A 45,012-nucleotide genomic window follows, 5' to 3' on the forward strand; every position below is an offset into this window, starting at 1 on the left:
GACGAAGCTACCAGACGCTTTGCTGCTTTCACTGGCAAATCTTACGAACTAGGTATAACAATTTCTGCCAAACCTGTAGAAATTTATGCCCTCTTAGGCGGACAATGGCCCCACAGCAGTTATATGGTTCCTGGTGGTGTGATGTGCGCCCCCACTCTCACAGACATTACCCGCGCTTGGGCAATTCTGGAATATTTCCGCACCAATTGGTTAGAACCAGTGTGGTTGGGTTGTTCTTTAGAACGCTACGAACAAATCCAAACTTATGATGACTTTAGAGATTGGTTGGATGAAGACCGAAATCATCGAGATTCCGATTTAGGTTTTTATTGGCGCATGGGTTTAGATATCGGTCTAGATAGATATGGTGCTGGTGTTGGTAAATATGTCACTTGGGGATATTTAGCCCATGAAGATAAATACCAAAAGCCGACTATCGAAGGACGAAATGCGGCGATGATCATGAAAAGTGGAGTGTATGACAGCTTCGCAGACACTCACGTTTTAATGGATCAGTCATTTACCCGCGAGAATACAACTCACTCTTGGTACGATGAAGGGACAGCAGATATTCACCCTAGCGATCGCACCACAAAACCCACTGCAATCAATACCAAAGACTTCGATAACGCCTACTCTTGGTCAAGTGCAGTCCTGCACAAAGACTTCGGACGTTTGGAAGCTGGCCCCTTAGCGCGTCAATTAGTTGCAGGTGGTCAACATGGCGAATCTTGGCAACACTACGACGGCTTTATCCTCGATGTATTCAAACGAATGGGTGGTGCTAGTATTCATGTACGTCAGCTAGCACGAGTTCACGAACTTGTCAAGTTATATCGTCAAGCTGAACACTGTTTGCGCGAATTTAAGTTAAACGACCCTTGGTATATTAAACCTACAGAAAAAGATGGGCGCGGTTGGGGTGCAACGGAAGCGGCGCGGGGTTCTTTGTGTCACTGGGTGGAAGTAGAGGGCGGTAAGATTAAGAATTACCAAGTGATTGCCCCTGGTACTTGGAATATCGGCCCTCGTGACGGTGAAGGAATCCGCGGCCCCATCGAAGAAGCTTTAATTGGCACACCCATTTATGATTCTAGCGACCCAGTGGAAGTTGGTCATGTGGCGCGATCGTTTGATTCATGTTTGGTGTGTACAGTCCACGCTCATGATGCGAAGACGGGTGAAGAGTTAGCGCGTTTTCGGACTGCTTAAAAAATGCTAATGGCTAATGATTTTTTAGTTAATCATTAGCTCATTGAATGCTGTAATATGTAAAAAAACTTCTTGACTACTATCATCGGGTTGTATGAAACCAAACCCGCGATCATCCTTCCATCTGATTAATTGCCCTTTGTGTAAAGCAGGTTTCATGAACAAATAATATATATAGGACTACTATTTGATTTCTGAACAGATACGTAGGGTGCGTTAGCGTTTCGCGTAACGCACCGAATCCTTAAGAATGGTGCGTTACGCTGTCGCTAACGCACCCTACAAATACTTAATGTTGTTCAAAAATCAAACCGGATTCCTATATATACCTACTTTATAGTCTGCCCTTGTTTACACAAATAGACAACACCAAAAATGCGATCGCTCTTGCAGCACTATGACAACCAGACTAAACTTAGTTTACAGACTTGGTTTAATTTCATGGAAACCGTAAATATTCATCAAGCTAAAACAAATCTCTCAAAACTGTTATCACGCGTAGAACTTGGGGAAGAAATCATTATTTCCAACCGAGGCATTCCGATCGCTAAGTTAATTCCGTTTCGCTCCTCATCAAATCGACTCAATAGTTTAGGGCAAGATAAAGGGCGTTTTGTAGTGCCAGATGATTTCAATGCCCAATGCCCTATTCCCAATGCCTGATATTAAAAACTCGTAGCGTACCACACTAAAACATATAGAAACATTGCGTTAGGCTTGCCTTAATGCATTTGCATAAAACAGAAAATTATACGGTAAGCTTGTGTCTGATTTAGCGCTACATCAATATCTTCCTCGCGTTCCCGATGCAGCATTGCAAGAATTCATCGAATGGTGTGTTTTAGAGCAGGCGAAAGCCGCAGAATGTAACTTTACTCCAGATAGAAGTAAGTTAGATAATTTGCCACCAGCAGACTACATCCCGAAACTTGTTGATCAGTTTATGAAAGTTAAACCAGATCCAATTAAGGCTGGTTTGGTAGCTGCGATCGCTGGTAAAGAAGCTGACAAACATAGCTTATCCGGTTTAGCGATCGTAGCTGATTTTGTATCCCTATATGTTAAGTATTTAATTCCTAAAGAAGGAAGTACAAAAGAACAGGCTGAAGAGATATTAACTCAAGCATCACAACATCAGTGTGAGAAACTGACTGAAATTGCCAAGAAACATGGTGTAGAGTTCTAATTTACTGCTGAGAGGATGCTTGAAAAGTCCTCTTGTCGGTATTAAAAGTTCTAGATCCCTCTAAATCCCCCTTTCTAAGGGGGAATTTGATCCACGTTCCCCTCCAGAAATTAAATATACGTTACCCAGAACCCTTGTAGAGACGTAGCAGTGCTACGTCTCTACATTAGACATCTCCGGAAATTAGGTTTTCACCTAGACAGAATAAGCGTTTGAGATTCTTTTTCACTCCTATGTCTAATTGCTAACTGCGATCGCAATTTTCCCCACTGCACGCCCAGTTTCGCTATAACTGTGGGCCGCCGTTAGTTCTTGTAAAGGATATGTGCGATCAATTACCACGCGAATTTTACCCGCTTCAATTAATTCTTTCAGATAAACCAAATCTTGAGTGTTGGGTTTTTCTAGGATAAATTTCGCTTTTTGACCAGGAAGAAACGCTGTTAAGACGCTCTCAAAGAAGACTTCGGGGCTGGGTAGCGTGGTGATATAAATTCCGTTGGGTTTGAGGACTTTTTTGGTTTGTGAGAGCGATCGCTTACCCACTGCATCAAAGATAATGTCATACTGCGCTGTATCTTCGGTAAAATCTTGCTGCGTATAATCAATCACGCGATCTGTTAAGAGAGATTTCACCAAATCCAAATTTTTAGTACTGCTAACTCCCGTCACCACTGCCCCTAAAGCCTTAGCAATTTGCACTGCAAAAATCCCTACACCACCAGCAGCGCCATTAATCAACACAGTTTGTCCTGTTTGAATATTTCCCTGATCTCGTAGCGCTTGCAGAGCCGTGAGCGCTGCTAAAGGCACAGCCGCAGCTTCTTCATAAGATAGATTCGTTGGTTTGAGAGCCACCAAGTTTTCTGGAACGGCTGCAAATTCGGCATAACCTCCTCCAGGGAAGCTAGTACTACCATAGATAGCGTCTCCTGCTTTAAAACGGGTGACATCAGAGCCAACGGCTACCACATCTCCCGCCACATCAAACCCCAAAATCTTCGGGAATTTGCTACCAGTTATAAAACTCAACATCCCCTGACGAATTTTCCAATCAATGGGATTAACACTACTAGCACGAACTTTCACAAGTAACTGCGTTGGCTCAATTTTCGGTTGCTCCACATCTTCATACTGCAACACCTCAGTCGCGCCATACCGACGAATAATCACTGCTTTCATCCCATTCCTCCTGCTACCCTGTTTGACTCACATAACTCAGACAGCTTATTGTTGGTTATGACTACAGTCTAGCGATGTCTACGATGGGCTACACGCATAAGACTTAACGTTTTTGATGATTTGTTTGAAGAACCCATCGGCAAACTTTTACTGAGAAATCATCGTTTAAAGCTGATTACCTTTGATCCAAAACAGGAGGTCATCAAACAATGGATTATACCCAATTAGACCACTATCGCCAGGTGATTGAAACTATCCTGGATGAATATGCTTCACTGAGTTATTCCTATGCGGATATTCAATCAGAAGTGGTGTTTGATCGAAGCCATGATCGCTATTTGTGGATGGATATAGGTTGGGATGGCGAACGCCGTATTCATGGCTGTCTGGTTCATATTGACCTAATTGATGGCAAAATCTGGATTCAACGGGATGGCACGGAAGAAGGCATTGCCGCCGATTTAGAACGCGCTGGAATTCCTAAAGAACACATCGTCCTTGGCTTTCGTCCACCAGAGTTAAGACCGTACACAGGTTATGCAGTTGCTTAAGGTGCGACACCGATAGCGTAGCGTTAGCGGTAGCGGTAGCGAGTCCGCGAGCGTCCGCAGGAGCGTCACAGCCCGTCGTAGACATCGCTCTTTAAAAGTTAACCTGGAACATTCTCTTTACTCTTCAGTGGTAAATACAACACCTTCATACAGCAATTCAATTGGACACTCAAATTCAATACTTGATAAAGTGACGATATCTCCAGCCGTGTAGGGATAGTAAAGCCACATCCTACCCTCACCCCGACAGTAACGCTCAACGGAGATTTGTTCTGAGTCAATCAAGATATATTCTTGCAAACTGGGGATTGTCAAATAATAAGTGAATTTTTCATCTCGATCTTTAGCGCTTGTACCTGGCGAAAGAACTTCGGCAATCAGCTTGGGATGTTGAATAAATTTGCGGGCATTGAGGTCTTGAGGGTCGCAACTGACAATAACATCAGGATAATAGTAGCGACTCTGAGGAGTGAGTTGTACTTTCACGTCTGACACATTCACTCGACAACCCCTAGAACGCAAATGGGGGCGTAAAGCAGTGTACAAGTTAAGTGCAATGTCGTTATGGGGAATTGTACCGCCTGTCATAGCAAATACTTCCCCATTGGCATATTCATAGCGAAGGTCTTGGTGAGGTTCCCATTCGAGATATTCCTCAACGGTCATTTTTGACGATTCTTGGGGGATGGCTATCATAACTAAGATTTTTTCACGCTTGGTTTGATTGTACCTAAATGACACTCTGATTTTTCACGGTATCGGTAAAACCTCACTTCTATTTCTCTCTCCTAGAAGGAGAGAGACTTTGAATTTTCCCCCTTCCCGCATCGGGAAAAGGTAGGGGTTAGGTTTTTTGCTAAGGTTTGTAGTGAGCAATTCCGAAAATTCATTGCGTAGTTTACCGCCATAGGCATCGCTCAATGATGTTAGATTATAGTTTGTTGTTTCTCTCAAACACAAAATCTGAGAGTTTCCCACCCATTTCCTGGTTGTGGGAATGAAAGAAAAGGAGTTAGAAGTTAAATTTTTCAAAAATTATGTGCAGCAATATATCTATTTTCAGTAGCTCATATAGCTTGCTAGGCAAGACTTATAACCCCAATTGAATATCATTGTCAAAGCAAAAATTAAAAAAATATAAATTGCATTTTTACCCGGAAAAAAATGATATGTTAGATACAGAATTGAATTTCACACGTTTCGGGAGTAGAACGATGTAGACTACTTCAGTTTTTCACCCTCAAACCCTTGGCATTTATTGCTTTGAATGGAATTTGAGGGCAATCTGAGTACACATTTAAATAACACAAACCCAGTTTCAAGTTAGTTAAAATCCTTGCTGTAATTGGGCTTTAGCTGAGTACAAATAAATCCTGAACCCCCATCTATAAACACTAGAACCCCAAGCAAAAAATACTAGAACCCCTACCCGAAAAAAACTTTTTTAATTCTTGTAATGCTTGAAGAATTAGGGTTTTTAGTATTTGAGTACAAACCTAATAAATCCAATAAATTCTATCCTAGAGAGACGCAATATCTGGCTGGGAGACGGCTGCTATAAATCTTATATCGCCAATTACTTAACGCTCTGAAACAAAACGAAGCGAAAAGTAAGTGGAGGGATGACATAGCACCATGCCTGAAGTGAAGAGAAGTCGCGCCTCAAGGCACTAATTCTACCCAAGAACCGAACGTTGACACACACCAGCCGAACATCAGATATCTACGCCTGCCTGACTTGAAAACAGGTCGCCCGAACCCAAAGGTTTGCAGGCAGTGTGGAGGACGCGACTTCAATTCCTGGGCATAGAGAGCAGCAACAGCATCTCCCACAGTGGCAGCCGAGTCCACCGACCTTTTGCGAAACTCAATGACATCACCGTCTACACGACTCCTCAACTCCCCTGCTACGGAATCGACAACCCAAGCAAAATCCGGTGGTTGCGGCTGCGACAGCAACAGCAGCGCCACCGTGGAAAGGGACGAAAAGCTCCAAGAACGCATTGCTAAACATCCCTGCTACAGCGAAGACGCTCATCACCACTACGCTCGGATGCACGTTGCAGTTGCACCAGCTTGCAACATCCAATGCAACTATTGCAACCGCAAATATGACTGCGCTAACGAAAGCCGTCCGGGAGTAGTTAGCGAATTGCTAACACCAGAAGAAGCAGCACACAAAGCTTTGGTCATTGGCGGCAAGATTCCGCAAATGACAGTTGTGGGAATTGCCGGCCCTGGTGACCCTCTGGCGAATCCAGAAAAGACTTTCCGCACATTTGAGTTGATTGCAGCCCAAGCACCAGATATCAAGCTGTGTTTATCAACCAATGGTTTAATGCTGCCAGACTACATCGATCGCATTAAACAATTAAATATAGATCACGTGACGATCACCATTAACATGGTAGATCCAGAGATCGGTGCTAAGATTTATCCGTGGGTTCACTACAGACGCAAGCGTTATAGAGGTCTTGAAGGCGCGAGAATCCTCCACGAAAGACAGATGGAAGGATTGCAAGCCCTGAAAGATGCTGACATTTTGTGCAAAGTTAACTCCGTGATGATTCCCGGAATTAATGACCATCACTTGGTTGAAGTGAATCGAGTCATTCGTGAAAAAGGTGCATTCTTGCACAACATCATGCCATTGATTTCTGCACCAGAACATGGCACACACTTCGGTTTAACCGGTCAACGCGGCCCCACACCCAAAGAACTCAAAGAAGTTCAAGACAACTGCTCTGGTAACATGAAAATGATGCGCCACTGTCGCCAGTGTCGTGCCGATGCAGTCGGATTATTGGGAGAAGACCGCAGCCAGGAATTTTCCAAAGAGAAATTCTTGGAAATGGCTCCCGAATATGACATGGAACAACGCGCCACCGTTCACGAAGGAATTGAGAAGTTTAAAGAAGAACTTAAAGTAGCCAAAGATAAAGCGCTAGCTGGTAAGAAAATTGCCAACAGTCCGAAAGTTTTAGTTGCAGTAGCAACCAAAGGCGGCGGATTAGTTAACCAACACTTCGGTCATGCGAAAGAATTCCAAATTTACGAAGTGGGTGGAAACGAAGTTCGCTTTATCGGTCATCGCAAAATTGACCAATACTGCCAAGGTGGATACGGCGAAGAAGCTTCCTTTGAGCATATTATGAAAGCGATCGCAGATTGCAAAGCAGTTTTAGTCTCCAAGATTGGTAACTGTCCTCAAGAAAAATTGCAAGAAGCTGGAATCAAGACTGTTGAAGCTTACGACGTGATTGAAAAGGTTGCTTTGGAGTTTTACGAGCAATACGTTAAGGAATTAGGGAATAACGAATAGGGCATAGGGCATTAGGAGTTAGGAGTTTGGAGTTAGGAGTTTGGAGTTAGGAGTAGAGACGCGATTAATCGTGTCTGTACAAAAGTTAGAAGTTTTGTTTGTCTCCCTCATCTCCCTCATCCCCCTCATCTCCCTCATCCCGCCTACGGCACTGCCTCCCCAATGCCCAATCCCCAGTACCCATTCCCCAAAAGGAGAATAATCATGGCTTACAAAATTACTAGCCAGTGTATTTCCTGCAATCTCTGTCTATCTGTATGTCCCACAAATGCAGTTAAAGTGGTTGATGGACAGCACTGGATTGACCCTGAACTTTGTACAAACTGCGTTGGTAGCATTTATACCATGCCTCCGTGTAAAGCTGGTTGTCCCACTTGCGATGGTTGCGTTAAGCAGCCTAGCGATTACTGGGAAGGCTGGTTTAGCAATTACAACCGCGTAGTTGCTAAATTAACAAATAAACAAGATTACTGGGAACGTTGGTTTAACTGTTATTCCCAGAAATACTCCGAACAGTTGCAAAAGCGTCAACCCCAAATGATGGGTGCTGAAGCTTAAGGGACTTGCAAATAAAAAACACCCAACTTTTCTTGTGGGGTGGGCGACACGAGAGCCCGTGACTAAAGGCGGACAAGATGTCCACCCCACAAGATTGGATAATTTATTTCTTGGTAATCCCTAAATAATTCTTAATACTTCGGCTACGCAGTTCGACTGCGCTCACCGTAAACTCAGTACAAGTTTGTAATTGAAGACAACAATGCAAAATAACTGCATCTATCTCGATAATAATGCCACCACTAAGGTAGACCCAGAAGTTATAGAGGTAATGCTACCTTACCTGACGGATTATTACGGCAATCCCTCCAGTATGCATACCTTTGGTGGGCAAGTCGGTAAAGCAGTGAGAACCGCAAGAGAACAACTTGCAGCCCTTCTGGGAGCCGATGAGTCTGAAATTGTCTACACAAGTTGCGGTACTGAGGGAGATAACGCGGCGATTCGAGCCGCACTGTTAGCGCAACCAGAAAAGCGACACATCGTTACCACCCAAGTTGAACATCCAGCAGTACTCAATGTCTGCAAACAATTAGAAACCCAAGGTTACACTGTTACCTATCTATCAGTAAATCATCAAGGGCAGCTGGATCTAGATGAACTAGAAGCTTCTTTGACGGGTAACACCGCCTTGGTGACAATTATGTATGCTAATAATGAAACCGGCACGGTTTTCCCGATTGAGCAAATTGGGTTGCGGGTAAAAGAATATGGCGCTATCTTCCATGTAGATGCGGTGCAAGCAGTGGGAAAAATCCCGTTGAATATGAAGACTAGCACCGTGGATATGTTAACCCTGTCTGGTCACAAGTTGCACGGGCCGAAAGGAATTGGTGCTTTGTATATTCGGCGCGGGGTTCGGTTCCGTCCCTTCATGATTGGGGGACACCAAGAACGCGGACGTAGGGCGGGAACAGAGAATGTTCCAGCAATTATCGCCTTGGGCAAAGCTGCCCAACTGGAACTGTTACACTTAGAAGAAGCCACCAAAAGAGAAAGAAGGCTGCGCGATCGCCTCGAACAAACTTTACTTGCTAAAATTCCCGATTGTGTAGTCAACGGTGACATAACGCAGAGATTGCCCAATACTACAAATATCGGCTTCAAGTATATTGAAGGTGAAGCTATCTTACTATCCTTGAATAAATACGGTATCTGTGCATCATCCGGTTCTGCTTGCACCTCCGGTTCTCTAGAACCTTCTCACGTCCTCCGGGCTATGGGCTTACCCTACACAACTTTGCACGGTTCCATTCGCTTCAGTCTTTGTCGCTACACTACAGTTGCCGAAATCGATCAAGTAATAGAGGTAATGCCCAGTATTGTAGAACGTTTACGCGCCCTCTCACCCTTCAAAAATGATGATGCAGGTTGGCTGCAAGAACAGTCATTAGTCACTAGTCATTAGTCATTGGTCATTAGTTTTGGACAAAGGACAAATGACAAATGACAAAGGACAAAGGACAAATGACTAATGACTAATGACAAAGGAAAAAAATCATGTGGGACTACACTGATAAAGTATTAGAACTGTTTTACGATCCCAAAAATCAGGGAGCAATCGAAGAAACTAGCGAACCTGGAGTTAAGGTTGCAACGGGCGAAATCGGTAGCATTGCTTGTGGTGATGCTCTAAGATTGCACCTGAAAGTGGAAGTCGAATCTGATAAGATTCTAGATGCTCGCTTTCAAACCTTTGGCTGTACTAGTGCGATCGCTTCTTCTAGTGCATTAACCGAGATGATCAAAGGTTTAACTTTAGATGAAGCTCTGAAAGTGTCCAATAAAGACATTGCAGATTACCTGGGTGGTTTACCAGAAGCAAAGATGCACTGCTCTGTCATGGGACAAGAAGCGCTAGAAGCCGCTATCTATAATTATCGTGGCATTCCTTTAGCTACCCACGATGATGATGATGATGGCGCGTTAGTTTGCAGTTGCTTTGGCATCAGCGAATCTAAGATTCGCCGCGTCATTCTAGAAAATCATCTCACGGATGCTGAACAAGTAACAAATTATGTAAAAGCTGGTGGCGGATGCGGTTCCTGTCTGGCTAATATCGATGATATTATTAGATCAGTTCAACAGGAATACGCCTCACCTGCTCTCAACAATTACGGCGTAAAAGTTGCCACAGAAATTGTTACGTCTAAAGAGCGATCGCTAACCAATGTGCAAAAGATTGCTCTAATTCAAAAGGTTCTTGATGAAGAAGTCAGACCCGTACTCATCGCAGACGGGGGAGATGTAGAACTCTATGATGTAGAAGGCGATCGCGTTAAAGTTGTACTGCAAGGTGCTTGCGGTTCCTGTTCTAGTAGTACAGCAACCCTAAAAATTGCGATCGAAGCCAGATTACAAGATCGTGTCAGCAAGAGCCTTGTAGTCGAAGCAGTTTAGGAATTGCTTTCTTGACTTAACGTACTCGACAAATACGCCCTAATATGCATTCAGCCACAAACAGAAAGTAGGACTTGAACCGAATCATTGTCTTCAGTCAATGCTTCATACCAATTCTTTCTTAATTACGAATTAGGTTAGCGCAGCGTTAGCGACGCAGGAGCGTCATTACGAATTACGAATTGGTATCGCGCCTACTTGCTTTCTTTCATCATCCAACTCGCTTCAAAGGAACAGGATATGAGCACATTGTACGACAATATTGGTGGACAACCAGCTATTGAACAAGTAGTAGATGAACTCCACAAACGCATTGCCACAGATAGCCTCCTCAGCCCCATTTTTGCTGGTACAGACATGGCAAAGCAACGCAATCATCTAGTTGCTTTCTTAGCTCAAATATTTGAGGGGCCAAAGCAATACGGCGGTCGTCCAATGGACAAAACCCACGCAGGATTGAATTTACAGCAACCACACTTCGATGCGATCGCCAAGCATCTCGGTGAAGCAATGGCTGTGCGTGGAGTGTCAGCAGAAAACACCAAAGCTGCACTAGATCGCGTCACAAATATGAAGGGCGCTATTTTGAACAAGTAATAGGACTTATGCATTGATTGTTGACAAATAACAACATCAAGTCCTATTTAGTTTTTCAAGCTGAAACACATTATGACGTATTTGTAAATTGCGTAATTTTCTTTGTTCTTTGTCAGAACAAATGACAAAGAACAAAGGACAAACAACAAAAAGAAAAAAATTTTAACGAGGAAGATCGATGTACTTACTTTCAATAATTTTAGCTGTGGAGCGATCGCCCCCAGCAGGCATTTATGCCAACGCTACCAACGATGCTCTACACGCGCTCACTACTGTCGCTCAACTGGCGTGAACGCAACTGACAAACGCGCATACCCACCAACCAACCAATTGCAGGGAAACAGGAACAATGACAGACGAAAACATCAGACAGATAGCTTTCTACGGTAAAGGCGGTATTGGTAAATCTACCACCTCCCAAAACACCTTAGCAGCTATGGCAGAAATGGGTCAACGCATCCTCATCGTCGGTTGCGACCCGAAAGCTGACTCCACCCGTTTGATGCTACACAGCAAAGCTCAAACAACCGTTCTTCACCTCGCCGCAGAACGTGGTGCAGTAGAAGATATCGAAATCGAAGAAGTAATGCTCACCGGTTTCCGGGGTGTACGTTGCGTAGAATCTGGTGGGCCAGAACCCGGTGTAGGTTGCGCCGGTCGTGGTATCATCACTGCCATCAACTTCTTAGAAGAAAATGGTGCTTACCAAAACCTAGACTTCGTATCTTACGACGTATTAGGTGACGTTGTGTGTGGTGGTTTCGCAATGCCTATCCGCGAAGGTAAGGCACAAGAAATCTACATCGTTACATCTGGTGAAATGATGGCGATGTACGCTGCTAACAACATCGCTCGTGGTGTTCTTAAGTATGCTCACACCGGTGGCGTGCGTTTGGGTGGTTTGATTTGTAACAGCCGTAACACAGACCGAGAAATCGAACTAATCGAAACCTTGGCAAAACGGTTGAACACCCAAATGATTCACTACGTACCTCGTGACAACATTGTTCAACACGCAGAATTGCGCCGGATGACTGTTAACGAGTACGCACCTGAAAGCAACCAAGCTAACGAATATCGGATTTTGGCTCAAAAAATTATCGACAACAAGAATCTGGCTATTCCTACACCCATCGAAATGGAAGAACTAGAAGAATTGTTGATTGAATTCGGTATCCTCGAAAGCGACGAAAATGCTGCCAAGTTGGTTGGTAAGACTGCTGCTGAAGCTCCTGTATCATAAGTCGCTGCCAAGAAAGAATGCTCAGTTTAAATTGATGGGTAAGCAAGTTCGTAGTCAGGACTTTAGTCCTTATTTTCTAAGCACTAAAGTGCTTACTACAAACCCTCAAAACTAGCTTGACAAAAAGGAAAAAGGAAGAGTTTCATATCTTTCCTTTTACCTCTCTCTTGCATCTCCCCCCTAACCTTAGAGGGGACTCCTAGTCCCCCTATGCCCCGATCCTTACGAGTCACAGAGGCTAAATATGACACCTCCAGAAAATCAAAACATCATCGAAGAAAGAAAAGAGCTAATTAAAGAAGTTCTAGACGCTTACCCCGATAAAGCTAAGAAAAAACGGGAAAAGCACTTAAGTGTATACGAAGAAGGTAAGTCCGATTGCGGCGTTAAGTCTAACATCAAATCCCTGCCTGGGGTAATGACCGCTCGTGGTTGTGCTTACGCCGGTTCTAAAGGTGTGGTTTGGGGCCCTATTAAGGACATGATCCACATCAGCCACGGGCCTGTAGGTTGCGGTTACTGGTCTTGGTCTGGTCGTCGTAACTACTATATCGGCACCACAGGTATTGATACCTTTGGTACTATGCACTTCACCTCTGACTTCCAAGAAAGAGATATCGTTTTTGGTGGTGACAAGAAACTTGTCAAGCTCATCCAAGAACTAGATGTACTTTTCCCCCTCAACCGTGGTGTTTCCATTCAATCTGAATGTCCCATCGGTTTAATCGGGGATGACATTGAAGCAGTTGCTCGGAAAACATCGAAAGAAATTGGCAAGCCAGTTGTACCTGTGCGTTGCGAAGGCTTCCGGGGTGTTTCCCAATCTTTGGGACACCACATTGCTAACGACATGGTTCGTGACTGGGTATTCACCAGAGCAGATCAAGCGAAAAAAGACGGTACACTCAAGTTTGAAGGTACTCCTTATGATGTAGCCATCATTGGTGACTACAACATCGGTGGTGATGCTTGGGCTAGCCGCATCCTGTTAGAAGAAATCGGCTTGCGCGTAGTCGCTCAGTGGTCAGGTGATGGCACCATCAACGAAATGTTGATGACCCCCAATGTGAAGATGAACCTCATCCACTGTTACCGGTCGATGAACTACATCAGCCGTCACATGGAAGAAGCTTATGGTATACCCTGTACGAAGTATGATTTAATGTGTTGTGATACCAGGATTTAGTCCACGTCTAACTTTGCTTAGTTTAAACATTGTTCTAAATGGACTAAATTTTAAGACACATTTAAGACATAATGAAAAGCAAGGCGCAGGACGACGTTTTTGAGGATTTCATTCCGCCAGCATCTACCGATGGCAGCTATCTAGGAACGCAGAAACACATGAAGGCTACTCGGCAGCATCTGGAACGTAAGTTTGAGAAAGGTTTGACAGACACTAGGGCCCGTCTAAAAGCCGCTAAGGTCAAAGTGGGTTTGGTCGTGGCACGGGACACTATTCAATTGCAAGCATCCCTACCAATCAAGCCGGGCGATCGCGACACTAAAGGAACTGGTTTTAAGCAGTACAAGATTTCGCTAAACATCCCTGCAAGCTTGGACGGGTTGAGAACAGCTGAGGAAGAGGCAAACGAGCTAGGCAAGCTACTCGCCCGTAAACAGTTTGAATGGACTGATAAATATCTGGGTAAAATCGCTAAGGTCAGCAACAGATCCCAAACCCTTGGTGATGTTTTAGAAGAATTTGAAACTGAGTATTTCAAAACACGAAAATTAACAGAAAAAAGTAAACACACCTTTTTCTATTACAAGGAGTATTTACGGCGATTGATTGGGCTAGATACTTTATTGACTCAACCGGAGATTGATAAAAAATTTGCAGAGTTGACGGGAGATTCTGCCAAATACAGCGCCGTTAAATCGTTGAAGGTTTTAAAAGCAACTCTTAATTTAACTGGCTTCACCCTCGAACACTTTAAAGCTACACAACCCAAAAGTCAGACTAGGGACATTCCCAGTGATGAGGATATCATCAAATATCAGGAATCTTTTCATCATTATTCTTTGACTAGAAGTCTAACAATTAAAAAGAATTGCTTAGACAGTTGGAAGATGTGGGAATGGGTGTATGGAATGCTTGCTACTTATGGACTACGCCCAAGAGAACTGTTTGTAAATCCTGAAATTGATTGGTGGTTGAGTCCTGAAAATAAAGATAATACATGGAAAGTTCACCCAGATACTAAGACTGGTTACAGAGAAGCTTTACCGCTACATCCTGAATGGGTTTACTTGTTTGATTTAAAAAACGTAGAGTATTTGGAACTGTTAAAAGCTCAAACTGATGGCAGAACTAGTTTTACAGATATCAACACTATTCGGGTTAATTGTTCATCATGGTTTAGGCGCGTAAATATTCCGTTTACGCCCTATGATTTACGCCACGCTTGGGCGATTCGAGCGCACATGATGGGCATTCCAATTAAAGCTGCTGCTGATAACTTGGGGCATTCTGTAGAGATTCACACTGAGATTTATCAGAAGTGGTTCAGCTTGGAGAACCGGAGGAAGGTAATTAAGCAGGCAGTGGATAAAAAAGATGACATGGATACGTTGATACAGGAGAATGCACGGCTAAGGGCTGAGGTGGAATATCTCAGGCAAGCTCTGGCACGGCATCAAATCAGTGAGGTGCTGTCTACTTGATCTACAGTTCGCCACATCTACTTCATGATTTTGATTCTTGTGGGCGAAATTTTTTATTTTTTTTTATTTTTTTTTCACTGTCTTTTTTTTTTGAGAAAAAGGTGGCAATGTGGCAACTTTTCGGCTGTATTGCTTGCTGTATCTGGATTAGAAGCGGTTCCTACCTATTTATTACCTTTGAAGATAATTGATTGATATCTATTGCCGTATTGCTTGCTGTGACTGGATTTTAAGCTCGGTTACTACCTCATTTTAAGCTCGGTTACTACCTCACCCTAACTCTGGTTGCCGCTCTCACACCTGCAAGACCTTATATGCTAGATAAAATGCCTATTTTTTGGGAATTTCTGTTAAAAATGGCACCGGAAAAATTTGTCTGCATGGCTAAAAACGTTATCCAGAGCGGGTTTTAGCCGTCTACAACTCCGTCTACACCTGTAGACAGTGTAGACGCACTACAACCGCACACAAAACGCACTTGTCACCGTCAATTGAGGCATTGCAACCGCACTTGTCACCGTCTATCGTGGCATTGCAACCGCACTTGTCACCTCCTGTTGTTGGGGTGTAGACGGGTTGAAACCGTGCATAAGTTGACTACAAACCGTGCTTTAGTTCCTTGATAAAAGCCTCAATCGCCTTTCCTGCCGTTGATTGCTTGCCCACTTTCAGCTTGTTGAGCGTGCGATCGCGGGTTAGGATTAACTCTTCATTGCTTGGCTGCCCGGTAGTAGCGCTATTCTCCTCTACTGCCGGGCTTTCAATTTTCCCCGCAGTTCCTCCAGCCGTGTCTCTAGTTGCGTTTCTAGTTCCGATCGCACTTCAGTTAGGCTTGCTTCTACTTCTTGCTTAACCAATGACTTGATGTCTACAGGTGTAGACGATAGTGTAGACGGTTCTACAATCCCTGCTAACATTCCTCTCAGCAATCTTGCAGCTGTCTGACTTGGGGATTTATCCTCTGAAACTTGGAAAGCTTGCAGTGCTTCTAGTTCAGCATCAGTCAAGCGGTATGAAATTACATTACTACGCATTTGTAGACTATCTGTAAACATCTATGTCTACATAGTAGGTCAACCAGCATTCATTGTCTACAGATTTGTCTACAATGTTGACAATCAAGGAAATAGTAGCTTAGACTGTTTGTAGACAGAAAGTAAACGATAGTAGACAAGGAAACAGCGAGTAAATCGTAGCGTCGTGTCGCTCCCAAGTTCACTACCCACATGGGATGGATAAATAATCATCCCGGCTAAAGAAGTGCGATCGCAATTTGTTGCGAAATCTGCTTCAATGATTTCAGATACCTGATGTGACAAATGAAGTCAGCGCTTAAAACGCGCCCTGGCAGGAGAAACTACTACATCTCCCCCACCAGCACGACTTCCCCCCAATCGTTCAGTTTACAGACCCACGATTAAGAGGCAATAAGAATGATAGCGTCTGACGCGCCCACTTTGGGCATTTTTAGTCAAGCGTCAAGGTTTTGGCGTTTGCGAGTGAGTAAAGAATTCGACAAGCCAGAATATTACATTGGTCAAACCGTGCTGCACAAGATAAAGGTGAGGCAGGGTGAAATTTTGTACCCAGTAACAGTGTTTGGTCTTTCCTGGACTGGTATGGACTGGCAGTACAACGTCTCCCTCCCAGAAGATCATCCTTGGTTTGAGCCAGATGACAATGAGCGCGAATGGGTTGATGACCGAGAATTAGAGCCGATGTAATTAATTAAAATGCCTTGGTCGGTGGTTGCACACCTTCCAAGGCTAAATTCCACTCAGTTGAACCACTGTACACATCGGTAGTTGCTCCAAGGGGAAGTATACTTAGTTCTATTGTGCTGCACTTGGTGCAATTTCTACAGTATTTTTTGCTCAGTGGCAGTCATGTCGGCAAGTTTGGCGAACTATTGACTAAACCACCACATATCCCAAGATCAGGCGAAAGTGAATAGCGTTGAGAGAAGGACACCGACTGTGAAAGTGAATCAAACATCTACAAACTTAAACCATTCGAGATTGTCGAACCATGACAAAGAAAGTTTACCACGTCTACCGTTTAAGTGCCTCTAAACAAGAAAGAGATTGGGCAGAAGCTACCAAAGCAAACCCTTGTCCGTTATGCGGTAAACCTGACTGGTGTAGCGTAGCTGCTAGCGGTGATGCAGTGTTATGCCGTCGCACAGACACAACACCAAACGGCTGGAAGCATATCAAAGACAGCAAAGACGGCTACCCCATCTACGTGAAAACGGGAGCGGTCAGCGATTACGTACAAAATCACCGTCAGCATTTCCAACTGACACCACCCAAACCAAAACCTGTAACTACAGGCACTATCCGCCTAGCGACTCTGCCCCTGCCAGTCACCACACCAGAGAGACGGACAGATATAAAAACCTATGAAACAGATGTCTTGTATCCCTACTCTAAAACTCAACTTGTGAGAAGAGTTGAGAAACCAGACTATGCCAAACCCAAGGGGTATAGCAAAAAGGTTTATCCGGCGCGAATGGATGAAGACGGTTGGCCTGTCCCTGGCAAGGGATTAGACCCATGGCCGCCGTACCGAATAGATGAAGTTAAAGAATACGGCAAAGGGCGATGGATTATAGGGGTAGAGGGTGAAACTTGTGTAGAGGCAGCGCGGAGTTTGGGACTGGTGGCGTTCACTTTCCAAGGGAGTTGTTGGGGTGAAGCTGACCTATCAAATGGGATGCGGATGTTTCAGGCAGCAGGTGTTGCCGGAGTGATTTACATTCCTGACAACGACAATCCAGGGCGAAAAAAATCAGCAGCGCTAGCAGATGCGGCGGTCAGGGTCGAAATGCCGTTTGTGGAAGTGTCTCCTACGGCGCTGTGGTCAGATTGTCCAGACAAGGGCGATATAGCAGATTGGGTGGAATGGGGAATGGCAAAAGGTTTTAACCGAGAAGATTTTATCGAGCGCCTGGAGCGAGAAATTCAAAGCACAGTCGAATCAAGTCAAGAAGGGGTATCACCAGCCCGGAGTAAAAGTAAGCAAATGCTTAACTTGATTGCCGCTGAATGGGGACATCGCCTACGGTTTAACACCATGACCATCAGACCGGAATTAGACGGCGAACCTCTGGACATGGATACCTTGGCAATTAACTTGATTGATGAGTTTGACATCGACATCAGCAGCGAGAAGGCATCGCAGATAGTGCTTAGTCTTGCTAAAAAACGTTCTTACTCTCCGGTGCAAGAGTATTTGGAGCGCGTAGCCCAGCATTATTCATCCGTTGACCTGGGGATATTAGATGATCTTGCGACTCGCTACTTTGGCAGCAATGAACCGCTGCACAACGTTTTCATGAGAAAACATTTAATTGGACAAGTGAAGCGGGTATTTGAACCTGGGTGTCAGCATGACACAGCTGTAGTATTGCAGGGAAGCCAGGGCATTAGAAAATCGACCTTTTGGCGAACGCTAGCTGTTAACCCTGACTGGTTCGATGACACGATTGCCAGCGGCAACAATGACAAAGACGAACGGCTCAAGCTGAGACGATTTTGGATTTTAGAGCTAGCAGAACTCGAATCAGTTTTTAGACGCAAAGAGATAGCGAGTTTACGGGGTTTTCTCACAACCAAAGATGATAACTTGCGGGTTCCCTATGGGCGGTCGATTGAATCCTTCCCCAGAACTAGCTGCTTTGTGGGCAGTGTAAACCCGGCGGAATTCCTGGTTGACCCGGAGGGACACAGAAGGTACTGGATTATCCCTGTCACTGTTGACGAAATCCCTGTAGAGAAACTGGCTGAAGAGCGGGACAGGTTGTGGGCAGCAGCCGTTATGTCCTATCGCAATGGAGAGGAAAACCGCTTAACTAAAAGTGACGAAAAGCGCAACGCCCTGCTAAATAAACGCCATGAGGTAAGCGACACCTGGGACGAAGCAATTGACGCATTCTTGGAGTTTCAATCAGAAACCACCGTCAGCGACATTTTGAGTAACTGTCTCAAAATCGAACTTGGCAAGCAGGAGCGCAGTTTACAGATGCGGGCGACTGAGTGCTTAAAGCGTATTGGGTGGGTGAAGTGCGAGAAGAAGAAGATTCGCGGCAAAGTTTTACAGATGTGGAGATGGCAACCGGAAGAGGGTAAGGTAGCAACAGAGAGTGAAAATCGTTCAAATTCAGATACAGCATCCAGTACGGCGACAGATACTAATGAATTGTCTTCAAAGGTAGCAACTAATATAACAACTACCTCTAATCCAGATACAGCAAGTAATACAGCCGAAAGATTGCCACCTTTGCCACCTTTTTCTGAGATTTCTGACAGCAAAGAAAAAAAAATAAATAAATTTGTACACAAGAATCAAAATCATGAAGTAGACGATTCCAAAAATGTCGTCCCGATTGATACCTTTGAGGTTGGCGATCAAGTGGAGTACATCGGTGCAGTGCGTCCTAGCTTGCACGGCAAAAAACTGGTGGTATCTGAAATTCAAGGGGATATTTTTTGGTTAACGCAACCGGGATACAAAAGCCCGGTTGTTTCTGCCACCGCTGCCGAACTGAGGAGACGTTAGCCATCCTCACCGCGATGCTTGGTCGTACCTTAACTTCCAACTCCTGACTTACAACTTCCACCAGCTAGTTGGTGAAGTCGTAAGTTGAAGTTGGAAGTTACTGCAATGATCGCCCCTAACGCAATACGCTTTACATTCGTGTAACTAAAACCGGAACCCTTAAGGCTTCCTTAGCGCAAGTAAAGCGAATTACATTGAACGATAAACCGATTAAGGGTTAAGTCCCAATCGGGAGAGTTAGCGATCGCGCAGTAGTCGTGCAATTTTAGTTGAGCGAAACTCTGTCAAGGGTTAAGGTTCGATAGGGAGTGTCAGCGATCGCCGCCGTAAAACATACGTCGCTACGGAGCCTTAACCCCTTGCGTCAGCAAACATTTACAAATGAAAACAATGCTTCGGCATACTATACCGAAGTCGAGTATGGGTATGTCCTTGCTAAAACAACCTAATCCTTTTTCGGGAAGTATACTTGTCACTGGTTTAATTCTTCCTAGAATTGCAGTGTCAGCAACGAAGTTACTCTCTTCGACATTAACCCCAAAGAAAGCAAGTTCACTGATCACCACCCAGTTTGTGACGGACAGTATACTCATCGACGGATGATTTACAACCATGAAAAACCATCAAAAAAAACTCTGGCGAAGAATAACGATAAAAACCTAATAGGTTTAGGCACAAAATTCTAAGGATTTTAAAGGCAGTCTAACCAGTCCCCACTTGCCGCGCACTCATGCTGCATAAAGCCTTGAGTGCAGCAACGAGTTACCGCGTTGCATTTTAACGCAGACTGTACAGCAGTTCTCACCAGCATTAAACTTTTGCAAGGGTAGAGCGTGAGTAGCCCGAATCTTACGACCGCACAAAGTTAACCAAGTTTCCGAGAACGGATTTTCGCTTTCCATTAGATGCAGCACTCCGTTTTGACTCATCCGTCTTCCCTGTACTTTCATGCCAAATACACTCGCGTTTTAGCCTAGTGTATAAAGTTTGACAAGTAATCTGCAAGTTGTTGCAAAAATTTGCCGGACAACATAATGTTATTCGCCAGCGAATTTTGACTTATACACCACTGTTGCATCTCCAGTCGAGGGTTAAGGTTCGATTCCTATTCTGTTGAGTATACAGCTAAAACTTCACACCCCTTAAGCCACAATTTGCAAATCAAATTACCATTTCACTAGAGTTTTGGATGTTTAAATCGCAAGCTTTAAGACAAAAAAAAGCCACACAAAACGCAGACTTGCAAAACGGTTGATATACAAAGCTTTTAGGCTTCAGCCTAGCGTATACCCTGGTTAGAATACAACTTCTTCGGCCCCACCAAGATTGCTGAATCTTTACGGGAAATCGCTTCTAAGTTTGACGAAACAATCCAAGCAAACGCTGAGAAGGTTATCGCCAAGTATCAGCCCACAATGGATGCGGTAGTTGCTAAGTATCGCCCCCGTTTGGAAGGTAAGACTGTTGCTATCATGGTTGGTGGTCTACGTCCTCGCCACGTTGTCCCAGCTTTCCAAGACTTGGGCATGAAGATGATTGGTACTGGTTATGAGTTCGCTCATAATGACGATTACAAACGTACCACTCACTACATCGAAAACGGCACCGTCGTTTATGACGACGTTACCGCTTATGAATTCGAGGAATTTATCAAAGCGCTGAAGCCTGACCTAGTAGCTTCTGGTGTGAAAGAGAAGTACGTCTTCCAAAAGATGGGTCTTCCTTTCCGTCAAATGCACTCTTGGGATTACTCCGAACCTAGCGATGCCTCCGGCGGGCTACGCGCCAACGCTCCTCAACATCATATAATGCAAGGTTTTTTAGCGGCGGAAGAAAAAAGAGCCTGTTTCTAGCCTAAATGCGAGTTGCAGGGTTATGTAATAACAATCTGTTTTGATGCTTTAGATAGTATAACTCTTATGCACTCAGGTTTTTAGATTTGAAAAGCATTTTGCTCAAATAAAAACTGTAAAATAAAAGACTATTTCAAATGACGATTTTTTAGATTAAATGGTGCGTAGTAGCTAAATTGAGCAGCAGAAGATAAAATTTTTATTCACACTATAGTACAATATTTTGTCCATTTGCTCCATAAAGTGTTAACCTGCTAGACTGAAATGATTGGACGCAGAAAAGACAGATAAATAAGCTCTGGAGGTTCCCTTGAGTATTATACAAACTGCCACTGAAAAAATGCGATCGCTCCCGCGAGAGAAGCAACAAGAGGTCTTAGATTTTATTGAGTTTCTGCAAAGTCAGTTAGCACAACAAAATATAAATATTGAACAAATTGAGCCTATTTCATTTTTGGCAGCAGCTCAACAATTTGCTGGTTGTGTTGATGGTGGCCCCGGTGATTTGGCAACGAACAAACAATATCTGGAAGGTTTAGGAACTGAATGAAGCAGCGAGTCATCATCGATACTGGTCCATTAGTAGCCTTTATTAATCGCAGAGAGCATCTTCATACCTGGGTAATGAACACGTTAGCTACAATTGAGCAGCCTTTACTGACTTGTGAGCCTGTGATTGTAGAGACTTGTTTCTTGTTGCGAAATATCTACGGTGGTCAAGATACGGTGATGTCTTTACTCGACGAGGGAAAGATATTAATTTCGATGTGTTTGAGTGAAGAAGTGGCAGTGATTAAAGAATTGTTGCGGCAATATCAGTCAGTTCCAATGTCATTAGCAGATGCGTGTTTGGTGAGAATGACAGAACTGTATCCTGATAATGAGTTGCTAACATTTGATAGCGATTTTAGAATTTATCGAAAGAATTGTAATCAATTAATTTCTGTGATTATGCCAGAGGATTTGTAAAAATAGGGTTAAGAGCGATCGCTCCTCAACATCATATAATACAAAGTTTTTTTGCGGCGGGAGAATAAAGAGCCTATTTCTAGCCTAAATGTAAGATTTACGCTCTCCTATAAAAATATCTCTTTGTAATTTATAAACATATAAATCTTATTATGTCCCGTTTTTCCGATTAAATTAAATCTGCTTTGGCGATAAACTGTAAATAAAAAACCTTTTTTTAATGATGTCTTTTTAGATTAAATTTAGTGCTATTAATTAAATAAACTTACACAATTCTTTATGTTGGTGACCAATCCGAATATTAGTAAGTTCAAATTTACCGTAACCAGGAGAACTGACAATACGCTTTTCGTATCCATTTGCTTCAATAAGAGCAATGACTTGTACAACTTTAGTTGGTTCATCCTTCGTCATGAGCCACAATTGCTCTAAAACATCTTCCTCAGCAGATAAAAACTTATCACACTTGACACGTGTAAAATTTTTATCCAATTCTAATAGATTATTTTGGACGTAAATTAATCCTGCTTCGTATAGAATACCCTGAATGTAGTTTTTAATATCTAATTTAATCTTATTTTCTTCCTGATAGTATTTATAATCATCTAATTGATGTTTCAATGTGAATAAGTATTTTTGCAAACCAGGATGTAAAATTGTTTCGTGAGCCTTTGACAATGAACCAACATAGGCTGTAATGGAAACAGGATCAGAAAGCTGATCGGCAGTAGATGCTTTATTGAGAACATACATAGACTTAATTACCCCAGCAACATTACAATTTTCACCATACCATACTCATTTTTTTTGTCTAACCCAGAAAACACTGATGAATTAGAAAATTGTAGGGTGCGTTGCAAAGAGCGACAAGGCACCCTACTGTAGAATGGCGATCGCCTTAACGCAACAATAAACTATGCCAACATGGGATGGGGAATGCGATCGCATTACACCGTCCAATCCTCAATTAACAATCCGGTTATCTTGCCCAAATCCCGATGATTGTGTGTTAACAAAACTAATTTACAAGATAGTGTGATCGCCGAATAGTCCATCGTAGACATCGCAGTAAAATAAGTAGGCTGTTGTTGCGATCGCTCTTCCTCGACAATAAACTAGGCGATCGCATTAAGCCGTCCAAGCCTCAATTAACAATCCGGGTACTCTGCTGAAATCCCGATGATTGCGTGTTAATAAAACTAATTTCCGAGAAAGTGCGTAGGCGAATAGCCCGTCGTAGACATCGCAGTAAAAGAAGTAGACTGTTGTTGCGATCGCCTCGCCCTCACTTTACAATAAACTAGGCGATCGCATTAAATCGTCCAATCCTCTATTAACAATCCAGGTACTTTACTGAAATCCCGATGATTGCGCGTTAATAAAACTACTTTACGAGAAAGTGCGATCGCCGAATAGCCCGTAGACATCGCAGTAACATTCCCTATTATCTCCCGCAGATAACTTTGCGGACTTAATCGATCACTTCTATACTTCGGTTTCAATACCTTGTTGTGTTGGGGATTCTAAAACTTTTGTCTGCTGCTCTTTGTACTGAATAAGGTGGGGATATTGTTTCTGAAGTTGAATATAGTAATTCACCAACTTCTGGGGGTTGTGTCCATTCTCTAGAGATATAATATGGCGAATTTTACGTATTTGGCTAATTGCCTCATCATTCTTCCTCATTTTGCGCTCCTATTAACTCTAATGGCGTAACTAGCGTTGGAACGAATAACCCCAGCATAACGTTCAGCCGTCGTAGACATCTCAGAGATTGTGTGTAAAATGCAAAAGAAGTAGACCGTTTTAGCGATCGCCCTCACTCGACAACACGCCACTGCATATTCATACTGGGTGAAGTTAAGCGTAGACGCTCTTAGCGGCTTGCCGAAGGCATCGCCTCTAACTCAGGAATGTGTTCAGTTTCGTAGTTTTCAATTAAAACACCAATAACTTCCATTAGAGATGCGAGTGGATGCGTCTCGTCTTCACCAACTTGATCAATGAGACAATCAAGGATCTCAACTAAGCGTTCATATTCCTCTTCTGTGTGAGGAACAAAGACGTTTTCGGCAATGGATGACCAAGCACTGATGGTTTGATTTAGGTTGAAACTTTGCATTATTCCTTCCACTTTCCTTCATCATATTCTGAATGCGTTAACACAGCCCGAATGTAGACCTTTTGGCGGTTGTAATGAATTGCGGCAATGAGTCGAACTTTGTTACCACCAATATTAAACACTGTCAATTTACCGACTTGATCTGCTGATGGAAACATTTCACGGAGTTCTACAAATGAGGCAAACTCATTTCCCTTGACCAATCCATACCACTGAGCCAAGGCGTTATTTGTATCTGGATAAAGTTTAGCAAATTCATTCAGCCGTTTACGAGTAATAACGTGCATCTAAAAACCCATGATGTCTTAATAAATCAGCAGCATGACGAGTTTCGCGCAAGGTCTTGTGGTCAAAGTCCGGGGCAAACTGAATTTGTCCAGCAAGGTCGAGAAGGTTTTTCTTGCGGCGCGATTGTCCCCAGCTTTCTATTCTTACAAATTAGCCTGTTGTTGCGATCGCCTTCACTCGACAATAAACTAGGCGATGTCTACGACGGGCTGTGACGCTCCTGCGTCGCTAACGCTACGCTATCGGTGTCGCATTAAACTGTTACTACCTCATTAACAATCCGAGTACTTTGCCCAAATCCCGATGATTGCGCGTTAATAAAACTAATTTACGAGAAAGTGCGACGCCGATAGCGTAGCGTTAGCGGTAGCGAGTCCGCGAGCGTCCGCAGGAGCGTCATAGCCCGTCGTAGACATCGCAGAGATTGTGTGTGAAATGCACTTATAAGTAGACCGTTTTAGCGATCGCTATTGTAAACTTTTGGCTTCATTGGCCTAAGGAACGACATAAATGCATCGCTGCCACCAAGACTCCTTCATTTTTGGAAATAGGATAGCCGCTTTGCTTAGTAATTCGTTTACAATTTCAACTGTCGGTTGAAGTCCATCTACACAGATCACTTTCTCTTCTTCAACAATTTGCTCAAATGTAGCTATTTGGCTATCAAGCATTTCGACCTTCATATAGTGGTTTGATCGCTGAGTGAGTCGTCGCCTCAGTTCTAATTCAGGTACATCTAGGCAAACCAGTTGGACTTGATTGGAAAATGTGAGTTGTTTTCGGTACAGTACTTTTAGGGCGGAACAAGTAAGCACAGTCTCTCGGTTGCGCTCTATTGCCCGTTTAATATCATCTTCTATTTCCAGAAGCCACTGTTGGCGATCTTCATCCTGTAAAGGAGTTCCTGAAAGCATCTTCACAATGTTGAGAGGTGGGTGTCTGCGATCGCCCTCTAAATAATCACACTCTAGTCGTTCAGCCAGAAGCCTACCAACAGATGTTTTCCCGGCTCCAGATATACCAATAATTATCCATATCAGCGGATGGTCTTTCATTCATAACTCCTCATCTGAATGAGTTGTTGCATTTTTTCTCAAAAATCTTTATGCTCAGACACCATATCAGATTTTGCGTATATTTACTTTCCAAACTCAACAACACGCTACTGCATATTTAGAGATTGTGTGTGAGATACATAAGAATTAGACATTCTAAAACGCACAGTAAGACAAAGTTCAAAACTACCTTCACTGTATATTTAGGAGTGGTGTGCGAGATGCACAAGAAGTAACCCCTTGTAGGGATGTCTGCGAGGAGCTTCTCTACGAGACGCTCTTCGCGTTCGCCTACGCCCTCACTCGACAATAAACTAGGCGATGTCTACGACGGGCTGTGACGCTCCTGCGGACGCTCGCGGACTCGCTACCGCTAACGCTACGCTATCGGTGTCGCATTAAACTGTTACTACCTCTATTAACAATCCCGGTACTTTGCTAAAATCCCGATGATTGCGTGTTAATAAACCAGCCGGAACTGAAGTTCGGGGATCATAGCTAAAGTCCGTTAAAACCGACTATAACCTTTTCTCAGTAGTCTTTTCGCTATTAGACTGGTGAATTCATTCTGAGGCGGGCTAGATGAGAATTTTTTAGGAATTTGTAGCTTTGCATTACTCCTTCCAAGTCTTACACCAATTAACTACTGAATTGCTGAACCATTGTCTGTACAATTGCCAAAATGGCTCCCACGTTATCCAAGTAATATCTTTGCTTATCAAGCAAAGCCACTTTTGGCGAAAGTTGAAGAAATTGCCAAACTTCTCCTGTTGTCACGCATCCATACACGGGTATTGCTGTTTGTCCAGATGAACGATTAAATAAATCCGCCGCCACCATTTGCGCGATGCACTGTCCTAACCCAGCTTCAACGTCATTTTTCTTCGCTTCCACAACAGTGAGAATTGGGCTACGCAACGGTGGTAAAGGTGGAGCCATTGCTAAAATAAAATCACATTCCCCAATCAAACCCTGTGCAGGATCAACGTCAAGTCTTTGTCCAGAGAAAATAGCCAAGCTATCTTGGCTGAGATCGCGACAGGCTAGTAAAATCGGTACAATAATAAATTCGCTCCGAGCCTTTTCACTAATTAGAGCTAATTGGGTTCGCTTTCCTAAAGTTTCATTTAACCACGAAGGAATAGTAAGAGGTACAAGCTTGGGAAACAGATCGGCTTCTTGGGTGGTGATTCCCAAAACAGCCGCAGCTTTTTCTAGAGTAAAGTCGCTGTACGCCATAGTTTTGACTCGAGAATGTTGCTTAATACACTTGAGGCACAAAAAACTGCTCATTGCGAGGGGCGCGAACATAATCCTGTGCCACAGGTCTAGATGGAAGTTCTAAGGGAGGGGGCGTCATATCTTCGTAAGGAACTTTGCTCAACAAATGATGAATGCAGTTGAGCCGCGCACGTTTTTTATCATCTGCTTCAATCGTAAACCAGGGGGCTTCTGGAATATTTGTGTAAGCAAACATGGTATCTTTGGCTTTAGAGTATTCCACCCAGCGATTACGTGACTCTAAATCCATTGGGCTGAGTTTCCAACGCCTTGCTGGATCGTGACTGCGAGAGAGAAAGCGTTCCTCTTGTTCTTCATCGCTGACGGAGAACCAGTACTTGATTAAAACAATGCCCGATCGCACCAGCATTCGTTCAAATTCTGGGCAAGATTGCATGAATTCTTGATATTCTGCTTCAGTACAAAAACCCATCACCCGTTCAACTCCAGCTCGGTTGTACCAACTGCGATCGAAGAGAACAATTTCACCTGCTGTGGGAAGATGTTGTACGTAACGCTGAAAATACCACTGAGTTTTCTCACGATCAGAGGGAGTTCCCAGAGCAACTACACGACAGCCACGAGGATTGAGTGGTTCAGCAATGCGTTTAATTACTCCTCCTTTACCAGCTGCATCGCGCCCTTCAAATATGACAACAACCCGATAGCCGACGTGCTTTATCCAGTATTGCATTTTAACTAGCTCAATTTGGAGTTGCTCTAGTTCAGTTTCAAAAGTCTTTTTGGGAATTTTCTTGGCAAAAGCTTCTGTGCTACCATCAAAAATCCGTTGGGATTTTTGAGATTTTTTCTTGTCTTTTGCCTTTACTAAGTTTTCTATTAAGTCTGTAGCGGGTTGAGCTAGACCATTCTTTTGTTGGTTTTCAACTTCATCAATTGACATCGCAGTGACTCCAAATTAGAGTTGATCTATAAAGTAGCCATCTGGTGAAATTAAATATGCGTTACCCAGAACCCTTGTAGAGATGTAGCAGTGCTACGTCTCTACATTGTTTTTCACCAGATGTCTAGTATATATTTATTTTCATGCGGACTGAGTGTGAATATATACTTCCAAAGTATTATTACACCAAAGACGTAAAATTTTTATCTATATCCCGTTATTGATATACAATATTATTTTATAAATAACATAATATTATATTTTTTTCTCTATATACTTAGGGTTTGAGCTAACCGGAAATAAGTAAATTTTACAGGTTGGATTAGGCGCAATACGCTTGGGTTAAGGATTTTCTGGAGAACCATAGGCCTGTAGAGACGTTGCATTGCAACGTCTCTACACTGTCCACTGGACAAGGGTTTTAGTCTTATCCCAAGGGTATTGGGATTAGGCGCGATCGCAAACAGTTTGTCACCATTAAATTTATGAATACGCGACCTAACCAAACTCTTAATCTTTAATGACCAAATCGCTACGAATTCATCCGAATCAAGTCTGTTAAAATACTATCCAAACTGCCATTAACTTGAATTCGATCAATTTTCTCTGCAATCCGCTCTAATACTTCCAGTTCCTTTAGACGCAATGCAACTGGATTATCCTCCATCACTTTGGCAGTGTTTAGCATACTGCGGGTAGCAGCAGTTTCTTCTCTACGTCTGACTACATTTGCTTGAGCGGTTTTTTCTGCCTCCACTACCTTACTTAAGATAGTCTTAATTTCACCAGGTAAAATAATATCTTTCACACCTACAGAATCTACTTCAATTCCATATTCTGCGGCTTTGGGGCGAATGTATTCAGATATACTTCTATCAATTGCACCTTTATCTTCTAATAAGGTATCTAAGTTGCGTTCGCCAACCGCACCACGCAAAGCAAACTGTAATTCTTTGTACAAGAACCCAGAAATATCTGATAACCCGTTTTTTGCCGTCAATGGGTCGAGTATGCGGAAGCCAGCCGTCAAGTTCAACCGCAGAGGTACTTTATCTTTAGAGAGAATATCTTGGCCGGATACTTCCATATTTTGCAGTCTCAGGTCGATAGTTTCAGTTTTAAAAGAGCGTCCAAATAACCACCAAGCGTGTACTCCTGGCGATCGCTCCCCTTGAAACTCTTGATTAATGTATACTAGTCCAACGTGTTGAGCGGGAACTTGGCAAATATGCAAACAGTTGCGACTAAGCAATTTCACTTCTGTTGAACCCTCAACTAATTCAGCTACTAAGGTAGGCTGTAACTGAGCATCAGCGCTGATGTCGAGAGTTTCAACTGCAACACCCTGCCAAAACAACTTGCGGCTAGTGGGTGGCAAAATAGAAATCACTTTACCTCGATATCGCACAATTCCAACCTGCGAAGTCAGCAATTGCACGGTTTCACAGTAAGCAGCAATAAAGTCGGGATGTTTTTCAATGAGTACATCTTCCAGGGGAAAATCTGGGTTAGGGATAATCCGGCTGAGAATCCTGACTGTAACATCTCTATTTACCGACCAAAAAGCATATTCTCCTGGTTCTAGAGGTCGCACAAAATTATTTTGCAGATATAGTAAGCCAATCTCATACTCTGAGATTTGGAACTTCTTCAATCCATTCAACGCAAATGAGCGCAATTGCTGCACAAAGGAACTAGGCAATTCCCAGCTTTCTTCTAAGTTGAAGAGATGAGACTCTACCTCAATAAAACCACGCCAAAAAACTCGCAATTGATTTGGTGCAACGCTTACCCAATTCTGACCGTAGCGGACTAAAGCAGCTTGGTTGAATGCGGTTCTGATAATTAATAAATGTTCTTGCAGTTCGGCTTCGTGATTTCGCAACAACAGTTCTAGGTTTTCAATCTCAGCTTCCGGCTCATTGAGATCAGCAATTTTCACTTGCCAATGCCGACCAAAATATGTATGTGTACCGGGCTGCAAAATTTTCTTAAAGTCACTGCGATGATATAAGATGCCAATTTCGTTAGGTTTGATATAAAAAGTTTCCCACATACTGATTTGCATAAATAATTAGCGTGAAATTTTAGGTAAGCGATGGGTGCGGCGGGCGTAGTCATCGCAACCAGCTAAGAAGATTTGATCAGATTTTTTACTCTGCCAGTGCAGGTGTTAACAGCTCAGGTGCGGGTAAAAGCTTCTCCAAAACTGGATTAAGATTGCTGTTACTATTTTCAGACTACTCTATGGCAATCTAGAAAAATCAAACCGCGCTCAAATATGCCGTTGGCTTTGCCAATCTAGAACCTCAAAGAAAAACTAGATGTAGAAAAGGAAGGGACATACTCAAGTTAGGGAGAAATACAGTTACGCTAGTTCCTTGACTGTGGCTACCGAACATCACCCTTACGAGTAATGACCGACAGCAAAACACTTGCACCGCAGAGTTTGGAAAATTACGGACTTGAACCGTTTTGGGATTTCTCCCGTACCATATTTGCTACTTCCACAGAGTAGTGTCTTTTGACCCGGACAGGGTTGGGGAAAGTACAGGAATCGAACCTGTTACCAATTGGTTATTAGCCAACCGCTCTACCAAGTGAGCTAACTTTCTTTTGGGGTTTGATACAGGATTTGAACCTATGACGGATCGATTATGAGTCGATAGCTCTACCAACTGAGCTAATCAAACGATATAGTTTAAAGTACTCGGCGGTATACGCTCATACCAGAGGTTGGCGAACCAGTCAGGCATATATAACCTGAACTATAGCTTTGTAACTTTATTACTATCCCGCTCCAAATCTAGCATATAGAAAGTAAGTAGGTCGGCGCAATTAAAGCTAACTGGCTAAGGCTGTCATTTGTCCTTTGTCATTGGTCACTAGTAAAGATTTTAAGGCTATTTACGTTTCGTAACATACTTTGATTTTTTCGCGTAAATTTACTTAGTAGCGATGTCTAAGTCAGCTACACCTACGCGCAAATACTGCGTAGATTTTGCCTAAAAAAGCACTCCGACTCTGGGGTAGTGCGATCGCTATTAGGGCAGAAAAATTGGAGGTTAAATGACACTGAAGTCGAACCAGATATTAAAAGGAGATAAAACATCAGGGCATTTACGCAATCTGTAAACAGATTTTAAAACAGTATTTAATTAAGACTTAACTAAAATTTGATATAATAACTGGTTTTTAACTTCTGTAGGACTGAAGCAGCCTCTAAGAGGATGTTTGAAAAGTCCTATTATTGGTATCAAAAGTTATAGATTATTTTAACTAATCGGATAAATTGGGGGAATTTTATTTTCCGGTTCCCGCTTAAAAAGCCAACCCAGCACGGGAATAGGGGGTTTCATCCCTGAGCAACTGGTCTGGTTTAACGAGGATCTAAAAGTGCTTAAAGTCACAGAAGAACACTTTTTAAACAATCTCTAATTGTGTAGATTTTTTAAATAAATGTATATTTAGCAGGATTTAACGGTATTTTCTCTAAAGAAAGTTTAAAGGCTTTAACACAATGCATAGTATCTATTTTTACAAAAAGTTCCTAAAAAAGCATAATTTTAATTAGTGAAGCAATCTATTTTTAAAGACTTCAAGTAAAAGTTTCAATTCAACATATATAAATAAGCTAAAAAACATCTAATTTGCATAATCGAAGTAAACATAACTTTTGCGGTATGGGCCGAAAAGCCCGCCCAACTTATGCAATTTAAATGTAGAACAGCTTAATAATCAGCTTTTTACGAATTTACTAGTACATTTAGTTAATGCATAACTGATGAAAAAGAAAAGTGTCAAATTAACCGTTGTTTTTCTGTTGTCAATGTTTGCTGCTGTTTTTCTGTCTTTAACCTTTGAAACAACGGTACAAGCGCAATTGGCAAAATCTCCTCAGGCAGCCAATGTCAATGCAACAGCAGTGCAAGGGCAATTGGCAACAACGGTGCAAGAGCAATTGGCAAAATTTCCCCAGGTAGCCAATGTCAATGCAACAACGGTACAAGGGCAATTAGCAACAACGGTGCAAGAGCAATTGGCAAAATTTCCTCAGGCAGCCAATGTCAATGCAACAACAGTACAAGCGCAATTGGCAACAACGGTGCAAGGGCAATTGGCAAACTTTTCTTCGCAGCGATCGAATGTAAAAATGACTGCTGTGTCGAGGACTCCCAAAAGTCTGGAAGTATGGTGGATAGCGGCAAATGGCTCTATCCAGGATGCTTACTGGTCGGAAGGTTCACAATGGCAACGATTTGAATTGGCTCCGCCAGGCAGTGCTTCAGTTAATGGTGCAATCACTGCTGTGTCGAGGATTCCCAACAGTCTGGAAGTATGGTGGATTGGGGTAAATGGCTCTATCCAGGATGCTTACTGGTCTGAGGGGTCACAATGGCAACGATTTGAATTGGCTCCACCAGGCAGTGCTTCAGTTAATGGTGAAATCACTGCTGTGTCGAGGATTTCTAACAGTCTGGAAGTATGGTGGATTGGGGCAAATGGCTCTATCCAGGATGCTTACTGGTCTGAAGGGTCACAATGGCAACGATTTGAATTAGCTCCAGGAGGTAGTGCTTCAATTAATGGTGGGATCACTGCTGTATCGAGAATCCCCAACAGTCTGGAAATATGGTGGATAGCGGCAAATGGCTCTATCCAGGATGCTTACTGGTCTGAAGGGTCACAATGGCAACGATTTGAATTAGCTCCAGGAGGTAGTGCTGCAATTAATGGTGAAATCACTGCTGTGTCAAGGATTCCTAACAGTCTGGAAGTATGGTGGATTGGAATAAATGGCTCTATCCAGGATGCTTACTGGTCTGAAGGTTCACAATGGCAACGATTTGAATTGGCTCCACCAGACAGTGCTTCAGTTAATGGTGACATCACTGCTGTGTCGAGGATTCCCAACAGTCTGGAAGTATGGTGGATTGGGACAAATGGCTCTATCCAGAATGCCTACTGGTCTGAAGGTTCACAATGGCAACGATTTGAATTGGCTCCGGCTGGCAGCGCTTAAAAAATACCAAAGTAACGCGATGTGCGACTTTCTCTCAAACCTAACTCCCAACCCCTTCCCTACGAGGGAAGGGGAGCAAAAATCAAAGCCTCTCGGACTGTGGGGGAGAGGAATGAAAGCGGGGTTCCAAGAATAAGTCGCACATTGCGTAAAGTAAGAAAATTCCACACCTCGTAATTTCTTACCCATAATTAGCACAATTAAACAGGACTTACGCAAAATAATGAAAAAACGAACCGCAAACGCGAGTGCATCTCCCCTTCTCCCACTCGTGAGAGGCTAGTAGTCCACCAAGTCAACAATGCTTGGTTTGTAGTGAGCGCTTTAGCGCTCAAATCAAGGACTAAAGTCCTTACTACGAACTTATTCACCCATCAAAGTTGCTCTGGTGGACTACTAGCGCCAAGGGAGAAGGACGCAAAAGACACAAAGGAATAAGAGTTTCAGAGAGTTATTGCGTAAGTCCTATTAAAGAATATCAAGTAGAAAATGTAGAGACGTAGCACTGCTACGTCTCTACAAGAGTTTTGGATAAAAGGATGTTTGAAAAGTCTAATTTGTTACTAGCTATGTGACAGGTGCGGCGCATTGGTGACAAGTTAAGGCTGTAAGTCCTTTGTCAAGAGGCTTTGATATCGCTGCCCGTAAACTGTAACTACCAGACTCTCCGGCTTCAAAAGTGTTAGCCAAGAGATAATAGATACCATTTTCTGGTAAAGTAACAGTCAATCTAGCATTAAAATCCTTGGGAGAAATGTCATCATTTTCCGCCAATAACCGTTGTTTAGCAGGAAGTAGCAAGTACAAATGAGGGTCTATTTGCTGACTATTCATCTCAATAGTCACCTGTTGACCTGCTTTGCCTTCAAAGACATAAGTATGAAAATAACTGTTGTTTGGTAAAGTGCGATCGCCATTTTTCAGACTCGCTTGTACAACTTTACCATCCAAGGGTAAATCGGTATCTTCATTATTACTAGGTGGTTGACGTCCACTTGCTAACTGAGCATTACCTTGTTCCACAGCTACCAAAAAAGGCTGGATTAATTCTGTAGGAATTGCAAAACTAATGCCAATAAATCTTTTAATTTCGGTATCATTGAAAATTGCACTGTTGACACCAATTACCTGCCCATTAGAGTTGAGCAATGGCCCTCCGGAATTGCCGGGATTTACAGCTGCATCATGTTGAATTAAGCCCAATTTTGGATCAATGCGACTGATAACACCATAAGTCAAAGTATTTTGTAATTCCAGACTCAGGGGAGTACCAATAGCATAGACAGATTGACCTACTCGTGCTGAACCAGGAGTAGCTAAACGCAGGTAGGGTAGATTTTTTTGATTGCGAATCTTGAGTGCGGCTAAATCTAAACCTCCAGATGCAAAACCAACCACATCAGCTAAAACTTGTGTGCCATCAGCTAGCACGATTGCAACAGTTTTAGCACTATCTTGGACAACGTGAGCATTAGTTAAAACTAGACCATCTGGACTGACAATAAAACCACTACCATGTCCGAAACCAGTGGCGATCGCAACTACAGATGAACTCGCTTTTGCATATAGCTGAACCCGGTTTTGTTCTTCAGAATTTTCGGCGACAATAATAGTTGATTTGATTTTTTCAGCCTGTTTGCCTAATAAAATAAGTTCACATTCTTGAGGGCTTTTGGCAATAGCAGGTCGTTGACAACAAAATAAACTACTAATACAAACTCCCCCAATAAAAGTTGTCAGAATTGCTGAAGTTCCTATTGTTAAAAATTTTCTGTTCATTTTTCAACCATCCTTAATAAGTGAAATAATCTTAGCAACAAAAAATCTACGTGCTTTATGCTCACAAGACAGTTTTAAAAATCGTTCTTTTCCTACTCTTCTCTGCGCTTCTGCGTGAGAGATAAAATATTTTACTTCTTCTACTAGCAAGTATCTTATTCTGATTCACCAAACCAACTCGCAATTTGAGAATAAATTCACCAATGGAAGATATTAGACTATTTGAGTGAAGTTTTTTTCAACATTATCAGCTTCAGTTTCGCTAACAGACTTCAGTCTGAGGCTACTCCTAGACCCCCAGAGAGACAATACTGCGTAGGTTTTGGAAAATCGTAGGTTGGGTTGAGGCTCTGCGAAACCCAACAAAGCCCCCCTGTAGGTTGGGTTTCGTTCCTCAACCCAACCTACACGGGTTAAGGTTTTTGGGCTTAACCGAGCAGTATTGCCCAGAGAGAGGTTTAAGAGTAGGTTGCAATGGATGTTGATACAATTGAAGAATAAACTTACATTCATGATGTGTTTATGGCAACCCAACTGGGCGAAGCCAAATCGTCAAATAAATTGGTAATAACTTGGTCAGCCTTACCCAAAGATTTTAAATTAGAGGATGAACCAGTGGAGAATACCGGTCAGCCAATTTTGGCTGGTGCTTTGCGTGAAAGCTTAGAAATCAGCGGATTCATCCAACCCCAGATGTTGATCGCCTCAAATTTTGGTCTTTGTGCGACTGTCAATGAGCAATTAATACTTAAAGCACCTGACTGGGTTTATATTCCATCGGTTAATCAAGTTGTGGGCGATCGCAAAAGTTATACACCAAATTTAGAAGGAGATATCCCGGCGATCACGATGGAATTTCTATCCGATACTGAGGGTGGAGAATATTCGGTGAAGCGAACTTATCCACCAGGGAAATGGTTTTTCTACGAGCAAATTTTGCAGATTCCCATCTACATAATTTTTGAACCAGATGGCGGTTTATTGGAATTTTATCAACTGGAGAATCAACGCTATGAGTTAAAACTACCCGACGAAAATGGTCGTCATTGGATTGATACAATGGGCTTATTTTTGGGAACATGGCAAGGAACAAAAGAAACTCGTACTGGTTATTGGTTGCGCTGGTGGGATGAAACTGGTAATTTGTTACCTTGGGCTGTGGAACAGATTGAACAAGAACGCCAAAGAACTGAACAAGAACGCCAACGTGCCGAACAAGAACGTCAACGCGCCCAACAAGAACGCCAGCAAAAAGAACGACTGATTGCTTATTTACAATCTCAGGGTATTGACCCCAATAATTTGCCCCCGTTTGAGTAGAAAACATAACAATTATTTTGTGTAGTACACTCAGATCCCCGACTTCTTAGAGGTTGTTTGAAAAGTATTTGACTGTGATTTTAGGTACTTGTTGATCCCCCCTAGCCCCCCTTAAGAAGGGGGGAAAAAGAAACTCTAAAAGCCCCCCTTCTTAAGGGGGGTTGGGGGGATCTCCAAAGACTGAGGTGCTTAAAGAAAGGTTTGAAAACACGCCCTAGCCCCCCTTAAAAAGGGGGAAGAATCAAAGTCCCCCAATTTATCGGGGGATTTAGGGGGATCTAAAACGTTTTGTTACCGACAAGAGGACTTTTCAAACATCCTCTTAGAGAAGTCGGGGATCTTGTTCTCAATGCCTGTGTTTAAGGCTGCTTTGTTCGCAATGCTTGGATAGTAGGATGAGAAAATAGTTTTTGTGCTTCTGCAACCAAGCGCGTCCCCCAAAGATTTTGTTTGAGAACTTCAACATTAGCCCAGCTTTTATCCAAGCGCAGTGCTGCTTGTGCCATGTTTAAAGCTTTTTGTTCCTCACCTTTGGCATATAAAGCAACGGCTAATGCCATTTGTGGTTCTGCTACACTACCATTAATTTGAACTGCTTTTTCCCACTGCTGTATTGCTCCTTCTATATCTCCTTCTTCGTATTTGATGTTGCCAATATTGATGATAGGTGCTACTAATTTTCCATCTTTAGCGATCGCCTGATTATAATCTGTTAATGCGGCATTATCATTACCTTGTTTCTGGTACATAACGCCCCGCCAAAAGTAGGCGTTAGCATTATCAGGTTGGAGTTTAACTGCTTGATTAAAATCTGCTAATGCTCTCTGATAATCTTTTAAATCAACATGAACATAACCCCGCAAAAAGTAGGCGTTGGCATTATCAGGTTGGAGTTTAATTCCTTGATTAAAATCTGCTAATGCTCCCTGATAATCTTTTAACTTAACATGAACATTGCCCCGGAAAAAGTAGGCGTTGACATTATCAGGTTGGAGTTTAATCGCTTGATTATAATCTGCTAATGCTACTTGATAATTGTTTAACTTAACATGAACATCACCCCGTGAACGATAGTTACTAGGATCATCAGGTTGGAACTTAATCACTTGATTAAAATCTGCAAGTGCTGCTTGATAATTTTTTAAGTCCGAATAAACATCACCCCGTGAACTATAGTTACTAGGATCATCAGGTTTGAGTTTAATCGCTTGATTAAAATCTGCTAATGCTGCTTGATGATTTTTTAACTGCGAATAAACCTTACCCCGTGAACGATAATTACTAGCATTATCAGGTTGGAGTTTAATCTCTTGACTATAGAGTTTAATTACTTGATTAAAATCTGTAAGTGCTGCTTGATTATTTTTCAAATTTAAATAAACATCGCCCCGTGAACTATAGCCATCAGCATTATCAGGTTCAAGTTTAATCGCTTGATTATAATCTGCTAATGCTGCTTGATAATTTTCTAACAGCGAATAAACACTACCCCGTGAACGATAGTTACTAGCATCATCAGGTTCGAGTTTAATTGCTTGATTATAATCTGCTAATTCTGCTTGATAATTTTTTAACAGCGAATAAACAATACCCCGCAATCTATAGCTATCAGCATTATCAGGTTCGAGTTTAATTGCTTGATTATAATCTGCTAATGCTGCTTGATTATTTCTTAACCGCGAATAAACATTACCCCGCAATCTATAGCTATCAGCATTATCAGGTTCGAGTTTAATCGCTTGATTGTAATCTGCTAATGCTGCTTGATTATTTTTTAAGGTTGAATAAACACCACCCCGCAATCTATAGTTACTAGCATCATCAGGTTGGAGTTTAATTGCTTGATTGTAATCTGCTAATGCTGCTTGATTATTTTTTAAGGTTGAATAAACATTACCCCGCAATCTATAGCTATTAGCAGGTTGCAGTTGAATCGCTTGACTATAGAGTTTAATTGCTTGATTAAAATCTGTAAGTGCTGCTTGATGATTTTTCAATTCTAAATAAACATCGCCCCGTGATCTATAGCTATTAGCATCATTAGGTTGAAGTTTAATCGCTTGATTAAAATCTGCTAATGCTGCTTGATTATTTTTTAACTTCAAATAAAGATCGCCGCGCCATGTATAGCCCTCAGCATCATCAGGTTGAAGTTTAATCGCTTGATTAAAATCTGTTAATGCTGCTTGATAATTCTCTAACCGCGAATAAACAACACCCCGGAACCTATAGGAAATAGCACGATCGGATTCAAGTTTAATCGCTTGATTAAAATCTGCTAATGCTGCTTGATAATTGTTTAACTGGAAATAAAACATAGCCCGTCCCAAATACACGATAGACACGTTATACTCATCATGAAGTTTAATCGCTTGATTAAAATCTGCTAATGCTGCTTGATAATTGTTTAACTCAAAATAAACATAACCCCGTGAACTATAGTTACTAGCATCATCAGGTTCGAGTTTAATCGCTTGATTAAAATCTGCTAATGCCGCTTGATAATTCTCTAACCGCGAATAAACATCACCCCGTGAACTATAGTTACTAGCATTATCAGGTTGGAGTTTAATCTCTTGACTATAGAGTTTAATTGCTTGATTAGAATCTGCTAACGCTGCTTGATAATTTTTTAACTGGAAATAAACATTACCCCGTGCTTGATAGCCATAAGCATCATCAGGTTGAAGTTTAATAACTTGATTAAAATCTGCCAGTGCTGCTTGAGAATTTAACAAATACCAAGAATAAAAAGCAGCCCGTGAATAATAGTTCATAGCATCATCAGGTTGGAGTTTAATCGCTTGGTTATAATCTGCTAATGCTGCTTGATAATCTTTCGATTTACTGCGGATAATAGCCCGTAATCGGTAGAATGAATATAGCGGTTTCATCTCAATTGCTTTAGTCACCGCCGCGAGAGCTTCCGGGTAGCGTTTTGATTCGCTAAGTACCAGACCGCGTTGTACATAATAGCCAACATTGCTACTATTGTATTCAATTGCCTTGTCAATTGCTGCTAGTGCCTCTGGGTATTTTTCAAAATAGTATAGTGTTTGAGATTTGTAAAACCAAACTTTATCATAATCGGGGTTAATTTTGATTGCTTGCTCGAAAGCTACTAAGGCTTGTGGATATTTTTCCTGGGCATATTCCCTTACACCAAGAGCAAAATAAGCTTCATAAAAATCTGGTTTGAGCTTAATTGCTTGCTCGAAAGCTGCCACAGATTCCGAGTATTTCTCTAAACGCCACAATTGATTACCATAATTTAGCCAATCGTACTCAGTAGCATTTTGTGAAGGCTTTTGAGTAACAAATAAAGGATGATTTTTTAGTGTATTAATTTCTGTTTCTGTTAGTTTAGGGGGTACTTGAGTTACTACCTTTAACAGTTCTGGTTTCAATCCAGATTTTGTCAGCAAACCGAAAATGCTATTAATTGGGACTCCTAAACCTAACCCTAATTCTTGTTTTTCCCCCATTCCTTTGGGTTCAATACTTGTATTAATGCCAATTACTTGTCCTAGTGCATCTAATACTGCTCCCCCACTCATTCCAGGTTGTGTCAGATTTGTGTAACCCAAGTCGTAACCTGCATCAATAAGATTATTTAAATAATCTAAGCTTTCTGCACGAATAAATATTGATGCTCTGTTATAACTACGAAACCCTGCTGTCAGTTTTCTTTTTCCTGCTGCTTGTTGAGGAAATCCAGAGAGAAATATCCAGGTTTTTTTTCCCCAGGAATAATACAGGTTATATTTAGCAATTGTGGCAACTGCATAAGTTTGATTGCTAGTAAACTTAACAAGTGCTAAGTCTAATCCCTCTGGCTTAACAATATTCTCCGGCTGTACTGCATACTGCTTGCCATCTGGGGCAATAATTTCATAATTATCTAGATTTTTTACTACATGAAGTGCAGTGACTACATAGTAAGTATCACCTTGTTTAGCAATAATTACTCCTGAACCATTGCCATTATTTTTGGAATCAATTCTTACAGTAATCTGTTGAGCAATACGATCAACTTTATCAACGAATGTGTTACCTGTTGGTCTTGTAGCTTGTTGCTGATTGCGCCATTGTGGAGGAATAATTGCTAAATTGGGTGCAACTTTGGCTAAAGTTTGAATGGGAACGGCAAAACTCAGTTGTCGCAATTGCTGAACAAGTTCAGCACTCGGTCGAGTTCCATCTTGATAAGAATAAGCCTCATTTAAAATGGCATTGTTTGTTAATCCATTTATCCCGATTAATTCACCTGCTTGATTTAATAAAGCCCCTCCACTCATACCTTGTCTAATCTCGTTGGTATAACCAATCTGATAACCCCCAACTAATGGTTGAGTAGATAACAGGGAGATTTTACCATTATTGATAACTAATTCTGGACTATCTTCAGGAAAGCCAGCAGCAAATACTGACTGATTTTCTGATATATTTGAGTTGCTAGCTAAAGCGACGATTTGATAGTTTTCTTGAGATTTAAACTGTAAGACGGCTAAATCATTACCTTTTAAAGAATCACCTTGACTAATAACTGTAGCTATATATATTTTCCCATCAGGTGTTTGAATTCTATGGCTTTTCTTATTACTAATAACATGGGCATTGCTGAGGACGGTGTAAGTTGTCCCTTGTTTGTTGATTAATACTCCACTTCCACCTTTATGATTACTTAAAACTTTGACAGTCACAGCTTGAGCTAACTGACGAATTTTTTCGGCGGATAAGCTACTATTTGCCAATACAGAAGTAGGTTGATTAGCTAATTGCTGGGCTGTCGCCGCGTCGGTGATAGGTAGTAGGAAGCAAGTGCTTAAGATGGCGATAATCAACGAATTGAGTTTGTTCATTTTTGTATTTAGATAAAATTCAGGTTTTGCTTAATAAGAGTAGAAATTCTTCAGGAGCATCTCAGTTTTGCAAATGTATCCTAAATCTACCCCCCTTAATCCCCCCTTATAAAGGGGGGAAACCGGAAATCTAGTTCCCTCCCCTTTATAAGGGGAGGGTTAGGGTGGGGTAAAACTTACGCCGAAACCCAGATGAGTAGACTATTTCAGACTTGTGTATACACTCTCTGCGCTTCTGCGTGAGTTTTTCATACCTTCAATCAGCAACGCCAAAATTTAGTATTTTGTATAAAATCGTGGCGAATTGATGGTTGATTTTGAAATGCAGAGGAACGCAGAGTTTTACAAGGCTGTATTTAGCCAAAATTGATCTTATTCCTTCTCAACCGGGGCTGTTTGCAGAAATTTATTGATGTCAATTTTGTAGTAAACTGGTTGTTGTTTAGAACTATGCTCTACTGGTTTAGTGGCACGTCCTCTAAGAATGTCTTTGAGATCATCGAGAATCTGTAGAGGATCGTCTTCAGGTCGTAGAGTTAACAGTGTGGTATCGCAAGCAGCATCTTCTTGTTTGGCTGTGCAAATTACTGGTTGATTATTCTCAGTACCGTTGGCGATATAAGCCAGACTTTGATTGTTGTAAGCAGTCTGGAATCGAGACGATACTTGTTTACACCTCTCTTCTGGGGTAACAGTCTGACTATTAAACCACGCATATTTCCAACGTATAATGGCAATTTTCCCCCGTTCCGTCCAAGCATAAGTAGTAGGAAAGCGTAGATTAGTTGCTTGGTCATAACCCGAAGCACAGATAAAACGAACTTCATCATCAGCTTTGGCTTGACTAACTATAGAAGTAATGCAAACAGCAGTCAAAGCACAGCCAGTGAATAGAGAAATGATTGGTTTGAGTTGCATAATTTTCTTGGTAAATCTGGAAAAACAAGGCTTTTGAAATAATTGCGTATCAGATATTTTCTCAAAACCAGCACAATCAGTACAAATAAAAATCAAACTTGATTCTTGAGATTTATCTTAAAATCAAATTTACAGACAACTCTATATTTGATAAAAAGTTCATTTATTTTAGTCTCACAGATATTGAGGTGAAGTTTTCTTCACCATTGTCAGTTTATAACTGAGACTTGCTAAAGTAAATATGAAATTTCTTCATGCTCACTACTTGTCTTGTTTTCATCCACATTATTTTGTTGCTAGAGAAATATAACTGCTACTAAAACAATCTAATCTCGATGAGTGACACCAAGTCAAGTAGCCCAAAAATTCCTGATTGATTTGACACTTATGATTGAAAACTACATTGCTCGAATTTATCTATTCGTTGATTTGGCATCAAGGCAAAATAATGGTATCATTTTTAGCAAAATCTCGGCTGTGTTACGGGCATTGCCATTATTGTTTGTAAATAGAAAAAATAAAACTGTGTTTCAAAGCCTCTCTCCGCTTGTCTAACGACAGGCTGACGCCAACGGGGAGAGGTTTGGAGAGGGGTCAAAATATAGATGGGATATAACTAGAAAAATGGTTATCAATCAAAAGAAATTTGAAAAAATATATCAAGAGGAATTAACTCCAAAGCAGAAAAAGGTTTTACCTTCATTTTTAGCTGGACAAACAGATGAACAGATAGCTAGAGAACTTGGTGCTACTCATCGTTCTACAGCCAGCCATCAACTAAGAAATATCTCTACAAAATTTGGCTTTCCCCCGGAAACTGAACCAGATTATCGGTGTAATTTGATTGAAATATTCGCTAAATACAAGCCAGAGTTAGTTAGTGTGAAAGCTTTAGAAAAATGTGGACACATCATCCAGAATATCCGCTTTCCAGAAGGCCCGGAACCACTAAATTCTGCTTTTTATCAAGAACGTTCTCCCATTGAATCTCGTTGTTATATTGCGGTGAAAGAACCAGGCGCACTAATTCGGATTAAAGCACCTAAGCAAATGGGTAAAACTTCGTTGCTGAAGAGAATTATCGCGGAAGCTAAGAAAAGTAATTATAGTACAGTTTATTTGAATTTTAGCTTAATAGAAGCAAATAAATTTCTGAACGCTAATGACTTTCTCCGCAGTTTTTATGCTTATGTCATTAATCAATTACCTTCAGCACCTCCATTATCTCTATGGGATAAAGATACTCCCAGTATGGTGAATTGTACTTTAATATTTCAAAGTTTACTCAAACAATTAGATGGTGTTTTAGTTTTAGCTTTAGATGAGGTAGATAAATTATTTGAATATCCAGAAATTTATGGAAACTTTTTTCCGATGTTGCGTAATTGGAATGAAAATGCTAATGAGTCAGAAACATGGGAGAAATTAAGAATAATCGTAGCACATTCTACGGAAGATTATGGACGTTTAGATATTAATCAATCTCCTTTTAATGTCGGGTTACCAATTAAATTGGAAGAATTTACTGAAGAACAGGTGAAGAGTTTAGCTATTCGACATGGATTGGATAGTAAAAATATTCTTCCGCTTATGTCTTTAGTGGGGGGACATCCTTATTTGGTGCGGTTAGCGCTTTATTATTTGGTATCTCAGGATGCAAGTATTAGAGAATTGCTACAACAGGCTACTACAGATACGGGGATTTATAGCGAACACTTACGCCGACATTTAGAGACATTTCAAGAAAATCAAGAGTTGGGAAGGGTATTTCAAGAGATAGTATCTAATACTCAAGGGATTAAAGTAGAGCGTAAAAATCGGCAAATTTATCAATTGGATAGTATGGGGGTGATTAAGTTTAGCAATAATTATGTCATGCCACGTTGTCGATTGTATCATCAATATTTTGGCGTTCGCTTGTAATAAGTTTCGGTTGATGAGCCGGAAAACATAATTTTTTAAACGAACCGCCAAGACGCCAAGAGCGCGGAGGGAAAATGGAATTTAACAACTATTATAAAGTCGGTGGTAGTTTAAATGCTAATCATCGTACCTATGTTGTCCGCAAAGCAGATGCACAAATTTTTCAACTGCTGAAAGCTGGGGAATATTGTTTTGTATTTAACTCGCGTCAAATGGGTAAATCTAGTTTGCGAGTTCAAACAATCAAAAAACTTAGAGCAGTCGGAATTAAATGTGCTTCTATTGATTTAACTCTCCTTGGTAGTCATACCAGTGCATCCAAATGGTATAAAGGATTTGCCAATCAGTTATTATCTAGTTTTGAAATAGATGACATAGACTTGAATAGCTGGTGGTTACAGCATGATTGTTGGACTGAGAGCCAGAGATTAAACTTACTTTTAGAGTCATTACTTCTAAATAAATTTACATCCCATATTGTGATTTTTATTGATGAAATTGACACCCTAATTTCAAGTAAATTCAAAGATGATTTTTTTGCTTTAATTCGTGCTTGTTATAATCTCCGGGCTGAATTTCCTAAATATGAGCGTTTAACTTTTTGTTTGTTAGGGGTAGCCACACCGGGAGATTTGATTCAAGAAAGAGAACGCACACCCTTTAATATTGGTAGTTCAATAGAACTAACTGGGTTTAGCTTTACAGAGGCAAAAGATGCCTTAATTCCAGGGTTGGCGGATCAGGTAGCTGATCCAGAAGCGGTATTAAAAGATGTCTTAACTTGGACTGCTGGACAACCATTTCTTACTCAGAAGTTATGCAGTTTAATTGTGCAATATCCTGAAGATAGCTATAGTAGTGTTGCTCAGTTAGTTGATCATTATATTATTCAAAACTGGTCAGCCCAAGACGAACCAGAGCATTTACGAACAATCCGCGATCGCCTGCTACGAAATGAACAAAAAGCTGGCAGATTACTCGGATTATATCAGCAAGTTTTACACTCAAGTCAAGGAGTTATTATAGATGGCACTCCTGAACAAACCGAATTAAGGCTATCAGGTTTGGTAGTCAAAAAAGACAACTATTTGAGATTATATAACCCCATTTATCAAGCAGAAGAATGGCAAGAGGGAAACGAAGAATTAGCCCCAGATCAAACCAACCAGTCGCCGAATCTGTGGCGGCGAATACAGCAAAATCCTAATTTGACCCTGTTTGGGGTAGGGCTAACGAG

General features: G+C 41.8%; 38 protein-coding genes, 2 tRNA genes and 2 pseudogenes. 23 read left to right on the forward strand and 19 right to left on the reverse strand.

Going from position 1 to position 45,012, the window contains the following annotated elements; all coding sequences use genetic code 11:
* Window positions 1–1,212 (forward strand): nickel-dependent hydrogenase large subunit (locus LC605_RS11425; protein WP_229547660.1); only part of this gene is annotated, 1,212 nt, incomplete at its 5' end.
* Window positions 1,213–1,236: 24 nt separating this feature from the next.
* On the opposite strand, the gene LC605_RS32905 is transcribed toward LC605_RS11425, so the two are convergent.
* Window positions 1,237–1,371 (reverse strand): cold-shock protein, encoded by a 135-nt coding sequence (locus tag LC605_RS32905; RefSeq protein WP_267868501.1) that lies wholly within the window; start codon window positions 1,369–1,371, stop codon window positions 1,237–1,239.
* Between the two features lie 282 nt (window positions 1,372–1,653).
* Here LC605_RS32905 and LC605_RS11430 point away from each other — a divergent pair, with 282 nt between their 5' ends.
* Together LC605_RS11430 and LC605_RS11435 are read left to right on the forward strand one after the other, a co-directional pair.
* Entirely contained in the window at window positions 1,654–1,875 is a 222-nt protein-coding gene (locus tag LC605_RS11430; RefSeq protein WP_229547694.1) for a type II toxin-antitoxin system Phd/YefM family antitoxin, read from the forward strand.
* A gap of 100 nt (window positions 1,876–1,975) precedes the next feature.
* Window positions 1,976–2,398, forward strand: coding sequence for a hypothetical protein (locus tag LC605_RS11435; RefSeq protein ID WP_229547661.1), 423 nt, complete (start codon window positions 1,976–1,978; stop codon window positions 2,396–2,398).
* Window positions 2,399–2,635: 237 nt separating this feature from the next.
* Here the strand turns inward: LC605_RS11435 and LC605_RS11440 are convergent, their stop codons facing one another.
* The gene (locus tag LC605_RS11440; protein WP_229547662.1) at window positions 2,636–3,580 is read right to left on the reverse strand and encodes an NAD(P)-dependent alcohol dehydrogenase; all 945 of its coding nucleotides are present in this window, start codon (window positions 3,578–3,580) and stop codon (window positions 2,636–2,638) included.
* Window positions 3,581–3,789: 209 nt separating this feature from the next.
* Between LC605_RS11440 and LC605_RS11445 the strand changes: the two genes are divergently transcribed.
* On the forward strand, window positions 3,790–4,131 hold the full coding sequence (locus tag LC605_RS11445; RefSeq protein ID WP_229547663.1) for a XisI protein: 342 nt from the start codon (window positions 3,790–3,792) through the stop codon (window positions 4,129–4,131).
* Window positions 4,132–4,248: 117 nt separating this feature from the next.
* Here the strand turns inward: LC605_RS11445 and LC605_RS11450 are convergent, their stop codons facing one another.
* Together LC605_RS11450 and LC605_RS33345 are read right to left on the reverse strand one after the other, a co-directional pair.
* A complete protein-coding gene (locus LC605_RS11450) occupies window positions 4,249–4,827 on the reverse strand; it encodes a Uma2 family endonuclease (RefSeq protein ID WP_229547664.1) in 579 nt (192 codons plus the stop codon).
* A gap of 966 nt (window positions 4,828–5,793) precedes the next feature.
* Window positions 5,794–6,135, reverse strand: a complete 342-nt coding sequence (locus LC605_RS33345) for a hypothetical protein (protein WP_229547665.1) — start codon at window positions 6,133–6,135, stop codon at window positions 5,794–5,796.
* On the opposite strand from LC605_RS33345, the gene nifB reads away from it, so the two are divergent.
* The 9 genes and pseudogenes from nifB to LC605_RS11495 all read left to right on the forward strand — a co-directional run bounded on the left by nifB (window position 6,104) and on the right by LC605_RS11495 (window position 14,918).
* Window positions 6,104–7,453, forward strand: coding sequence for a nitrogenase cofactor biosynthesis protein NifB (nifB, locus tag LC605_RS11460; RefSeq protein WP_229547666.1), 1,350 nt, complete (start codon window positions 6,104–6,106; stop codon window positions 7,451–7,453). The two genes, LC605_RS33345 and nifB, sit on opposite strands and share 32 nt — an antisense overlap.
* Before the next feature lie 98 nt (window positions 7,454–7,551).
* Complete coding sequence (locus tag LC605_RS32915) at window positions 7,552–7,677, forward strand: hypothetical protein (RefSeq protein WP_267868500.1); 126 nt, start codon at window positions 7,552–7,554, stop codon at window positions 7,675–7,677.
* Window positions 7,658–8,011 carry a 4Fe-4S binding protein gene (locus tag LC605_RS11465; protein WP_229547667.1) on the forward strand — a complete coding sequence of 118 codons (354 nt, stop codon included), beginning with the start codon at window positions 7,658–7,660 and terminating at the stop codon, window positions 8,009–8,011. Before LC605_RS32915 ends, LC605_RS11465 begins: the two co-directional genes overlap by 20 nt.
* Before the next feature lie 202 nt (window positions 8,012–8,213).
* On the forward strand, window positions 8,214–9,419 hold the full coding sequence (gene nifS, locus LC605_RS11470; protein WP_229547668.1) for a cysteine desulfurase NifS: 1,206 nt from the start codon (window positions 8,214–8,216) through the stop codon (window positions 9,417–9,419).
* 92 nt (window positions 9,420–9,511) lie between these two features.
* Window positions 9,512–10,411, forward strand: a complete 900-nt coding sequence (gene nifU / locus LC605_RS11475) for a Fe-S cluster assembly protein NifU (protein WP_229547669.1) — start codon at window positions 9,512–9,514, stop codon at window positions 10,409–10,411.
* A 240-nt stretch (window positions 10,412–10,651) separates the two neighbouring features.
* Window positions 10,652–11,008 (forward strand): group 1 truncated hemoglobin, encoded by a 357-nt coding sequence (locus LC605_RS11480; protein WP_229464034.1) that lies wholly within the window; start codon window positions 10,652–10,654, stop codon window positions 11,006–11,008.
* Between the two features lie 349 nt (window positions 11,009–11,357).
* The gene (gene nifH, locus LC605_RS11485; protein WP_229547670.1) at window positions 11,358–12,251 is read left to right on the forward strand and encodes a nitrogenase iron protein; all 894 of its coding nucleotides are present in this window, start codon (window positions 11,358–11,360) and stop codon (window positions 12,249–12,251) included.
* Between the two features lie 244 nt (window positions 12,252–12,495).
* A pseudogene (locus LC605_RS11490) lies at window positions 12,496–13,410 on the forward strand (nitrogenase component 1); the annotation flags it as partial.
* A gap of 98 nt (window positions 13,411–13,508) precedes the next feature.
* Entirely contained in the window at window positions 13,509–14,918 is a 1,410-nt protein-coding gene (locus LC605_RS11495; RefSeq protein WP_229547671.1) for a site-specific integrase, read from the forward strand.
* A gap of 746 nt (window positions 14,919–15,664) precedes the next feature.
* Here LC605_RS11495 and LC605_RS11500 read toward each other — a convergent pair.
* Complete coding sequence (locus tag LC605_RS11500; protein WP_229547672.1) at window positions 15,665–15,952, reverse strand: hypothetical protein; 288 nt, start codon at window positions 15,950–15,952, stop codon at window positions 15,665–15,667.
* A 465-nt stretch (window positions 15,953–16,417) separates the two neighbouring features.
* Here LC605_RS11500 and LC605_RS11505 point away from each other — a divergent pair, with 465 nt between their 5' ends.
* Together LC605_RS11505 and LC605_RS11510 are read left to right on the forward strand one after the other, a co-directional pair.
* The gene (locus tag LC605_RS11505; RefSeq protein ID WP_229547673.1) at window positions 16,418–16,642 is read left to right on the forward strand and encodes a hypothetical protein; all 225 of its coding nucleotides are present in this window, start codon (window positions 16,418–16,420) and stop codon (window positions 16,640–16,642) included.
* A 304-nt stretch (window positions 16,643–16,946) separates the two neighbouring features.
* Window positions 16,947–19,478 carry a virulence-associated E family protein gene (locus LC605_RS11510; protein WP_229547674.1) on the forward strand — a complete coding sequence of 844 codons (2,532 nt, stop codon included), beginning with the start codon at window positions 16,947–16,949 and terminating at the stop codon, window positions 19,476–19,478.
* Between the two features lie 728 nt (window positions 19,479–20,206).
* Here the strand turns inward: LC605_RS11510 and LC605_RS11515 are convergent.
* Window positions 20,207–20,407: a hypothetical protein gene (locus LC605_RS11515; protein WP_229547675.1), complete on the reverse strand. Its 201-nt coding sequence runs from the start codon at window positions 20,405–20,407 to the stop codon at window positions 20,207–20,209.
* Between the two features lie 357 nt (window positions 20,408–20,764).
* On the opposite strand from LC605_RS11515, the pseudogene LC605_RS11520 reads away from it, so the two are divergent.
* The 3 genes and pseudogenes from LC605_RS11520 to LC605_RS11530 all read left to right on the forward strand — a co-directional run.
* Window positions 20,765–21,336 (forward strand): annotated as a pseudogene (locus tag LC605_RS11520) (nitrogenase component 1); the annotation flags it as partial.
* Window positions 21,337–21,641: 305 nt separating this feature from the next.
* Window positions 21,642–21,881 carry a DUF2281 domain-containing protein gene (locus LC605_RS11525; protein ID WP_229547676.1) on the forward strand — a complete coding sequence of 80 codons (240 nt, stop codon included), beginning with the start codon at window positions 21,642–21,644 and terminating at the stop codon, window positions 21,879–21,881.
* Entirely contained in the window at window positions 21,878–22,300 is a 423-nt protein-coding gene (locus LC605_RS11530; protein WP_229547677.1) for a type II toxin-antitoxin system VapC family toxin, read from the forward strand. The genes LC605_RS11525 and LC605_RS11530 overlap by 4 nt, the downstream gene beginning before the upstream one ends.
* 255 nt (window positions 22,301–22,555) lie before the next feature.
* Here the strand turns inward: LC605_RS11530 and LC605_RS11535 are convergent, their stop codons facing one another.
* The 4 genes from LC605_RS11535 to LC605_RS11550 form a co-directional block, all read right to left on the reverse strand.
* Entirely contained in the window at window positions 22,556–23,053 is a 498-nt protein-coding gene (locus LC605_RS11535; RefSeq protein ID WP_229547678.1) for a hypothetical protein, read from the reverse strand.
* A gap of 732 nt (window positions 23,054–23,785) precedes the next feature.
* Window positions 23,786–23,986 (reverse strand): hypothetical protein, encoded by a 201-nt coding sequence (locus LC605_RS11540; protein WP_229547679.1) that lies wholly within the window; start codon window positions 23,984–23,986, stop codon window positions 23,786–23,788.
* A 190-nt stretch (window positions 23,987–24,176) separates the two neighbouring features.
* Window positions 24,177–24,422 carry a hypothetical protein gene (locus LC605_RS11545; protein WP_229547680.1) on the reverse strand — a complete coding sequence of 82 codons (246 nt, stop codon included), beginning with the start codon at window positions 24,420–24,422 and terminating at the stop codon, window positions 24,177–24,179.
* Window positions 24,422–24,709 carry a type II toxin-antitoxin system HigB family toxin gene (locus LC605_RS11550; RefSeq protein ID WP_229547681.1) on the reverse strand — a complete coding sequence of 96 codons (288 nt, stop codon included), beginning with the start codon at window positions 24,707–24,709 and terminating at the stop codon, window positions 24,422–24,424. Before LC605_RS11550 ends, LC605_RS11545 begins: the two co-directional genes overlap by 1 nt.
* Here LC605_RS11550 and LC605_RS11555 point away from each other — a divergent pair.
* Window positions 24,704–24,925, forward strand: a complete 222-nt coding sequence (locus tag LC605_RS11555) for a hypothetical protein (protein ID WP_229547682.1) — start codon at window positions 24,704–24,706, stop codon at window positions 24,923–24,925. The two genes, LC605_RS11550 and LC605_RS11555, sit on opposite strands and share 6 nt — an antisense overlap.
* A 279-nt stretch (window positions 24,926–25,204) precedes the next feature.
* On the opposite strand, the gene LC605_RS11560 is transcribed toward LC605_RS11555, so the two are convergent.
* The 6 genes from LC605_RS11560 to LC605_RS11585 form a co-directional block, all read right to left on the reverse strand.
* Complete coding sequence (locus tag LC605_RS11560) at window positions 25,205–25,765, reverse strand: gluconokinase (protein ID WP_229547683.1); 561 nt, start codon at window positions 25,763–25,765, stop codon at window positions 25,205–25,207.
* Between the two features lie 639 nt (window positions 25,766–26,404).
* Window positions 26,405–27,004 carry a hypothetical protein gene (locus tag LC605_RS11565; RefSeq protein WP_229547684.1) on the reverse strand — a complete coding sequence of 200 codons (600 nt, stop codon included), beginning with the start codon at window positions 27,002–27,004 and terminating at the stop codon, window positions 26,405–26,407.
* 22 nt (window positions 27,005–27,026) lie between these two features.
* Entirely contained in the window at window positions 27,027–27,950 is a 924-nt protein-coding gene (ppk2, locus tag LC605_RS11570; protein ID WP_229547685.1) for a polyphosphate kinase 2, read from the reverse strand.
* 532 nt (window positions 27,951–28,482) lie between these two features.
* Window positions 28,483–30,006, reverse strand: a complete 1,524-nt coding sequence (locus LC605_RS11575; protein WP_229547686.1) for a slipin family protein — start codon at window positions 30,004–30,006, stop codon at window positions 28,483–28,485.
* Window positions 30,007–30,492: 486 nt separating this feature from the next.
* Window positions 30,493–30,564: transfer RNA gene (locus tag LC605_RS11580), tRNA-Ile, on the reverse strand.
* A 3-nt stretch (window positions 30,565–30,567) separates the two neighbouring features.
* A tRNA-Ile gene (locus LC605_RS11585) sits at window positions 30,568–30,643 on the reverse strand.
* A gap of 1,091 nt (window positions 30,644–31,734) precedes the next feature.
* Here LC605_RS11585 and LC605_RS11590 point away from each other — a divergent pair.
* Complete coding sequence (locus LC605_RS11590) at window positions 31,735–32,973, forward strand: hypothetical protein (RefSeq protein WP_229547687.1); 1,239 nt, start codon at window positions 31,735–31,737, stop codon at window positions 32,971–32,973.
* Between the two features lie 567 nt (window positions 32,974–33,540).
* On the opposite strand, the gene LC605_RS11595 is transcribed toward LC605_RS11590, so the two are convergent.
* Window positions 33,541–34,752, reverse strand: coding sequence for a trypsin-like peptidase domain-containing protein (locus LC605_RS11595; RefSeq protein ID WP_229547688.1), 1,212 nt, complete (start codon window positions 34,750–34,752; stop codon window positions 33,541–33,543).
* Between the two features lie 522 nt (window positions 34,753–35,274).
* Here LC605_RS11595 and LC605_RS11600 point away from each other — a divergent pair.
* On the forward strand, window positions 35,275–36,072 hold the full coding sequence (locus LC605_RS11600; RefSeq protein WP_229547689.1) for a Uma2 family endonuclease: 798 nt from the start codon (window positions 35,275–35,277) through the stop codon (window positions 36,070–36,072).
* Window positions 36,073–36,431: 359 nt separating this feature from the next.
* On the opposite strand, the gene LC605_RS11605 is transcribed toward LC605_RS11600, so the two are convergent.
* Together LC605_RS11605 and LC605_RS11610 are read right to left on the reverse strand one after the other, a co-directional pair.
* Window positions 36,432–40,934, reverse strand: a complete 4,503-nt coding sequence (locus LC605_RS11605) for a serine protease (RefSeq protein ID WP_229547690.1) — start codon at window positions 40,932–40,934, stop codon at window positions 36,432–36,434.
* Between the two features lie 372 nt (window positions 40,935–41,306).
* Window positions 41,307–41,852 carry a COP23 domain-containing protein gene (locus LC605_RS11610; RefSeq protein WP_229547691.1) on the reverse strand — a complete coding sequence of 182 codons (546 nt, stop codon included), beginning with the start codon at window positions 41,850–41,852 and terminating at the stop codon, window positions 41,307–41,309.
* A gap of 624 nt (window positions 41,853–42,476) precedes the next feature.
* On the opposite strand from LC605_RS11610, the gene LC605_RS11615 reads away from it, so the two are divergent.
* Window positions 42,477–43,775 carry an AAA-like domain-containing protein gene (locus tag LC605_RS11615; RefSeq protein ID WP_229547692.1) on the forward strand — a complete coding sequence of 433 codons (1,299 nt, stop codon included), beginning with the start codon at window positions 42,477–42,479 and terminating at the stop codon, window positions 43,773–43,775.
* A 74-nt stretch (window positions 43,776–43,849) separates the two neighbouring features.
* The coding region (locus tag LC605_RS11620; RefSeq protein WP_229547693.1) for an AAA-like domain-containing protein at window positions 43,850–45,012 on the forward strand (1,163 nt) is incomplete at its 3' end.

The organism is Nostoc sp. CHAB 5836, from assembly GCF_020829445.1.
In the GTDB taxonomy this organism is placed as follows: domain Bacteria; phylum Cyanobacteriota; class Cyanobacteriia; order Cyanobacteriales; family Nostocaceae; genus Nostoc.

What these genes read in the sequence shown, in the direction of transcription:
- LC605_RS32905 (WP_267868501.1), bottom strand. Translation starts at nt 1,371, where the DNA reads ATGAAACCTGCTTTACACAAAGGGCAATTAATCAGATGGAAGGATGAT.
- LC605_RS11430 (WP_229547694.1), top strand. Translation starts at nt 1,654, where the DNA reads ATGGAAACCGTAAATATTCATCAAGCTAAAACAAATCTCTCAAAACTG.
- LC605_RS11440 (WP_229547662.1), bottom strand. Translation starts at nt 3,580, where the DNA reads ATGAAAGCAGTGATTATTCGTCGGTATGGCGCGACTGAGGTGTTGCAG.
- LC605_RS11445 (WP_229547663.1), top strand. Translation starts at nt 3,790, where the DNA reads ATGGATTATACCCAATTAGACCACTATCGCCAGGTGATTGAAACTATC.
- LC605_RS11450 (WP_229547664.1), bottom strand. Translation starts at nt 4,827, where the DNA reads ATGATAGCCATCCCCCAAGAATCGTCAAAAATGACCGTTGAGGAATAT.
- LC605_RS33345 (WP_229547665.1), bottom strand. Translation starts at nt 6,135, where the DNA reads ATGCGTTCTTGGAGCTTTTCGTCCCTTTCCACGGTGGCGCTGCTGTTG.
- LC605_RS11465 (WP_229547667.1), top strand. Translation starts at nt 7,658, where the DNA reads ATGGCTTACAAAATTACTAGCCAGTGTATTTCCTGCAATCTCTGTCTA.
- nifS (WP_229547668.1), top strand. Translation starts at nt 8,214, where the DNA reads ATGCAAAATAACTGCATCTATCTCGATAATAATGCCACCACTAAGGTA.
- nifU (WP_229547669.1), top strand. Translation starts at nt 9,512, where the DNA reads ATGTGGGACTACACTGATAAAGTATTAGAACTGTTTTACGATCCCAAA.
- LC605_RS11480 (WP_229464034.1), top strand. Translation starts at nt 10,652, where the DNA reads ATGAGCACATTGTACGACAATATTGGTGGACAACCAGCTATTGAACAA.
- nifH (WP_229547670.1), top strand. Translation starts at nt 11,358, where the DNA reads ATGACAGACGAAAACATCAGACAGATAGCTTTCTACGGTAAAGGCGGT.
- LC605_RS11495 (WP_229547671.1), top strand. Translation starts at nt 13,509, where the DNA reads ATGAAAAGCAAGGCGCAGGACGACGTTTTTGAGGATTTCATTCCGCCA.
- LC605_RS11500 (WP_229547672.1), bottom strand. Translation starts at nt 15,952, where the DNA reads ATGCGTAGTAATGTAATTTCATACCGCTTGACTGATGCTGAACTAGAA.
- LC605_RS11510 (WP_229547674.1), top strand. Translation starts at nt 16,947, where the DNA reads ATGACAAAGAAAGTTTACCACGTCTACCGTTTAAGTGCCTCTAAACAA.
- LC605_RS11515 (WP_229547675.1), bottom strand. Translation starts at nt 20,407, where the DNA reads ATGAGTCAAAACGGAGTGCTGCATCTAATGGAAAGCGAAAATCCGTTC.
- LC605_RS11530 (WP_229547677.1), top strand. Translation starts at nt 21,878, where the DNA reads ATGAAGCAGCGAGTCATCATCGATACTGGTCCATTAGTAGCCTTTATT.
- LC605_RS11535 (WP_229547678.1), bottom strand. Translation starts at nt 23,053, where the DNA reads ATGTATGTTCTCAATAAAGCATCTACTGCCGATCAGCTTTCTGATCCT.
- LC605_RS11540 (WP_229547679.1), bottom strand. Translation starts at nt 23,986, where the DNA reads ATGAGGAAGAATGATGAGGCAATTAGCCAAATACGTAAAATTCGCCAT.
- LC605_RS11545 (WP_229547680.1), bottom strand. Translation starts at nt 24,422, where the DNA reads ATGCAAAGTTTCAACCTAAATCAAACCATCAGTGCTTGGTCATCCATT.
- LC605_RS11550 (WP_229547681.1), bottom strand. Translation starts at nt 24,709, where the DNA reads ATGCACGTTATTACTCGTAAACGGCTGAATGAATTTGCTAAACTTTAT.
- LC605_RS11560 (WP_229547683.1), bottom strand. Translation starts at nt 25,765, where the DNA reads ATGAAAGACCATCCGCTGATATGGATAATTATTGGTATATCTGGAGCC.
- LC605_RS11565 (WP_229547684.1), bottom strand. Translation starts at nt 27,004, where the DNA reads ATGGCGTACAGCGACTTTACTCTAGAAAAAGCTGCGGCTGTTTTGGGA.
- ppk2 (WP_229547685.1), bottom strand. Translation starts at nt 27,950, where the DNA reads ATGTCAATTGATGAAGTTGAAAACCAACAAAAGAATGGTCTAGCTCAA.
- LC605_RS11575 (WP_229547686.1), bottom strand. Translation starts at nt 30,006, where the DNA reads ATGTGGGAAACTTTTTATATCAAACCTAACGAAATTGGCATCTTATAT.
- LC605_RS11590 (WP_229547687.1), top strand. Translation starts at nt 31,735, where the DNA reads ATGAAAAAGAAAAGTGTCAAATTAACCGTTGTTTTTCTGTTGTCAATG.
- LC605_RS11595 (WP_229547688.1), bottom strand. Translation starts at nt 34,752, where the DNA reads ATGAACAGAAAATTTTTAACAATAGGAACTTCAGCAATTCTGACAACT.
- LC605_RS11600 (WP_229547689.1), top strand. Translation starts at nt 35,275, where the DNA reads ATGGCAACCCAACTGGGCGAAGCCAAATCGTCAAATAAATTGGTAATA.
- LC605_RS11605 (WP_229547690.1), bottom strand. Translation starts at nt 40,934, where the DNA reads ATGAACAAACTCAATTCGTTGATTATCGCCATCTTAAGCACTTGCTTC.
- LC605_RS11610 (WP_229547691.1), bottom strand. Translation starts at nt 41,852, where the DNA reads ATGCAACTCAAACCAATCATTTCTCTATTCACTGGCTGTGCTTTGACT.
- LC605_RS11615 (WP_229547692.1), top strand. Translation starts at nt 42,477, where the DNA reads ATGGTTATCAATCAAAAGAAATTTGAAAAAATATATCAAGAGGAATTA.